Source organism: Cellulomonas sp. KRMCY2 (assembly GCF_000526515.1).
Taxonomy (GTDB): domain Bacteria; phylum Actinomycetota; class Actinomycetes; order Actinomycetales; family Cellulomonadaceae; genus Actinotalea.
Genome location: NZ_JAGF01000001.1, coordinates 166,227 through 222,994, shown reverse-complemented (window position 1 = coordinate 222,994; position 56,768 = coordinate 166,227). Strand labels below are relative to the sequence as shown.

54 protein-coding genes (2 of these 54 cut by a window edge) are annotated in these 56,768 nt (G+C 72.9%); 33 read left to right on the top strand and 21 right to left on the bottom strand.

The window, feature by feature from the left end:
• Window positions 1-1,920, top strand: the 3' portion of a protein-coding gene (locus K415_RS22370) for a VanW family protein (protein WP_024285287.1). It extends 741 nt beyond the left edge of the window; the window shows 1,920 of its 2,661 coding nt (coding positions 742-2,661); its start codon lies off the left edge, out of view; its stop codon occupies window positions 1,918-1,920.
• Window positions 1,921-1,947: 27 nt separating this feature from the next.
• Here the strand turns inward: K415_RS22370 and K415_RS0101135 are convergent, their stop codons facing one another.
• On the bottom strand, window positions 1,948-2,172 hold the full coding sequence (locus tag K415_RS0101135; RefSeq protein WP_024285286.1) for a hypothetical protein: 225 nt from the start codon (window positions 2,170-2,172) through the stop codon (window positions 1,948-1,950).
• A gap of 99 nt (window positions 2,173-2,271) precedes the next feature.
• Between K415_RS0101135 and fdxA the strand changes: the two genes are divergently transcribed.
• The 3 genes from fdxA to K415_RS0101120 all read left to right on the top strand — a co-directional run bounded on the left by fdxA (window position 2,272) and on the right by K415_RS0101120 (window position 5,295).
• Entirely contained in the window at window positions 2,272-2,598 is a 327-nt protein-coding gene (gene fdxA, locus K415_RS0101130; protein ID WP_024285285.1) for a ferredoxin, read from the top strand.
• 31 nt (window positions 2,599-2,629) lie between these two features.
• On the top strand, window positions 2,630-3,757 hold the full coding sequence (gene dapC / locus K415_RS0101125) for a succinyldiaminopimelate transaminase (RefSeq protein ID WP_024285284.1): 1,128 nt from the start codon (window positions 2,630-2,632) through the stop codon (window positions 3,755-3,757).
• Window positions 3,758-3,990: 233 nt separating this feature from the next.
• Entirely contained in the window at window positions 3,991-5,295 is a 1,305-nt protein-coding gene (locus tag K415_RS0101120; RefSeq protein ID WP_024285283.1) for a citrate synthase, read from the top strand.
• 9 nt (window positions 5,296-5,304) lie between these two features.
• On the opposite strand, the gene K415_RS0101115 is transcribed toward K415_RS0101120, so the two are convergent.
• Together K415_RS0101115 and dapD are read right to left on the bottom strand one after the other, a co-directional pair.
• Entirely contained in the window at window positions 5,305-6,198 is an 894-nt protein-coding gene (locus K415_RS0101115) for a hypothetical protein (RefSeq protein ID WP_231494794.1), read from the bottom strand.
• Window positions 6,199-6,259: 61 nt separating this feature from the next.
• On the bottom strand, window positions 6,260-7,264 hold the full coding sequence (gene dapD / locus K415_RS0101110) for a 2,3,4,5-tetrahydropyridine-2,6-dicarboxylate N-succinyltransferase (protein ID WP_024285281.1): 1,005 nt from the start codon (window positions 7,262-7,264) through the stop codon (window positions 6,260-6,262).
• Between the two features lie 161 nt (window positions 7,265-7,425).
• Between dapD and dapE the strand changes: the two genes are divergently transcribed.
• The 6 genes from dapE (at window position 7,426) to K415_RS0101080 (ending at window position 13,689) form a co-directional block, all read left to right on the top strand.
• Entirely contained in the window at window positions 7,426-8,604 is a 1,179-nt protein-coding gene (gene dapE / locus K415_RS0101105; RefSeq protein ID WP_369795159.1) for a succinyl-diaminopimelate desuccinylase, read from the top strand.
• A 10-nt stretch (window positions 8,605-8,614) separates the two neighbouring features.
• Entirely contained in the window at window positions 8,615-9,439 is an 825-nt protein-coding gene (locus K415_RS0101100; protein WP_024285279.1) for a TIGR00730 family Rossman fold protein, read from the top strand.
• Window positions 9,436-10,368, top strand: a complete 933-nt coding sequence (gene folP / locus K415_RS0101095) for a dihydropteroate synthase (RefSeq protein ID WP_024285278.1) — start codon at window positions 9,436-9,438, stop codon at window positions 10,366-10,368. The genes K415_RS0101100 and folP overlap by 4 nt, the downstream gene beginning before the upstream one ends.
• 25 nt (window positions 10,369-10,393) lie before the next feature.
• A complete protein-coding gene (locus K415_RS0101090; protein WP_024285277.1) occupies window positions 10,394-11,740 on the top strand; it encodes a hypothetical protein in 1,347 nt (448 codons plus the stop codon).
• Window positions 11,741-11,850: 110 nt separating this feature from the next.
• On the top strand, window positions 11,851-12,018 hold the full coding sequence (locus K415_RS23195) for a DUF3117 domain-containing protein (RefSeq protein ID WP_081784823.1): 168 nt from the start codon (window positions 11,851-11,853) through the stop codon (window positions 12,016-12,018).
• A 72-nt stretch (window positions 12,019-12,090) separates the two neighbouring features.
• Window positions 12,091-13,689, top strand: a complete 1,599-nt coding sequence (locus K415_RS0101080; protein WP_024285276.1) for a M17 family metallopeptidase — start codon at window positions 12,091-12,093, stop codon at window positions 13,687-13,689.
• 30 nt (window positions 13,690-13,719) lie between these two features.
• Here K415_RS0101080 and K415_RS0101075 read toward each other — a convergent pair whose 3' ends face one another.
• Window positions 13,720-14,352 (bottom strand): O-methyltransferase, encoded by a 633-nt coding sequence (locus K415_RS0101075; protein WP_024285275.1) that lies wholly within the window; start codon window positions 14,350-14,352, stop codon window positions 13,720-13,722.
• Window positions 14,353-14,666: 314 nt separating this feature from the next.
• Between K415_RS0101075 and sigE the strand changes: the two genes are divergently transcribed.
• From sigE to K415_RS22365, 7 genes are all read left to right on the top strand, one after another.
• A complete protein-coding gene (gene sigE / locus K415_RS0101070; RefSeq protein ID WP_051480724.1) occupies window positions 14,667-15,287 on the top strand; it encodes an RNA polymerase sigma factor SigE in 621 nt (206 codons plus the stop codon).
• Window positions 15,284-16,393: an anti-sigma factor gene (locus K415_RS23725; RefSeq protein WP_024285273.1), complete on the top strand. Its 1,110-nt coding sequence runs from the start codon at window positions 15,284-15,286 to the stop codon at window positions 16,391-16,393. The genes sigE and K415_RS23725 overlap by 4 nt, the downstream gene beginning before the upstream one ends.
• Complete coding sequence (locus tag K415_RS0101055; protein ID WP_024285272.1) at window positions 16,381-17,838, top strand: trypsin-like peptidase domain-containing protein; 1,458 nt, start codon at window positions 16,381-16,383, stop codon at window positions 17,836-17,838. The genes K415_RS23725 and K415_RS0101055 overlap by 13 nt, the downstream gene beginning before the upstream one ends.
• A gap of 29 nt (window positions 17,839-17,867) precedes the next feature.
• Entirely contained in the window at window positions 17,868-18,260 is a 393-nt protein-coding gene (locus K415_RS0101050) for a twin-arginine translocase TatA/TatE family subunit (RefSeq protein ID WP_024285271.1), read from the top strand.
• A 59-nt stretch (window positions 18,261-18,319) separates the two neighbouring features.
• Window positions 18,320-19,348, top strand: coding sequence for a tryptophan--tRNA ligase (gene trpS, locus K415_RS0101045; RefSeq protein ID WP_024285270.1), 1,029 nt, complete (start codon window positions 18,320-18,322; stop codon window positions 19,346-19,348).
• The gene (locus K415_RS0101040; protein WP_024285269.1) at window positions 19,345-19,896 is read left to right on the top strand and encodes a 2'-5' RNA ligase family protein; all 552 of its coding nucleotides are present in this window, start codon (window positions 19,345-19,347) and stop codon (window positions 19,894-19,896) included. Before trpS ends, K415_RS0101040 begins: the two co-directional genes overlap by 4 nt.
• Window positions 19,897-20,317: 421 nt before the next feature.
• On the top strand, window positions 20,318-21,331 hold the full coding sequence (locus K415_RS22365; RefSeq protein ID WP_024285268.1) for a hypothetical protein: 1,014 nt from the start codon (window positions 20,318-20,320) through the stop codon (window positions 21,329-21,331).
• Window positions 21,332-21,547: 216 nt separating this feature from the next.
• On the opposite strand, the gene K415_RS0101030 is transcribed toward K415_RS22365, so the two are convergent.
• Genes K415_RS0101030 through sdhC form a run of 4 tightly spaced genes read right to left on the bottom strand, consistent with a single transcriptional unit; the run spans window position 21,548 to window position 24,990 of the window.
• Window positions 21,548-22,321 carry a succinate dehydrogenase iron-sulfur subunit gene (locus K415_RS0101030; RefSeq protein ID WP_024285267.1) on the bottom strand — a complete coding sequence of 258 codons (774 nt, stop codon included), beginning with the start codon at window positions 22,319-22,321 and terminating at the stop codon, window positions 21,548-21,550.
• A complete protein-coding gene (sdhA, locus tag K415_RS0101025; protein WP_024285266.1) occupies window positions 22,321-24,102 on the bottom strand; it encodes a succinate dehydrogenase flavoprotein subunit in 1,782 nt (593 codons plus the stop codon). Before sdhA ends, K415_RS0101030 begins: the two co-directional genes overlap by 1 nt.
• Before the next feature lie 52 nt (window positions 24,103-24,154).
• Complete coding sequence (locus tag K415_RS0101020) at window positions 24,155-24,610, bottom strand: succinate dehydrogenase hydrophobic membrane anchor subunit (protein ID WP_024285265.1); 456 nt, start codon at window positions 24,608-24,610, stop codon at window positions 24,155-24,157.
• On the bottom strand, window positions 24,610-24,990 hold the full coding sequence (sdhC, locus tag K415_RS0101015; RefSeq protein WP_029662908.1) for a succinate dehydrogenase, cytochrome b556 subunit: 381 nt from the start codon (window positions 24,988-24,990) through the stop codon (window positions 24,610-24,612). Before sdhC ends, K415_RS0101020 begins: the two co-directional genes overlap by 1 nt.
• A 200-nt stretch (window positions 24,991-25,190) precedes the next feature.
• On the opposite strand from sdhC, the gene K415_RS0101010 reads away from it, so the two are divergent.
• The 13 genes from K415_RS0101010 (at window position 25,191) to K415_RS0100950 (ending at window position 39,107) form a co-directional block, all read left to right on the top strand.
• The gene (locus K415_RS0101010; protein WP_024285263.1) at window positions 25,191-26,348 is read left to right on the top strand and encodes a mannose-1-phosphate guanylyltransferase; all 1,158 of its coding nucleotides are present in this window, start codon (window positions 25,191-25,193) and stop codon (window positions 26,346-26,348) included.
• A 122-nt stretch (window positions 26,349-26,470) separates the two neighbouring features.
• The gene (locus tag K415_RS0101005) at window positions 26,471-27,706 is read left to right on the top strand and encodes an amidohydrolase (protein ID WP_024285262.1); all 1,236 of its coding nucleotides are present in this window, start codon (window positions 26,471-26,473) and stop codon (window positions 27,704-27,706) included.
• A gap of 176 nt (window positions 27,707-27,882) precedes the next feature.
• Window positions 27,883-29,019 (top strand): BMP family protein, encoded by a 1,137-nt coding sequence (locus K415_RS0101000; protein ID WP_024285261.1) that lies wholly within the window; start codon window positions 27,883-27,885, stop codon window positions 29,017-29,019.
• 170 nt (window positions 29,020-29,189) lie between these two features.
• Window positions 29,190-30,785, top strand: coding sequence for an ABC transporter ATP-binding protein (locus K415_RS0100995; RefSeq protein ID WP_024285260.1), 1,596 nt, complete (start codon window positions 29,190-29,192; stop codon window positions 30,783-30,785).
• Window positions 30,782-32,014, top strand: a complete 1,233-nt coding sequence (locus tag K415_RS0100990) for an ABC transporter permease (RefSeq protein ID WP_024285259.1) — start codon at window positions 30,782-30,784, stop codon at window positions 32,012-32,014. Before K415_RS0100995 ends, K415_RS0100990 begins: the two co-directional genes overlap by 4 nt.
• A complete protein-coding gene (locus tag K415_RS0100985; protein WP_024285258.1) occupies window positions 32,011-33,309 on the top strand; it encodes an ABC transporter permease in 1,299 nt (432 codons plus the stop codon). The genes K415_RS0100990 and K415_RS0100985 overlap by 4 nt, the downstream gene beginning before the upstream one ends.
• 11 nt (window positions 33,310-33,320) lie before the next feature.
• Window positions 33,321-33,740, top strand: a complete 420-nt coding sequence (locus K415_RS0100980; protein WP_024285257.1) for a cytidine deaminase — start codon at window positions 33,321-33,323, stop codon at window positions 33,738-33,740.
• A gap of 21 nt (window positions 33,741-33,761) precedes the next feature.
• Complete coding sequence (locus K415_RS0100975) at window positions 33,762-35,066, top strand: thymidine phosphorylase (protein ID WP_024285256.1); 1,305 nt, start codon at window positions 33,762-33,764, stop codon at window positions 35,064-35,066.
• A 5-nt stretch (window positions 35,067-35,071) separates the two neighbouring features.
• On the top strand, window positions 35,072-36,025 hold the full coding sequence (locus tag K415_RS0100970) for a hypothetical protein (protein ID WP_024285255.1): 954 nt from the start codon (window positions 35,072-35,074) through the stop codon (window positions 36,023-36,025).
• A 111-nt stretch (window positions 36,026-36,136) separates the two neighbouring features.
• Window positions 36,137-36,358 carry a hypothetical protein gene (locus K415_RS0100965; protein ID WP_024285254.1) on the top strand — a complete coding sequence of 74 codons (222 nt, stop codon included), beginning with the start codon at window positions 36,137-36,139 and terminating at the stop codon, window positions 36,356-36,358.
• Window positions 36,359-36,452: 94 nt separating this feature from the next.
• The gene (locus K415_RS0100960; RefSeq protein ID WP_024285253.1) at window positions 36,453-37,586 is read left to right on the top strand and encodes an adenosine deaminase; all 1,134 of its coding nucleotides are present in this window, start codon (window positions 36,453-36,455) and stop codon (window positions 37,584-37,586) included.
• On the top strand, window positions 37,583-38,308 hold the full coding sequence (deoC, locus tag K415_RS0100955) for a deoxyribose-phosphate aldolase (RefSeq protein WP_024285252.1): 726 nt from the start codon (window positions 37,583-37,585) through the stop codon (window positions 38,306-38,308). Before K415_RS0100960 ends, deoC begins: the two co-directional genes overlap by 4 nt.
• Window positions 38,309-38,327: 19 nt before the next feature.
• On the top strand, window positions 38,328-39,107 hold the full coding sequence (locus tag K415_RS0100950) for a glycerophosphodiester phosphodiesterase (protein ID WP_024285251.1): 780 nt from the start codon (window positions 38,328-38,330) through the stop codon (window positions 39,105-39,107).
• Between the two features lie 34 nt (window positions 39,108-39,141).
• Here K415_RS0100950 and K415_RS0100945 read toward each other — a convergent pair whose 3' ends face one another.
• Both K415_RS0100945 and K415_RS0100940 read right to left on the bottom strand, forming a co-directional pair.
• Entirely contained in the window at window positions 39,142-40,956 is a 1,815-nt protein-coding gene (locus K415_RS0100945) for a phospho-sugar mutase (protein ID WP_024285250.1), read from the bottom strand.
• A 2-nt stretch (window positions 40,957-40,958) separates the two neighbouring features.
• Window positions 40,959-41,801, bottom strand: coding sequence for a purine-nucleoside phosphorylase (locus K415_RS0100940; RefSeq protein ID WP_024285249.1), 843 nt, complete (start codon window positions 41,799-41,801; stop codon window positions 40,959-40,961).
• Here K415_RS0100940 and K415_RS0100935 point away from each other — a divergent pair.
• Complete coding sequence (locus K415_RS0100935; protein ID WP_081784821.1) at window positions 41,800-43,344, top strand: NAD(P)H-quinone dehydrogenase; 1,545 nt, start codon at window positions 41,800-41,802, stop codon at window positions 43,342-43,344. The genes K415_RS0100940 and K415_RS0100935 overlap by 2 nt on opposite strands.
• A 92-nt stretch (window positions 43,345-43,436) precedes the next feature.
• Here the strand turns inward: K415_RS0100935 and efeB are convergent, their stop codons facing one another.
• From efeB to K415_RS0100885, 10 genes are all read right to left on the bottom strand, one after another.
• A complete protein-coding gene (gene efeB, locus K415_RS0100930; RefSeq protein WP_029664312.1) occupies window positions 43,437-44,780 on the bottom strand; it encodes an iron uptake transporter deferrochelatase/peroxidase subunit in 1,344 nt (447 codons plus the stop codon).
• Complete coding sequence (gene efeO / locus K415_RS0100925; RefSeq protein WP_024285247.1) at window positions 44,777-45,967, bottom strand: iron uptake system protein EfeO; 1,191 nt, start codon at window positions 45,965-45,967, stop codon at window positions 44,777-44,779. Before efeO ends, efeB begins: the two co-directional genes overlap by 4 nt.
• A 97-nt stretch (window positions 45,968-46,064) precedes the next feature.
• On the bottom strand, window positions 46,065-46,952 hold the full coding sequence (gene efeU, locus K415_RS0100920) for an iron uptake transporter permease EfeU (RefSeq protein WP_024285246.1): 888 nt from the start codon (window positions 46,950-46,952) through the stop codon (window positions 46,065-46,067).
• A gap of 100 nt (window positions 46,953-47,052) precedes the next feature.
• Window positions 47,053-47,538, bottom strand: a complete 486-nt coding sequence (locus K415_RS0100915; protein ID WP_024285245.1) for an NUDIX hydrolase — start codon at window positions 47,536-47,538, stop codon at window positions 47,053-47,055.
• Between the two features lies 1 nt (window position 47,539).
• The gene (locus K415_RS0100910) at window positions 47,540-49,345 is read right to left on the bottom strand and encodes a biotin carboxylase N-terminal domain-containing protein (protein ID WP_024285244.1); all 1,806 of its coding nucleotides are present in this window, start codon (window positions 49,343-49,345) and stop codon (window positions 47,540-47,542) included.
• Between the two features lie 106 nt (window positions 49,346-49,451).
• Window positions 49,452-50,267: a nucleoside triphosphate pyrophosphatase gene (locus K415_RS0100905; RefSeq protein ID WP_081784820.1), complete on the bottom strand. Its 816-nt coding sequence runs from the start codon at window positions 50,265-50,267 to the stop codon at window positions 49,452-49,454.
• 37 nt (window positions 50,268-50,304) lie between these two features.
• Window positions 50,305-52,014: a DUF885 domain-containing protein gene (locus K415_RS0100900; protein WP_024285242.1), complete on the bottom strand. Its 1,710-nt coding sequence runs from the start codon at window positions 52,012-52,014 to the stop codon at window positions 50,305-50,307.
• 16 nt (window positions 52,015-52,030) lie between these two features.
• Window positions 52,031-52,156 carry a hypothetical protein gene (locus tag K415_RS24855; protein WP_255347112.1) on the bottom strand — a complete coding sequence of 42 codons (126 nt, stop codon included), beginning with the start codon at window positions 52,154-52,156 and terminating at the stop codon, window positions 52,031-52,033.
• Between the two features lie 72 nt (window positions 52,157-52,228).
• A complete protein-coding gene (locus K415_RS0100890) occupies window positions 52,229-52,474 on the bottom strand; it encodes an acyl-CoA carboxylase subunit epsilon (RefSeq protein WP_024285241.1) in 246 nt (81 codons plus the stop codon).
• Entirely contained in the window at window positions 52,471-54,039 is a 1,569-nt protein-coding gene (locus K415_RS0100885; protein ID WP_369795267.1) for an acyl-CoA carboxylase subunit beta, read from the bottom strand. The genes K415_RS0100890 and K415_RS0100885 overlap by 4 nt, the downstream gene beginning before the upstream one ends.
• A 117-nt stretch (window positions 54,040-54,156) precedes the next feature.
• On the opposite strand from K415_RS0100885, the gene K415_RS0100880 reads away from it, so the two are divergent.
• Window positions 54,157-55,020, top strand: coding sequence for a biotin--[acetyl-CoA-carboxylase] ligase (locus K415_RS0100880; protein ID WP_024285239.1), 864 nt, complete (start codon window positions 54,157-54,159; stop codon window positions 55,018-55,020).
• A 4-nt stretch (window positions 55,021-55,024) separates the two neighbouring features.
• Window positions 55,025-56,092 carry an adenylate/guanylate cyclase domain-containing protein gene (locus tag K415_RS0100870; RefSeq protein ID WP_024285238.1) on the top strand — a complete coding sequence of 356 codons (1,068 nt, stop codon included), beginning with the start codon at window positions 55,025-55,027 and terminating at the stop codon, window positions 56,090-56,092.
• A gap of 35 nt (window positions 56,093-56,127) precedes the next feature.
• Here K415_RS0100870 and K415_RS0100865 read toward each other — a convergent pair whose 3' ends face one another.
• Window positions 56,128-56,768 carry the 3' portion of an SOS response-associated peptidase gene (locus K415_RS0100865; protein WP_024285237.1) on the bottom strand. 151 nt of this gene lie beyond the right edge of the window, so only the last 641 of its 792 coding nucleotides appear in the window; its start codon lies beyond the right edge, outside the window — the gene reads right to left on this strand; the stop codon is at window positions 56,128-56,130.

Sequence of the window (56,768 nt, the reverse complement as noted above, 5' to 3'; positions counted from 1 at the left end):
CCCCCGCCGGTGCGGATCTCGCCCTTCGACCGCTCAGAGCTCTCCGACCGCACCGAGCTCCCGCCGGCCGACCCGTCGTCACAGTCGTCACCACCGCCTCCGGTCACCGCCGTCGCTGCCGCTGTGGGTGCGGTCGCCTCGGGCACGACCCGGACACCGGACCGCACCCGCACGCCGGAGCCGGACCAGGACCGGCACGACGACTCGCCGATGGACGTCTTCCCCAACGAGCACCGTCGTCGGCGGTGGCCGAGGGTCGTCGGTCTGTTCGCGGCGCTCGTCGTGGTCCTCGGTGGGCTCTACGTCGGAGCGCTGTGGCTCTGGTCCGACCGCGTGCCCCCGGGTGCGACGGTCGCGGGCGTCGAGATCGGCGGCCTGGCGTCGAACGAGGCCGTCGCCCTTCTGGACGACTCCCTGGCTGCGGCGTCGACGGAGCCGATCGCGGTCGCGGCCGGGGACAAGCGCACGGAGCTCGACCCGGTCGCCGCTGGCCTCGCCCTGGACGCCCAGGCGACGGTCGACGGGCTCACCGGCTTCGGCCTCGAGCCGAGCCGGCTGTGGCACCAGCTCTTCGGGACCGGCATCGTCCAGCCCGTCAGCGACATCGACGAGGCCGCTCTCGAGGTGGTCGTCGGCGAGGTCGCCGACGCCCTGGTGACGGAGCCGATCGACGGCACCGTGGTCTTCGTCGACGGTCAGGCCCAGGGCACGGAGGCGGTCGACGGCGCAGCTGTCGACCCCGAGGTCGCGGTCGGACGCATCACTGCGGGCTGGCTGACGGCGCCCCGGCCGATCGAGCTGCCCACGACGGTCACCCCGCCGACCATCACGCAGGCGGAGGTCGAGCGGGCCATCGACGAGGTGGGTCGTCCGCTGGCCGGCGCGCCGGTGAGCGTGGCCGTCGCCGACCAGATCGCCGAGCTGCCGGCCGATGTGGTCGCGTCGGCTGCGTCCTTCGTGCCCGACGAGGGCACCCTCGTGCTCCAGCTCGACGGTGCCCTGCTGGTCGAGGCGGTGACCGCCCGCACGACCAACCTCCTCACGTCCCCGTCGGATGCGTCGTTCGCCTTCGAGAACGGCGCCCCGGTGATCGTTCCCGGCATCCCGGGCACAACCCTCGACCCGGACGCCCTGGCGGCGGCGGTCGCAGTCGCGGCGACGGGTAGCGACCGCACGGCGCGGGTCGAGCTCGTCGAGACCGACCCGGCGGAGTCGACGGCCGAGCTCGAGGCGCTCGGCGTCACGCAGATCGTCTCGGAGTTCTCGACCCCGCTGAACAGCGAGCCGAAGCGCACAGGGAACATCGCCAACGGGGCGAGCATCATCAGCGGCACGCTGATCCGGCCCGGCGAGACCTTCAGCCTCACCGAGGCGCTGGGACCGATCGACGCCGCGCACGGGTTCGTCCAGGCCGGCGCGATCGTCAGCGGTGAGCACACCGACGCGTGGGGCGGTGGCCTGTCCCAGCTGTCGACGACCACGTACAACGCCGCGTACCTCGCCGGCTTCGAGGACGTCGAGCACCACCCGCACAGCGAGTGGTTCTCGCGGTACCCCGAGGGGCGCGAGGCGACGATCTTCACCGGCGTGCTCGACATGCAGTGGAAGAACAACACTCCCTACGGCGCGCTCGTGCAGTCCTGGGTCGAGGGGGGCCGGGTGTACGTGCGGATCTGGGGGACGCCGCACTGGACCGTGGAGTCGACCACCAGTGGGCGCTCGAACGTCGTCGCACCGACGACCGTCTACTCCCAGTCACCCACCTGCGAGCCGCAGTCGGCCGGCAACCAGGGCTTCACCGTGACCGTGACGCGTCGGGTGCTCCTGCAGGGGGTCGAGCAGGACACGGAGTCCTGGACGGTGCGCTACAAGCCGCAGAACACAGTGGTCTGCGGCCCGGCTCCGACCCCGGCCGGCTGAGCCCCTCGCGTCCCTCGCCGGCGTCGCTCAGGTCTCTCGGCGGCGCCGCCGGGGGACAGCCGGCGGCACGATCTTGCCCACCGCGATCTCGGCCGCGTCGACGGTGACCTCGCCGCGCCGGGTCAGGAGCCGTACCCCGTCCGGACCGGTGACCAGGACCTCACCCAAGACGTCCGAGTACCCGCCCTCCGGCAGGTGTCGGCGCACCACGACGCGGACCCCGACGGGCCAGGCCTGCCACGGGCCGCTCACTGCGGGCCGTCCGACGCGTATCGACTCACGTGGGGGATACTAGGTCCGGTGCGCCGGACGGCGCTGACTGCGCTCTCGGCATCCTTGGAGGGACCGCCCGTGACCTATGTGATCGCTCAGCCCTGCGTCGACGTCAAGGACAAGGCCTGCATCGAGGAGTGTCCGGTCGACTGCATCTACGAGGGCAAGCGCTCGCTGTACATCCACCCCGACGAGTGCGTCGACTGCGGGGCGTGCGAGCCGGTGTGCCCCGTCGAGGCGATCTACTACGAGGACGACGTCCCCGAGCAGTGGAGCGAGTACTACAAGGCCAACGTGGAGTTCTTCGACGTGCTGGGCTCGCCGGGCGGTGCCGCCAAGCTCGGCGAGATCGACTACGACCACCCGATCGTCGCGGCCCTGCCGCCGCAGACCGGCACGACGTGACGGTGACCCGTCCGCGTGGTACGCACTAGCGATGGGCCTCCTGACCGGTAGCCTGCCGGACTTCCCCTGGGACACCCTCGTCCCGTACGCCGACCGTGCCCGCATGCACCCGGACGGGATCGTCGACCTCTCGGTCGGCACGCCGGTCGACCCGACGCCCTCCCTGGTCCGCGAGGCGCTCGCCGCCGCGGCCGATGCGCCCGGCTACCCGACCACGCAGGGCACCGCCGAGCTGCGTGCGGCGGTGGTCGCGTGGTTCGCCCGGCGTCGCGGGGTCGCGGGTCTCACCCCGACGGCCGTGCTGCCGACCATCGGCTCCAAGGAGCTCGTCGCGTGGTTGCCGTCCGTGCTGGGACTCGGCCACGGCGACGTCGTCGTGCACCCTGAGGCGGCCTACCCCACCTACGACGTCGGCGCCCGACTGGCCGGGGCCTCGGCGCTGCCGGCGGACGACGTCGCAGCATGGTCCGGGCGGGACGACGTCCGGCTGGTCTGGGTGAACTCGCCGTCGAACCCGACCGGGCAGGTCCTCGGGGTCGACGAGCTGCGCGGTGTGGTCGAGGCCGCGCGACGGATCGGCGCCGTCGTCGCGAGCGACGAGTGCTACGCCCTGCTGGCGTGGGACGAGCCGTGGGCGAGCGGCGGCGTGCCGAGCATCCTCGACCCGCGGGTCTGCGGTGGCCGGCACGACGGCCTGCTCGCCGTGCACTCGCTGTCCAAGCAGTCGAACCTCGCGGGGTACCGTGCGGCCTTCGTCGCGGGCGACCAGGATCTCGTCCATCGGCTGCTCGAGGTCCGCAAGCACGCCGGGATGATGGTGCCCGGGCCGGTGCAGGCGGCGATGGCCGTCGCGCTGGCCGACGACGCCCACGTCGACGCCCAGCGCGAGCGGTACCGCAGACGGCGGCGGGTGCTCGTCGAGGCGTTCGAGGTGGCGGGGCTCGAGATCGACGCGTCGCCGGCCGGGCTGTACCTGTGGGTTCGGGCGGCAGGCGCCGGGCAGGACTGCTGGCAGACGGTCGCCGACCTGGCCGACCTCGGCATCCTCGTGGCACCGGGCTCGTTCTACGGGCCCGCCGGCGCCCGCCACGTGCGGGTCGCGCTGACGGCGTCGGACGAGACGGTCGTGCGCGCAGCGGCCCGGCTGACCGGCGCCTGAAACTGTCGTCGGCGGCCGCAAAGTCTGCTTTACTTGGCCTTGACCTGAGCATGGCCAGGACCCAACCGGCCCCTGTGTGACACGGATCACGTCACAGTCGGGACGTTCTACCCATGCTCGATTGTGCTCCCAGCCCTGCCCGCAGGTACCGTCATCGTGGCCGACGACGCCCACGCAGCACGTCTGGACCCCGCCATCTCACCACCGGTGCCGAGGGTCCGCGAGGAGGAACCATGACTGACATCGCGACCGCTATCGCACCTGTCTCGCTGACCGTGGGTGACCACGAGATGCGCCTACCCGTGGTGAAGGCTTCAGTCGGCAACGACGGAGTCGTGGTCTCGTCGTTGCTCAAGGAGACGGGCCTGGTCACCGTCGACCCCGGTTTCATGAACACCGCCTCGTGCGAGTCGGAGATCACCTACATCGACGGCGACAAGGGTGTCCTGCTCTACCGCGGCTACCCGATCGAGCAGCTCGCCGCGAAGTCCTCGTTCCTCGAGGTGTCCTACCTGCTCACGCACGGCGAGCTGCCGACATCCGACCAGCTCTCCTCGTGGATCGAGCGCGTCGAGCGGCACACGCACCTGCATGACAACTTCAAGGCCCTGATCGGTGCCTTCCCGACCAACGCGCACCCGATGGCCGTCCTGTCCAGCGCGGTCTCGGCGCTGCCCGGCTACTACCCGGAGGCCGCCGACCCGTTCGACCCGGCGACCGTCGAGCTCGCGACCGTGCTGCTGCTGGCCAAGGCTCCGACGATCGCGGCCTATGCCTACCGTCGTTCGGTCGGCCAGCAGATGATCGGCCCGGACCGTGGTCGCGGGTACGTCGCCGACTTCCTGCGGATGGCGTTCCAGCCCAACGGTGCGTACTACGACGTCGACCCGACGACGGCCAAGGCCCTGGACCTGCTGCTCCTGCTGCACGCCGATCACGAGCAGAACTGCTCGACGTCGACGGTGCGCATCGTCGGGTCGAGCCACGCCAACCTGTTCGCCTCCGTCTCGGCCGGCGTCAACGCGCTGTCCGGGCCGCTGCACGGGGGAGCGAACGAGGCAGTGCTCCAGATGCTCGACGAGATCAAGGCCGACGGGGGCGACGCCACCGACTTCATGCGGCGGGTCAAGGCCAAGGAGGACGGTGTGCGCCTGATGGGCTTCGGGCACCGGGTCTACAAGAACTACGACCCGCGGGCCGCGATCGTCAAGCGGGCAGCCGACGAGGTCCTGTCCCAGCTGGGCAAGCGGGACGAGATGCTCGACATCGCCATGCGCCTGGAGGAGATCGCCCTCAGCGACGACTACTTCATCGAGCGCAAGCTCTACCCCAACGTCGACTTCTACACCGGCCTGCTCTACAAGGCGATGGGCTTCCCGACGAACATGTTCACGCCGATCTTCGCCGTCGGCCGGATGCCCGGCTGGATCGCCCAGTGGCGCGAGATGATGCTCGACCCGGCGACCAAGATCGGCCGCCCCCGGCAGATCTACACCGGCCCGACGGTGCGGGACTACCCCGAGCCCCTCGCACGCTGAGGTCGGCGGTCAACCGGCGACGGTGATCCGCACCTGACCCGCGGGGACGGGCTCACCCTCGTTGCGCACCCACGCGCCCTCGCTGCGGTCCCAGGTCCGGTCCGTGTGCTGGACGCGCGTGATCTCCAGCGGTGATGCGACCGACACGGCCCAGTGCGCCACGGCCCACCCGAGCCGCTCGCCGTCCTCCGGTGAGCCCGCCATCGACGTCGCGTCCACCTCGACGACCCCGTCGGCGTCGACGACGGTGGTGAGCCCGCCGAAGTCCCGCGCGACCCGGGCGACCACGCTCTGCGGGTCGCCGGCGGCGTCCGGCTCGTCGAGCGTGCACGTGATCGAACCTGCGGTGTAGCCGTACATCGCCGACGCCCAGGCCCGGGAGCTGGCCTCGTGCTGGGCGTACGCGTCCGGGTAGCCCGAGTGCTGGACAGCCTGGGCGGCCTCCGTGACGGGCAGCTCCTGATAGCCGTCGACCCGCACCAGTGCGTCGTAGAACGCGTTGGTCGAGTACACCGGGTCCATGATCTGCTCGACCGAGCCCCAGCCCTGCGACGGGCGCTGCTGGAAGATGCCGATCGAGTCCCGGTCGCCGTGGTCGACGTTGCGCAGCTTCGACTCCTGCAGGCCGGTCGCCAGCGCGATGGTGGTCGCCCGGGCCGGCAGCCCGCGCTGGAGGCTCGTCGCCGAGAGCAGGGCTGCGGTGTCGGCCTGGTCCGGGTCCAGGTACCACGACGTGCCGTCCGAGAGCGCCGCGCACCGCACGACCAGCGGCACGGCATCCAGGTGCCGCAGGTACGCGGCGACCCCTACCGCAGCGCCGGTGACTGCGGTGGCGAACACGGCCGTCCCGGCGACGGCGCGCACGACGGCCCGGCGGCGTCGGGCAGCGGGTGTCAGTGGCATCGGTGGCTCTCGGGTCAGGGGTGCAGGTGTCGGTCGGTCACTGTGAGCACTGTGAGCACTGTCAGTTCGTGTGCAGCTCGGGATTGAGGTCGATGCCGACACCGGTCCGGCGCAGCACCTCGACCGCACCGGAGACGGAGTTGCGGCGGAACAGCAGCCCGTTGCGCCCGGTCAGCTCACGGGCCTTGACGACGCGTGGCCCCGGCGCGCCAGGGTCGGCAGGCAGGTCGTCGAGCACGTCGTCGTCGACGACTGTCACCTTGGTGCCGGCCGTGACGTACAGGCCCGCCTCGACCACGCAGTCGTCACCGAGCGGGATGCCGAGGCCCGAGTTCGCCCCGAGGAGCGACCGGCGACCGAGGGCGTTCGTCTCGCGGCCGCCGCCGGACAGGGTGCCCATCATCGATGCGCCGCCGCCGATGTCGCTGCCGTCCCCGACGACGACCCCGGCCGAGATCCTGCCCTCGACCATGGAGACGCCGAGCGTGCCGGCGTTGAAGTTGACGAAGCCCTCGTGCATGACCGTCGTGCCCTCAGCCAGGTGCGCCCCGAGCCGGACCCGGTCGGCGTCCGCGATCCGGACGCCGCTGGGCAGCACGTAGTCGACCATCCGCGGGAACCTGTCGACCCCGTAGACGGTGGGCGCGGTGCCGTGCGCGGCGCGCATCCGCAGCCGGGTGTCCTCGAAGTTCTCCGGGGCGCACGGCCCGCGGTCGGTCCACACCACGTTCGGCAGCACGGCGAAGATGCCGTCGAGGTTCTGCCCGTGCGGCGGGACGAGCCGGTGGGACAGCAGGTGCAGGCGGAGGTAGGCGTCGGCCGTGCCGGACGGCGGGGCGTCGAGGTCGATCTGCGTCGTCACCACGACGGTGCGTACCTGGCGGGCGTCGTCCGTGGTCGTGATGGCCTCGAGCCGGGCGAGCAGCGCTGTCGACGCGTCGTCGTCCGTCGTCGGGCCGAGGGCTGGCTTCGGGTACCAGACGTCGAGCACCTGGTCGGCGCCGATCGGACCGCGGCCGGTGAGCACGGTGGCAAGGCCGTGCCCCCAGGCGATGCGTTGTGTCATGGCCGCAATCCTAGATGTCGGCCCCCGCGCGTCCTGCTCTGCGAGACGCGCGTCGCGCACGGTGTGCAGACGGCTGATCTGCCCGCGAGGGCCGCGAGGGCCGCGTGGGCACACCTGTGGTCTGCCCGGAGGGCCGGGCCCGCGCAGTAGTGTCGGGGGCTGTGACTGCGACCCCACCGGCCCGGCCGGCCCTGCCACCCACTCCGGCCGACGGCCTGGTGCTCGACCTGCACGGTGACCTCGTGGCGTTGACCCGCGTCCTGTGCGACACCCCGTCGGTCAGTGGTGCGGAGCGCGTGCTGGCCGACGCCGTCGAGAGCGCCCTGCGCGGGCTGCCCCACCTGGAGGTCCTGCGCGACGGCGACGCCGTCGTGGCCAGGACCCGGCTCGGACGTGCCGAGCGGGTCGTCGTCGCCGGCCACCTCGACACCGTCCCGGTCGCCGGCAACCTGCCGACCGAGCTCCGCCCCGCGTCCGGTGCGCCCGGTGCGCCCGGTGCGCCCGGTGGGGACGGGTCGGCGGGAGCCGAGCTGTGGGGCCGGGGCACTGTCGACATGAAGGCCGGTGTCGCCGTCCAGCTCGCGCTGGCCGCCGCCGTCACCGAGCCGACCCGCGACGTGACCTGGGTCTTCTACGACCATGAGGAGGTCGATGCCGCGCTCAACGGCCTCGGGCGCCTGGTCGCCCACCATCCCGACTGGGTCAGTGGCGACTTCGCCGTCCTGTGCGAGCCGACCGCGGGTGCGATCGAGGGTGGCTGCAACGGCACGCTGCGCGCCGAGGTCCTGGTCACGGGGAAGGCCGCGCACTCGGGCCGGGCCTGGCTCGGGGTCAACGCGGTGCACGACGCGGCTCCGGTCCTGGCCCGGCTGGCCGCCTACTCCCCGCGGACGGTCGAGGTGGACGGGCTGGTCTACCGCGAGGGCCTCAACGCCGTCGCGATCCGGGGTGGGATCGCCGGCAACGTCATCCCCGACGAGTGCGTCGTCACGGTGAACTACCGGTTCGCGCCGGAGCTGTCCCTCGATGAGGCGCAGGCGCACGTCCGCGAGGTCTTCGAGGGCTACCAGGTCACCGTGATGGACGGCGCGGCCGGCGCACGGCCGGGCCTGAACCACCCGGCGGCGGTCCGATTCGTCGAGGCGGTCGCCGGGCTGACCGGGCGTCCACCGGCCGCGAAGGAGGGCTGGACCGACGTCGCACGCTTCACGGCGCTCGGCGTGCCGGCCGTCAACTTCGGCCCCGGCGACCCCACGCTGGCGCACGCGGACGACGAGCGCTGCCCCGTCGACCAGATCCACACCTGCTTCGCCGGCCTCCGCGCCTGGCTGACCTCCTAGAGTCGGGACCATGACCCCAGACGCCCGCCCCTTCGGCAACGGCTACCGCAAGGGCCCGGTGCTGCTGCGTCGCGGCCAGGTGCCGTCCACCACGAGCGACCAGGCCCTGCTCGCCCGGGCCGGTGCCGCCGACTGGCTGCACCTCGACCCGTGGCGCGTGATGCGGATCCAGAGCGAGTTCGTGGAGGGCTTCGGTGCACTCGCCGAGGTGGGTCCGGCGGTGAGCGTGTTCGGCTCGGCCAGGACCAAGCCGCACGAGATCGAGTACGCCTGGGGTGAGCAGGTGGGTCGTGGGCTCGTCGAGGCCGGCTTCGCCGTGATCACCGGCGGCGGACCCGGAGTCATGGAGGCCGCCAACAAGGGCGCCAACGAGGCGGGCGGGCTCTCGGTCGGCCTCGGCATCGAGCTGCCCTTCGAGCAGGGCATGAACCGCTGGGTCGACCTCGGCGTCAACTTCCGGTACTTCTTCGCGCGCAAGACGTGCTTCGTCAAGTACTCGCAGGGCTTCGTCGTCCTGCCCGGCGGGTTCGGCACGTTCGACGAGCTCTTCGAGTCGCTCACTCTCGTCCAGACCCACAAGGTCACCGAGTTCCCGATCGTGCTGGTCGGGACCGCGTACTGGCAGGGTCTGCTCGACTGGCTGCGTGGACCGGTCGTCGATCAGGGCACGATCAACGCCAAGGACCTCGAACTGATCCAGGTCGTCGACGACCCGGACGAGGCCGTGCGGCTGGTGTGCGAGCGCGACGCCCAGCTGCGTGCCGCCGAGGAGGAGGCTGCGACCGCGTACGCCGCCGCGGAGGAGGCAGCCGGGCGCGCCTCGTCCGAGCGGTGAGCGCGCGGGCCGGCGTGCCACCGCGGGGCGTGGCGCTGCGGTTGCGAGGGCGGGTGCTCGCCGCCGACCGACCTGCGGTGATGGCTGTCGTCAACCGGACGCCGGACTCGTTCTACCCGGAGGCCCGCGCGGCCGACGACGACGCGGCCCTGGCTGCCGTGGCTCGTGCTGTCGCGGACGGCGCCGACCTGGTGGACATCGGTGGGGTCCGCGCCGGGCGTGGGCCGGACGTCGACGTGCAGGAGGAGATCGACCGCGTCGTGCCACTCGTCGGACGGGTCCGCCGGGCGTTCCCCGACCTGCCGATCAGCGTGGACACCTGGCGGTCGGACGTGGCGCAGGCCGTGGCCCTGGCCGGCGCCGACCTGCTCAACGACACCTGGGCCGGCCACGACCCGTCCCTGGTCGGTGTCGCTGCGGCGCACGGCCTCGGGGTCGTCTGCTCGCACACCGGCGGGCTGGTGCCTCGCACCGACCCGCTCCGCCCGCAGTACCCGCTGCCGGACGAGCCGGAACCGGCCGACGCGCTCGACGGCGTGCTCGTCGACGTGCTCGCGACCCTGTCCCTCGCTGCGGGCCGCGCGGTCGCCGCCGGCGTCGACCCGCAGTCGGTGCTCGTCGACCCCACGCACGACTTCGGCAAGACCACCTGGCACTCGCTGCACCTGACCCGGCGGACGACCGAGCTCGTCGTCCTCGGGTTCCCCGTCCTGATGGCCCTGAGCCGCAAGGACTTCGTCGGGGAGTCGCTCGACCTGCCGGTCGACGAACGCCTCGAGGGCACGCTCGCCGCCACCGCCGTCGCTGCCTGGCAGGGCGCGTCGGTGTTCCGGGCGCACGACGTGCGCGCGACCCGCCGGCTGGTGGAGATGATCGCCGTGCTGCGCGGCGACCGTCCCCCGGCCCGCGCCGTCCGCGGACTGGCCTGAGCCGGTGGGACCGCCGGCTCCTCCGGTGCCCCCGGCGCCGGCCGTGCGCGGGACGTTGCGCCCGGCGTTGCGCCCGGCGCACTGGCCGTGGTGGGTCCAGGTGCTCGCCGTGCACGGCGCCGCGCGGGTCGTCAGCGCCGTCATCCTGATCGCCGTCGCCGGGACCCAGGCCGCCAACCCGTGGACGGACGCGGCGCCCTCGTACCCGCACTACGCGGGTCTGATGTGGGACGGGAGCTGGTACCGCACCATCGCCGAGACCGGCTACCCCGACGGCCTGCCGGTGGGCGCCGACGGGCGTGTCGTGCAGAACGCCTGGGCCTTCTTCCCGCTGTTCCCGATCCTCGCGCGTGCTCTCATGGGCATCACAGGTGCGCCCTGGCACGTCGTCGCCCCGACGCTCGCCCTCGTCCTGTCCGGTCTCGCGATGCTCGTCGTCCACCAGCTCGTCGACGCCGCGACCGGACGCGCCGCGATCGGACCCGCCGCGATCGCGCGCGCCGCGACCGGACGCGCCGCGACCAGGGGACCGGCCGGGATCGCGGAGCCGGTCCGGCGCGCACTGCCGCTGGTCACCGTCGCCGTCCTGACGACCTTCGCCTCGGCACCCGTCCTGCAGGTGGCCTACACCGAGTCCCTCGCCCTGCTGCTCCTGGCCGGTGCGCTCTGGTGCCTGGTCCGGCGCCAGTACCTGCTCGCCGTCCCGGTCGTGATCGCACTCGGGCTCACCCGCGCCGTGGCGCTGCCGGTGGCCGTCGCCGTCCTCGCGCACGCGGTCGTCCGGCTGCGCCGGTCGCGGGCCGGCGCAGCGCCGTGGCCGCGGCGCGAACGGGTCGAGCTCGGCGTGCTCGCTGCCGCGACCGTCGGTTCCGGGCTCCTGTGGCCCGCGTTCGTCGGTTGGGCCACGGGCGTCCCCGGCGCCTACACCCAGACGCAGGCCGCGTGGCGCGGGCGTGGTGAGGTCGTCCCGCTGGTGCCGTGGTTCGACGTCGCCCGATGGCTCGTCGGCGGCTGGGGTCCGGCACTGGTGCTGGTCGTGGTCGGACTGCTCGTCCTGGCAGTCGTCTCGCGACCGGCGACCAGGATGGGGCCCGAGCTGCACGCCTGGACGGCCGGCTACCTCGCGTATCTCGTCGGTGTGCTCGAGCCGGGCACCAGCCTGGTCCGGTTCCTCCTGCTCGCGTTCCCGCTCGCCGGGGCGATCGCCCAGGTGGCGCTGCACAGCCGATGGCCGCGCACGGCCCTCGCGGTGGTGCTGCTGCTCGGCGTCGTCGGGCAGGTCGCGTGGGTCGGTCTGCTGTGGCGACTGGTCCCCCCTCGGGCTGGCCGCCGTGATCGGGTCCCGCGGTGCGCCGGTGGTGAACTAGACTGATCTCGGACATCCGTCCTCTCAGCCGCCCACCGTGAGCGCCTCGGCCTGTGCCGACCGCCCCAGGTCCGGGTGCTGGAGGTCGGGACGAGACAGACGGGGAGGAGCCACCGATGGCTGCGATGAAGCCGAGGACCGGTGACGGACCGCTCGAGGTCACCAAGGAGGGACGCGGCATCGTGATGCGCGTCCCGCTGGAAGGTGGCGGCCGTCTGGTCGTCGAGCTCAACGCGACCGAGGCTCGCGAGCTGGGCGAGGCACTCACCTCCGTCGTCAGCTAGACCGACGGCCGGCTGAGCAGCGCTGTGGCGGGTCCTGGGCGTCGACGGCCGTCCGAACGACGCCAGACGCCGGTGTCTCTCGTCGCACCCCTGCCCGAGGTCGTCGTGTCACGGGGCAGCGTCCTGAGCACGCAGCTGCTCACCGGACCGGAGGTCGACGCACTCGTCGTGCCGGTCGCACCCCCGGCAGAGGGCGACGAGGGTGTGCAGCCCCGTACCGGTACGGCGGACGCCGCAGCCCGGTTCGGCGTCGACCTGGGTGAGCTGGCCGATCGGCTCGAGATGACCGGGGCGGCCGGCGACGCCACGACGCTGCACCTGCCCCGCAGCGCTTCGGTCGAGCGTGAGCTGCCGTGGTCGCGGCTGCCTGCCACCGTCGTCGTCGTGGGCGTCGGCGCGGGAACCCTGCAGGACCTTCGCCGGGCCGGTGCCGCGATCGCCCGCTCGACGCGGGGTATGCGCCGGGTCGTCACGACGGTCGGCGCAGATGCCGGCAGCGACGGCACGCGGGCGCTGGTCGAGGGCTACCTGCTCGGTGCGTACCGCCATCCCACCCGGGCGACCGGGAAGCCGGCGAAGGCACCGGCCGCAAGCCTCGTCCTGCTCGGTCGGTACACGCAGGCGGCCGTCGACGCCGCCGGCCTGGCCGCGATGGCGACCTGGACCGCCAGGACTCTGACCGTGACACCGTCCGACACCAAGAACCCCGCGTGGCTCGCCGAGCGCGCCGCCGAGCTCGCCACCGCCGCAGGTCTGACCGTCGAGGTCCTCGGACCCCAGGAGCTGGCTGCGCGCGGCTTCGGCGGGCTGCTCGCCGTCGGCGGTGGGTCCGCGACCGGGCCGCGCCTCGTCACGGTCCGCTACGAGCCTCCCGCACCTGCTCCGACCCGGAACCGGGCCGGGACGGCAGCCGGACCGGCGCGACCGGGATCGACCCCACGGCACATCGTCCTGGTCGGCAAGGGCATCACCTACGACACCGGCGGGATCTCGATCAAGCCGCGTGAGTCGATGGTGCCGATGAAGACGGACATGGCCGGCGCTGCCGTCGTCCTGGCCACCGTCCTCGGCGCGGCCGCGGCCGGGGTGCAGCACCGGGTCACCGCGCTGCTGCCGCTCGCCGAGAACGCCTTCGGCGGGTCGTCGTACCGACCCGGTGACGTGCTGCGGCTGTACGGCGGGACCACCGTCGAGATCACCAACACCGATGCCGAGGGTCGCATCGTGCTGGCCGATGCGCTCAGCCATGCCGACGCGGACCTCGACCCGGACGTCCTGATCGACGTCGCGACCCTCACCGGCGCAGCCACCCTCGGGCTCGGCAAGCAGCACGGCGCCCTGTACACGGCCGAGGACGCGTTGGCCTGTGCGCTGCAGGACGCCGGCGACGAGACCGGTGAGCTGCTGTGGCGGATGCCGCTGGTCGCCGACTACCGCCCGGTCCTCGACTCGGACGTCGCGGACCTCCGGCACGTCCCGGTCGACCCGCACGTCGGTGGCGGCTCGATCACTGCCGCCCTTTTCCTGCAGCGCTTCGTCGGTGACCGACGATGGGCCCACCTCGACATCGCCGGGCCGGCCCGCGCGACGGCTGCGAGCCACGAGCTGCCGGAGGGTGCCACCGGCTTCGGTGCCCGGCTCCTGCTGCGCTGGCTCACCCAGCTGCGCTGAGCCACCCGGCTGCGCTGAGCGCCGGTCGCATCAGACGCGTGCGGCGAGCAGCAACCCGTCTCCGCTGGGAACGAGGGCGGGCAGCACGCGGGCGTCCTCGCGGAGCGTGCGCGCCACCTCCCGCAGCGCGGTGGTGACCTCGTCGCGACGGGCCGGGTCGGGCACCAGGTCGTGACCGAGCGCATGCGCCACGGCCAGCACACCGCCCGGGCGCAGCAGGCGCAGGGCCTGCTCGACGTGCTCGGCGAGCTCGAGCGGGTCGCCGTCGACCAGGACGAGGTCGTAGGCCGCATCCGTCAGCCGTGGCAGGACCTCGGACGCGCGTCCGGTGATCGTGCGGGCACGGGTGGGGCGGATGCCGGCCTCGGTGAACGCCGCCTTGGCGGCGCGCTGGTGCTCGGCCTCGGAGTCGATGGTCGTGAGCACCCCGTCCGGGCTCATCCCGCGCAGCAGCCACAGACCCGAGACACCGGCTCCGGTGCCGATCTCGACGACGGCGGTGGCCCGCAACGCGGCTGCGAGGAGCTGCAGGAGTGCGCCGGTCCCGGCGGAGACCGAACCGCAGCCGAGCTGCTCGCTGCGGTCCGTGGCCCGGAGCAGCGCCTCGTCGAGGGAGCGGAAGTCCTCGCTGTAGGCCCAGCTCGCAGCCTTGTCGGTGGAGATGGTGGCCTCCTGGTGCACGTCGCCGGATTCGGGGCGCCTCGATGCTATCCCCGGCCGCGTGGCACGGGTCGGGCGAACCGCCGCGGGACCGGGAACACCGCTGCTGCCCCGGGCGTTGCCACGGTGCGGACTCTGGGAGACTGGAAGCCTCCGCAGACACGTCGAGGACCCTGGAGGCAAGCACGGTGCGAACGGGACTGCGCGAGCCGAGGGCTCTGGACGCGGCCACGGCGCCCGCTGCCGGTGCCCGGTCCACCGTCGAGGTCGTGCCCGCTGCCGGCGTGCCCGTGCCCGCCGCAAGGCCCGCTGCCGGCATGCCCGTGCCCGCTGCCGGGCCCGCTGCGGAGACCGGACCTGTCGCGGCGCCGTACGAGCCGCCCAGCTGGGAGCAGATCGTCACGGAGCACTCGGCGCGGGTCTACCGCCTGGCCTACCGGCTCAGCGGCAACCAGCACGACGCGGAGGACCTCACACAGGAGACGTTCATCCGGGTGTTCCGTTCGCTGTCCTCCTACACCCCGGGGACCTTCGAGGGCTGGCTGCACCGGATCACCACGAACCTGTTCCTCGACCAGGTCAGGCGGCGACGGCGGATCCGGATGGAGCCGCTCGGCGACGACGCGCAGCATGTGGCGGGGCCGGTGGGTCTCGGTTCGCCGGAGCGCGGCTTCGAGCACACCCACATGGACCAGGACGTGCAGCGTGCCCTCGACGCGCTCTCGCCCGAGTTCCGTGCCGCCGTCGTGCTGTGCGACATCGAGGGCCTGTCCTACGAGGAGATCGCGGCAACCCTCGGCATCAAGCTCGGCACGGTGCGCTCGCGGATCCACCGGGCCCGGACCCAGCTCCGCGTGTCGCTCGCACACCGCGCACCGGACACGGCCGAGGTGCCGGCGACCGGTGTGGCGGCCCTGCGGACGGGGGAGCGGCCGTGAACCATCTGGGGACGTTGATCAGCGCACTGGCCGACGGCCAGCTCGCCCCCGACGTCGCCGAGCGCGCGCTCGGGCACGTCGCCCGCTGCCCCGACTGCGCCGCCGAGCTCGCGGCCTCCCGGGCATCGCGACGAGTGCTCTCGACGGCCTTCGACGTCCCCGTCGCGCCCGGCCTGACGAGCCGGCTGCTCGCCCTCGGTGCGGCGTCGGAGTGCTGGGCCCCAGCGGCACCGAGGCCGCCGGTCCGTCCGGGCGACGACCGGCTCGCGAGCAGCTCGGTCCCGTTGCCGGGTACCGAGGTCGGTCGACGTCTGCCGGCGGGCTGTCTCGACGGGCGGCTCGGTCGCCGCCGGGTCAGCAGCCGATGGCTCGTCGTGACGACCACCGGGATCGGTGTGATGGCTGCCGGGCTCTTCGTGCTCGGCGAGCTGCCCGACGTCGGGCCGTCGGTGCACACGGCCAACGCCCTGACGCTGCTCGGCCGGGCCGCCGCGGTGTCGACGGCACCGGCACGCTCGGCGGGGGTCCCGGCCGGCCCGGACGCCGCCGGGTTCGCGATGATCCGGACGACCGCGCTGCGCCAGGACGACGGCACGAGTCCGGCTGACGGAGCAGGTCCGGCCGACACGTCGGCCCCGACGACCGCGATGGCCGAACCCGGCCTCGACCTCAGCGGCCCCGAGGCGCATGCGCAGGTTCTCACCTGGATCGACGAGCACGGCTGGACGCCTCCCGTCGCGCTGCCCGACGGCTACCAGGTGGTCGGCCTGCGCGTCGCGACCGACGGCTCCGGCACCCTCGAGCTCGACCTCGACGGCGAGCGCGGGTTGATCGTGGTCACGCAGGCGCACGGCCGGCTGGCACCCGCGGTGGTCGCGCGAGCCACCCAGGTCGAGATCGGCGACGCTCAGGTCCATGTTCTGTCGACGTCGCCCTGGCACGGCGTGTGGCAGGCCGGCGACACCGTCGTCAGCGTGGTCGCCGAGGTTCCCTCCGACATCATCGGCAGCGTCGTGACCGCCTATCCCGCCCAGGCCTATGACGACGGCATCACGGCCCGCATGCTGCGCGGCTGGGACGTCCTGGCAGGAACATGGAGCCCGTGAGCATCGAACCGCACAACCCGCAGCCGGACAGCCCGCAGCCGGAGAGCCCGCGGCCGGACAGCCCGTCGGATGCGAACCTGTTCTCCCCGCCGTCGACCCATCGGGTGCCGGCGGAGCATGCCCCGCCGAGCGCGTCGGTCGAGCCGGCGGGCCAGGACCAGCCGTCCGCCGTCGTGCGGCCCGACGGCGACGTCGGGGCTGCCGTCGCCGGATCCGCCGCCGGGCTGCCCGGTTCGCCGGCTCCCGCCGAGGTGCCCGAGCCGACCCTCGATGCCGCCGGAGCCCCGGTCCTGGCGCCGATGCCGACCGACAGCTGGGGCCGGGTCGTCCCTCCGCCGGCCGAGCGTCGGCCGCGCAGGTCGATGAGTCCGCTGGTGCTCGTCCCGATGCTGCTGCTCGCCCTGGTCGCGGGAGCCGCCGGCGGCGTGCTCGCCGACCGTCTGACCGACGAGCAGCGACCGACCGACGCCGCGCTGCCCCTGTACGCCGGTGAGCCGGCGGATCTCGGCCAGCTCACCGGTGTCGCGGCGATCGCGGCCAAGGTGCTGCCGAGCGTGGTCTCGATCGAGGTGCGCGGCACGGCGGGCGAGGGCACCGGTTCCGGGTTCGTGCTGCGTGAGAACGGCTACATCCTGACGAACAACCACGTGGTCGCGGCATCGGTCGGCGACGAGGCCGAGATCGTCGTCGTCTTCGCGGACGGCAGCGAGGAGCCGGCCGAGCTCGTCGGCCGCACGTCGGAGTACGACCTCGCCGTGATCAAGGTCGACCGCACCGGTCTGACGGCACTGGTGCTCGGCGACTCGGACAAGGTCGTGGTCGGCGAGCCGGTCGTGGCCGTCGGGGCGCCGCTCGGGCTGCAGGGCACCGTGACCACCGGGATCGTCAGCGCACTCAACCGTCCCGTCTCCACCGGCAGCACGGCCGCCGCCGTCTTCATCAACGCGATCCAGACCGACGCGGCGATCAACCCCGGCAACTCCGGGGGGCCGCTGGTCAACGCGGCCGGTCAGGTGATCGGCATCAACTCCGCCATCGCCCAGCCCCCGGGCAGCGCGCTGGCCGCCGGGAGCATCGGCCTGGGTTTCGCGATCACCTCCAACCAGGCGCGACGGACGGCCGAGCAGCTGATCGAGACCGGCGAGGCGACCTATCCGGTCATCGGCGTCCTGCTCGACGGTCGCTACACCGGCGAGGGCGTGCAGGTCACGACCGAGCCCCAGGACGGCCAGGAGCCGGTCACCCCGGACGGTCCGGCAGACCGGGCCGGGATCCAGCCGGGGGACATCATCGTGGCGATCGACGGCAGGCCAGTGACCCAGGCGGACGAGCTCATCGTGGCGATCCGGGCCAAGGCGCCGGGTGACGCGGTGACGCTCACCGTCCGCACCGCCGGCGACGAGCGCGAGGTGCGGGTGGTTCTCGATGAGTTCACCAGCGAGTGAACCCGCCCGCGCGCGGCTAGTCTGACGCCGTGTTCGGGATCAACGGTGCGGAGCTCGGGATCCTGCTGCTCGTCGCCGTCGTCGTCGTCGGCCCCGAGCGGCTCCCCCGCTATGCCGAGCAGCTCGGCGGCTGGGTCCGGACCCTGCGCGGACTCCTGCGGACCGCCAAGGAGCGTGTCACCGAGGAGCTCGGTGAGGACGTGGCGGACGTCGACTGGGCGTCGCTCGATCCCCGGCGGTACGACCCGCGGCGGATCGTCCGCGAGGCGCTGCTCGACGAGCCGAAGACCGTCGTCCCGGCGGTCGAGGCGACCGGCCGGCGCTACACCACCGGCGCCGCGCGACGCGCTGCCGAGGCGGCCGCCGTAGCCGCTCCGCCCGCTCCGGACGCCCCGGCCCCGTACGACGACGAAGCGACCTGACGCGGTCGCCCGAGGGTCCGGTTCGAACCCACCCCGGTGGACCTGTCAGAATGCTCGCCATGTCCTACGCGGCGCAGCGACCTCGGATCCTCTCGGGCATGCAGCCCACCTCGGACTCCCTCCACCTCGGCAACTACCTCGGTGCCCTGACGCACTGGGTCGCCCTGCAGGACGACTACGACGCGCTCTACATGGTCGCGGACCTGCACGCACTGACCGTGAGCCCCGACCCCGCCGTGCTGCGCCAGCGCACCCGGCGGACGGCTGCGCAGTACCTCGCGGCCGGGGTCGACCCCGCGCGGTCGGTGCTGTTCGTGCAGAGCCACGTGCCGGAGCATGCGGAGCTGTCGTGGGTGCTCGGCTGCTTCACCGGCTTCGGCGAGGCGTCGCGGATGACCCAGTTCAAGGACAAGTCCGCCCGGCAGGGTGCGGAAGGAACGACGGTCGGCCTGTTCACCTACCCGGTCCTGATGGCGGCGGACATCCTGGTGTACGACGCCGCACTCGTACCGGTGGGCGAGGACCAGCGTCAGCACCTGGAGATCACCCGGGACCTGGCCCAGCGCGCGAACTCCCGGTACGGCAGGACGTTCGTCGTCCCGGACGCGCACATCGTCAAGGCGACGGCGAAGATCCAGGACCTGCAGGACCCGACGTCGAAGATGAGCAAGTCCGCCTCGACGCCGAACGGCCTGATCGAGCTGCTCGACGAGCCCCGGATCGCCGCGAAGCGGATCCGCTCGGCCGTCACGGACGCCGAGCGGGAGATCCGCTTCGACGAGGCGGCCAAGCCAGGCATCTCCAACCTGCTGACCATCTACTCGGCACTCACCGGCCGCCCCGTCGTCGACCTCGTGACGGACTACGAGGGCAAGGGGTACGGGGATCTCAAGAAGGACCTCGCCGAGGTCGTCGTCGACTTCCTCGTGCCGTTCCAGGAACGGGTGAACGGCTACCTCGACAGTCCCGACGTGCTCGACGGCCTGCTGGCCGACGGCGCCGACAAGGCCCGGACGATCGCGAGCGCGACGTTGGCGCGCGTCTACGACCGGGTCGGGCTGCTGCCGGCGCGGGGGACGCGCGCGTGAGGCTCCCGGAACGGGTCGGTGACCAGGTGCGCATCGGCATCGCCCTCGCCGTCCCGGTGCCCTTCGGGCCCGCCCTGCAGCGTGCGCGGGCGGGCTTCGGCGATCCGCTGGCCAAGGACATCCCGCCGCACGTCACGCTGCTGGGGCCGACGATCCTCGAGCCGGTCGAGCTCGCCGCCGTCGCCGAGCACCTGACCGCCGTCGGCCGGCGCCATGCGCCGTTCACCGTGCACCTGCGCGGGACGGGCACCTTCCGTCCGGTGTCGGACGTCGTCTTCGTCCAGGTCGTCCGGGGGATCGCGGAGTGCGAGCAGCTCGAGCGCGCCGTGCGGTCCGGTCCGCTCGAGCAGGAGCTGCGCTTCAACTATCACCCGCACGTGACTGTCGCGCACGACGTGCCCGATGCGGCCCTCGACCGGGCGTTCGCCGAGCTCGCCGACTTCGAGGCGCGGTTCCTGGCCGACAGCATCCAGGTCTTCGAGCACGGCGACGACGGCGTCTGGCGTACCGTCCGCGACATCCCGCTCACCGCCACCCCGGCCATCTGACCCGCCCGCGGCCTACCGCCCGCCCGCCGGTCCGCGACCCGCCCGCCCGCCGGTCCGCGACCCGCCCGCCCGCCGGATGTGGAGCGTTCCGCCGGCGTGTGGAGCGTTCCGTCGGCGAGTGGAGCGTTGCACCCTCGGCGCGCCGGCGTGTCCAGGGTCGAACGCTCTACTGGCGTGGGGGCAGCCGTCGCCCCGGTGTTGGGCGATCGTCCCGGTGACGGGTGATCGCCCGGGCGGCGGGGTGGTCGAGCGGCTGAGGCTGGTCGGGGGGCTGAGGCTGGTCGAGGGGCTGAGGGTGGTTGAGCGGCCGAGGGTGGTTGAGCGGCTGACGGTGGTCGGTCCGACGGCTGCGTGCCGGGACCACAGGGCACCGACGTGTCCGGTCCGTGCACAGGCGACAGTGGCCTCCCGCCGATCGTGCGTGCTGTGGCTGCGAGCCTCGACCGTGCTCGAGCCCGATCCGCTGCCGTACACCCTGCGTACCCGTGACGCACCTGCCGCCGGGATCTCGCGCGTCGTCCTGCAGGGACGCGAGTTCGTCACCGTCCGACGGGGGCTCCGGGTGCCCAGCGCCGTGGACCCCGAGCACCCCGACGTCCGGATCGCAGCCGTGGCTGCGCAGCTCCCGGAGCACAGCGTGATCGGTGGCTGGGCGGCGGCGCGTCTGCACGAGAGAGCGGCCGGGCGAGACACGCTCGAGGTGTTCGACGGTGGCCGACGATGGGAGGAGCCGATGCGCGGCCGCCGCGCCGACGGTCCGGCGCGCATCCTCATCTGTGCGCCTCGCGAGAGTCGCCTCGCACTCAGGGCGGACGTCCGCGTCTTCCGGAGCCCTGTGCGCGACGACGAGGTGTGCTTCCGCTCGGGCGTCCGGGTCACCTCTCCGCTGCGAACCGCGCTCGACCTCGCACGGCTGCTGCCGCTCGCCAGGGCGCTGGTCGCCGTCGACCGCATGCTCCGTCTCGGCCTGATCGACGCCGACGACCTCGCGGCGATGGTCGACCAGCGGGCGGGGTGCCGGGGGCGCCCAGCTGCGCAACGCGTCGTCGGGCTGATGGACGGGGGAGCGGAGTCGCCGCAGGAGACCCTGATGCGTTGTGCATGGATCGCCGCCGGCCAGCCGCGCCCGGCGTGCAACCTGGTCGTCAGGGATGGATCCGGGCGGTTCGTGGGTCGGGTCGACCTCATCGACCAGGTTCACGGGGTGGTGGGTGAGTACGACGGTGCGCTGCACGCCGACGCAGTGCGGCGGAGCCGAGACGCGCAGCGCCAGGAGTCGCTCGAGGAGCTGGGTCTGGTGGTCGCGCGTGCGACGTCGGCGGACATCGACCCGAACGGTCGGGCGGACCGGTGGCAGGGGAGGCTGCGATCGGCCTATCGCCGTGCGGCGGGCCGCGCGGCGCGCGACCGTCGATGGGTGATCACAGCGACCTGAGCCCGCGGCCGCGGGGCATCGGCATCCTGCGGCGGTACCTGTCGCGTCACGACGGTGTGGAGCGTTCGGTCCTGGGCGCGCCGGCGCGTCGGGGTCGGGACGCGCCACTCGGGGTCGGGCCGCTCCACTCGGGGTCGGGACGCGCCACTCGGGGTCGGGCCGCTCCACTCGGGGTCGGGCCGCTCCACTCGGGGTCGGGACGGGGTCGGGCCAGGGTCAGAACGCGCGGGTGATCATGGCGCGCTTGACCTCTTGGATGGCCTTCGTGACCTCGATGCCGCGCGGGCAGGCCTCGGTGCAGTTGAAGACCGTGCGACAGCGCCACACGCCCTCCCGATCGTTGAGGATCTCCAGACGCTGTGCGCCACCCTCGTCCCGGCTGTCGAAGATGAACCGGTGCGCGCTGACGATGGCCGCCGGGCCGAAGTACTGGCCATCGGTCCAGAAGACCGGGCAGGACGACGTGCAGGCGGCGCACAGGATGCACTTCGTGGTGTCCTCGTAGCGTGCGTGCTCCTCGGCGGACTGCAGCCGCTCCCGGCTGGGCTGGTTCGTGCCGGTGATCAGGAACGGCATGATCTCGCGGTAGGACGCGAAGAACGGCTCCATGTCGACGACCAGGTCCTTGAGGACCGGCAGACCCTTGATCGGCTCGATGGTGATCGGCTGATCGGGGTTGAGGTCCTTGAGCAGGACCTTGCACGCGAGCCGGTTGCGGCCGTTGATCCGCATCGCGTCGGACCCGCAGATGCCGTGCGCGCACGAGCGCCGGAACGTCAGGGAGCCGTCGACCTCCCACTTGACCTTGTGCATCGCATCGAGCACACGGTCGGTGCCGTGCGCGGTGACCGTGAACTCCTCCCAGTACGACTCGGGACTGCCGTCCGGGTCGAAGCGCCGGATGCGCAGGGTCACGTCGAAGCTCGGGATGGCGCCGACCGCGGGGGTCGGGCCGGGGGCACCCCCGGTGTTCTCCTGGACGGCGGTCATCAGTACTTGCGCTCCATCGGCTGGTAGCGGGTGACGGTCACCGGCTTGTGGTCGAGGCGGACCTCGGTGCCGACCCCCGTCGTGGACGGACGGACGTAGGCCATCGTGTGCTTCATGTACTTCGCGTCGTCGCGGGTCGGGAAGTCCTCCCGGAAGTGCCCACCGCGCGACTCCTCGCGGGCCAGCGCGCCGACGACGACGATCTCGGCGAGGTCGATCAGGAAGCCCAGCTCGATCGCTTCCAGCAGGTCGGTGTTGAACCGCCGGCCCTTGTCCTGGACGCTGACCGAGCGGTAGCGCCGCCTGACCTCGGTGATGTCGGCCAGTGCCGTGGTCAGCGACGCGGCCGTCCGGAACACCTGCGCATTCATGTCCATCGACTCCTGCAGCGTCCGGCGCAGGTCGGAGACCCGTTCGCCCTGCGGCTGGTCGCGCATCCGCTCGAGCTCGCCGATGACCGCAGCGGCCGGGTCCGGCGGGAGGGCGCCCCACGTGGCGCCCGCCGCGTAGGTCGCCGCAGCGATGCCGGCGCGCTTGCCGAAGACGTTGATGTCGAGCAGGGAGTTGGTGCCCAGGCGGTTCGAGCCGTGCACCGAGACGCACGCGACCTCGCCGGCGGCGAACAGCCCGTGCACGACGTCGGTGTTGTTGCGCAGCACCTCGGTCTGGATGGTGGTCGGGATCCCGCCCATCGCGTAGTGCGCCGTCGGGTAGACCGGGATCGGCTCGGTGTACGGCTCGATGCCCAGGTAGGTCCGGGCGAACTCGGTGATGTCGGGCAGCTTCGCGTCGATGTGCGCCGGCTCGAGGTGCGTCAGGTCGAGCAGCACGTAGTCCTTGTTCGGGCCGGTCCCGCGTCCTTCGCGCACCTCGTTGGCCATCGCCCGGGCCACGATGTCGCGCGGGGCGAGGTCCTTGATCGTCGGGGCGTAGCGCTCCATGAAACGCTCGCCCTCGCTGTTGCGCAGGATGGCGCCCTCGCCCCGGGCGGCCTCCGACAGGAGGATCCCGAGGCCCGCGAGGCCGGTCGGGTGGAACTGGAAGAACTCCAGGTCCTCCAGCGGGATGCCGCGGCGCAGGGCCAGCGCCATGCCGTCGCCGGTCAGGGTGTGCGCGTTGGACGTCGTCTTGAAGATCTTGCCGGCGCCGCCGGTGGCGAAGATGACCGCCTTGGCGCTGAACACGTGGATCTCTCCGGTGGCCAGCTCGTACGCGACGACACCGGTCACGGCGACGGGTTCGCCGTCCGGCACGTCGCCCGCCGACAGGTCGGCGGTGAGCAGGACGTCGAGCACGTAGAACTCGTTGAAGAACTCCACGTCCTGCTTGACGCACTGCTGGTAGAGGGTCTGCAGGATCATGTGGCCGGTGCGGTCGGCCGCGTAGCAGGCCCGGCGGACGGGCGCCTGGCCGTGGTCGCGCGTGTGCCCGCCGAAGCGGCGCTGGTCGATCTTGCCGTCCGGGGTGCGGTTGAACGGCAGCCCCATCCGCTCCAGGTCGAGCACGGCGTCGATGGCCTCCTTCGCCATCACCTCGGCGGCGTCCTGGTCGACCAGGTAGTCACCGCCCTTGACCGTGTCGAACGTGTGCCACTCCCAGTTGTCCTCCTCGACGTTGGCCAGAGCGGCGCACATGCCACCCTGTGCCGCGCCGGTGTGCGACCGGGTGGGGTAGAGCTTGCTCAGCACAGCGGTCCGGGCGCGCGTGGAGGACTCCAGGGCCGCCCGCATGCCCGCGCCCCCAGCGCCCACGATGACGACGTCGTACTGGTGGGTCTGCATCAGGTTGTCAGTCCTTCGTCGGTCGGGGCAGGCGGGTACGTGATCCGCGTGGTCAGGCGGTGCAGAAGGAGGGCAGCAGGTCGGCGGGGCTCCCGGTGGGGCACGGGTCGAACGTGAAGATCACCAGCGTGCCCAGCACGACGGTCACGACGAAGGCCAGGTACAGGGCGCTCTTGAGGACGAGCCGTGTCCCGGTCCGCTCGGCGTAGTCGTTGATGATCGTCCGGACCCCGTTCGTGCCATGGATCATCGCCAGCCAGAGCATCAGCAGGTCCCAGACCTGCCACAGCGGCGAGGCCCACTTGCCGGCGACGAAGCCGAAGTCGACAGCGCTGATGCCGTCACCGTCGATGAGGTTCATGAACAGGTGACCGAAGATCAGGACGACCAGCAGCACGCCGGACGCGCGCATGAAGACCCAGCCGTACATCTCGTAGTTGGTCCGGGTGGTCCGCCGGTTGCGAGGGCTGCGCGGTGCTGCCAGCGCCGGCGTCGCGAGCTGTGCCATCAGTGCTCCCCGAACACGTTCATCAGGTGACGTGGCAGGAATCCGGCCATCGTGACGACGAACAGCCCGACGACGATCCAGAGCATCACGCGGTGGTACCGCGGTCCCTTGGACCAGAAGTCGACCAGCATCACCCGGATGCCGTTGTAGGCGTGGAAGACGATCGCCGCGACGAGGCCTGCCTCGCCCAGACCCATGATCGGGTTCTTGTACGTGCCGATGACCGCGTTGTACGCCTCGGGCGACACCCGCACGAGCGAGGTGTCGAGCACGTGGACCAGCAGGAAGAAGAAGATCAGGAAGCCGGTCACCCGATGGGCGACCCAGGACCACATCCCCTCGCGGCCGCGGTAGAGCGTGCCAGCCGGTGCTTCGGGCACTGGTGATCCTCCCGGCAGATCGGGTGACGGCGTCGTCAGGTCGGTGGGTCGAAGACGCTTGCCACTGTACGACGACGACTCTATCGACACCGCAGTCGGTGGCGGCTGCGCGCAACGGTCGCAGGTCCCTGCCGCCCGGTGAGTGTGACCAACACCACAGGCCGAGCCGCCAGACGTCGTCGACCTGGCAGGATCGGCGCATGGTTCCCACGCTGCCTGCCGACCTGCCTGCCGACCTGGCCACCGACCGGACGATCCCGGGCTTCCGCGCCGTCGTGCCGGCCGGCGGCGCAGGGACGCGTTTGTGGCCGCTGTCGCGCGCCGGTGCGCCGAAGTTCCTGCACGACCTGACCGGCAGCGGCCGCACCCTGCTCCAGGAGACCCTCGACCGGCTGCTGCCCCTGACCGGGCCCGACGGCGTCGTCGTGGTCACCGGTGAGCGGCACGAGGACGCCGTGCGGGCCCAGCTGCCCGAGCTGGGTGCGGGCGCGGTCCTGACCGAGCCCTCACCGCGCGACTCGATGGCCGCCATCGGCCTCGCCGCGGCTGTCCTGGCCGAACGCGAGGGTGACGTGGTAATCGGCTCGTTCGCGGCCGACCACGTGATCGACGCCGGACCCGGCTTCGCCGACGCCGTCCGGCAGGGGGTCGCCGCAGCCCGCGCCGGGTACGTGGTGACGGTCGGGATCGCGGCCAGCAGCCCGTCGACCGCATTCGGCTACCTCCGGATGGGGGAGCAGCTCGGCCTGACGGGCGCCCCCGGCGCGCGGCACTCGCTCGGCTTCACCGAGAAGCCGGACGCGCAGACGGCGGCGCGCTATCTCGAGACCGGTGAGTACCGCTGGAACGCGGGCATGTTCATCGTGCGGGCGCAGGTCCTGCTCGACCACCTGGCCGAGCTGCACCCCGCGCTGCACGCAGGTCTGCGGGCGATCGCGGCCGCCTGGGACACGCCGCAGCGGGCTGAGGTCATGGCATCGACCTGGCCCGAGCTGGAGAAGATCGCGATCGACTACGCGATCGCCGAGCCGGTCGCGGCCGCCGGCGGGGTCGCGGTCGTCCCCGGCGACTTCCGCTGGGACGACGTCGGCGACTTCGCCTCCCTCGGCTCGCTGCTGCCGCCGACGGATGGGGTGGGCACGCGCGTGCTGGGCGACGTCGGTCAGGTGCTGACCGTCGACGCGACCGGCTCGCTCGTCGTGCCGCAGGGCGGGCGCCTGGTCACGATCCTCGGGCTGGACGATCTCGTCGTCGTCGACCTGCCGGACGCGCTGCTGGTCACCACACGCAGCCACGCGCAAGGGCTCAAGGCCGTGGTCGACGCCGTGCGCGCCGCAGGTCGGACCGATCTGCTCTGACGGTCCTGCACCGGCGGTCCTGCTCCGACGGTCCTGCTCCGGCGGTCCTGCTCTGAAGGTCCTGCGCCGACGGCGTCGCTCGGCGGTGGGGCCGCGGATTCCGGCCCGACTAGGCTCGGGATGTGCTCGATGCTGCCCGGACCGTGACCGTCGACCGGATCAACGCGCGCGTCGACGCGCACCTCGACGAGCTCGTGGCGCTGCGCCGGGACCTGCACGCCCACCCCGAGGTCGCCCGCACCGAACGTCGCACGACCGATGTCGTGGCGGCCCGGCTCAGAGCCGCCGGGCTCACCCCCCGGCTGCTGCCCGGAACCGGGCTGGTCTGCGACCTGGGCCCTCGCCCGGTCGCGACAGGTCGGCGTCGGGTCGCCCTGCGGGCCGACCTCGACGCCCTGCCGATCGCCGACGCGTGCGGCGAACCCTGGCACTCGACGGTCGCCGGCGTCTCGCACGCGTGCGGTCACGACGTGCACGCCACGGTGGTGCTCGGCGCCGGTCTCGTCCTCGCGGAGCTCGCCGAGGCCGGGCTGCTGTCCACCGGCGTCCGGCTGATCTTCCAGGCCGCCGAGGAGATCCAGCCCGGTGGCGCGCTCGACGCGGTCGACGCGGGGGCGATGGACGGTGTCGGGCTGATCTTCGCCGTGCACTGCGACCCGAAGCTCGACGTCGGCCGGATCGGCTCCCGGATCGGCCCGATCACCTCGGCCTCCGACCCGGTCACGGTGACGCTGACGGCGTCCGGCGGCCACACCTCGCGGCCGCACCTGACCGGCGACGTCGTCTTCGCGCTCGGCCAGGTGATCACGCAGGTGCCGGCGGTGCTCGGTCGCCGGCTCGACCCGCGCTCGGGGGTCAACCTGACCTGGGGCCAGGTGCACGCCGGGACCGCCAACAACGCCATACCGTCCACCGGGACGGTCCGCGGGACGCTGCGCTGCCTCGACGTGCGCGCCTGGGAGGAGGCCGCGACAGTCCTGCGGGAGGCGGTCGAGCACGTCGTCGCGCCGTACCGCGTCGAGGTCGAGGTCATCCAGCACCGCGGGGTGCCGCCGGTGGAGAACGACGCCGGGGCGACCCGGTTGATCGACATCGCCGGACGCGAGGTCCTGGGTCCCGATGCCGTGGTCCTGACCGAGCAGTCCCTCGGTGGCGAGGACTTCGGCTGGCTGCTCACCCGGGCGCCCGGGGCGATGGTCCGTCTGGGCACCCGGACCCCGGGCGGCCGCACGCACGACATCCACCAGGGTGGCTTCACCATCGACGAGCGTGCGATCGGCGCCGGGGCCCGGTTGCTGGCGCGTGTCGCGGTGCTCGCGGGCCTGCCGGACGCTCAGACCAACATTCCGGTTGGGTAACAACCCCCGATCCGTACCGGCCGGTAACACGTGGGTGACCTGAGCGCCGATAGTGTGCGAGGTACAGCAGCCGACCAGGTGCGGCCTGCTCCCCGCCGGCGCCATCGTCGACGCGAGGGAGACGGTCCTGCGTCTGGGATGGCACGGCGTCGAGAAGACAACTACAGGAGTACGACGTGAAGAGACTGACTCGAGCAGCGGTGCTTGCCACCGCGACGATCCTCGCACTGACAGCATGTTCGGCCGCTCCGGAGGAGACCCCCGAAGAGACGACCGAAGCACCTGCGGGCGAGGAGACGACCGCCCCTGCGGAAGAGGTCGTCGACTACACCGCATGCATGGTCTCCGATGAGGGCGGCTTCGACGACGCCTCGTTCAACCAGTCCGGCTACGAGGGCCTTCAGCGGGCCGAGACCGAGCTGGGCATCACGATGAAGACCGCCGAGTCCGCTGACCCGGGCCAGTACGTCGGCAACGTCGACTCGATGGTCCAGGAGGGCTGCGACCTCATCATCGGTGTCGGCTTCGCCCTCGAGGACGCTGTCCAGGCCGCCGCAGAGGCGAACCCGGACATCAACTTCGCCCTGGTCGACAGCGCGTTCTCGGCCGCCGACTTCAGCCCGGTGACCCTGCCGAACGCCAAGCCGCTGCTCTTCAACACCCAGGAGGCCGCCTTCCTCGCCGGCTACCTGGCTGCCGGCACCACCAAGACCGGGACCGTCGCGACCTACGGCGGCATGCCGTTCCCGTCGGTCACGATCTTCATGGACGGCTTCTTCGACGGTGTCCAGAAGTACAACGAGGACAACGGCACCGCGGTGGCCGTCCTCGGCTGGGACAAGGCAGCGCAGAACGGCTCGATGATCGGTAACTTCTCCGACACCGAGGCCGGCCGTACCACGACCGAGCAGTTCATCGCCTCCGGTGCGGACGTCATCCTGCCCGTCGCCGGCCCGGTCGGTGCGGGTTCGCTCAACGCGGCCTCCCAGGCCGAGGGCGTCTCGGTCATCTGGGTCGACTCCGACGGCTACCTGCAGGCGTCGAACGAGCAGTACAAGAGCCTGCTGCTCACCTCGGTGATCAAGCAGATCGGCACCTCGGTGTTCGACACCGTCTCCGCCGCGGTCGAGGGCAGCTACACCTCCGACCCGTACGTCGGCACGCTGGAGAACGGTGGCGTCGACCTGGCGCCGCTGCACGACTTCGAGGCCACCGCGGCCCCGGAGCTCGTTGCCATGATCGACACCCTGCGCGAGCAGATCATCTCGGGTGAGCTCGTCGTCGAGTCGCCGTCGGCCACCCCGACGGAGTGATCGACCAGCTCGACGTATGAAGGTGCGGTGGCCCGGGGCGTCACGACGTCCCGGGCCACCGGCCTGTCGGTCCGCGCCCGGCCCCGAGCCACCGCGGGATCACTAGTGTCGGTTCCAGCACCACCAGCGACAGGGTCGGCGCACGCGACGACGTGGAAGGCAACGAGGCCATGAAGCTCGAACTGCGGGGGATCACCAAGCGTTTCGGACCGCTGGTGGCCAACGACTCCATCGATCTGACGTTCGACGAGGGCGAGATCCACGCCTTGCTCGGCGAGAACGGTGCAGGCAAGTCCACCTTGATGAACGTCCTGTACGGGCTCTACGACCCCGATGCGGGCGAGATCCTCGTCGACGACGTGCCGGTGCGATTCGTCGGCCCCGGTGACGCCATGGCCGCGGGCATCGGCATGGTGCACCAGCACTTCATGCTCGTCCCGGTCTTCACGGTGGCCGAGAACGTCGTCATGGGCCACGAGCCGACGACCGGCTTCGGCGGGCTGATCGACCTGGCCAAGGCCCGTCGCCTGGTCCGCGAGATCTCCGACCGGTTCGGCTTCGACGTCGACCCGGACGCCCTGATCGAGGACCTCCCGGTCGGCGTCCAGCAGCGGGTCGAGATCATCAAGGCCCTGAGCCGTGACGCCAAGGTGCTCATCCTCGACGAGCCCACCGCGGTGCTCACCCCCCAGGAGACCGACGAGCTGATCGGCATCATGCGCCAGCTCAAGGACGCGGGGACCTCCATCGTCTTCATCACCCACAAGCTGCGCGAGGTCCGCGCCGTCGCCGACCGGATCACGGTGATCCGCCGCGGCAAGGTCGTCGGGACCGCGAAGCCGCAGGACAGCGAGGCCGACCTCGCCTCCCTCATGGTCGGACGCACGGTGGACCTCGGCGTCGACAAGGACCCTGCCCAGCCGGGCGACGCGACCTTCCAGGTGACCGACCTGACGGTCATCGAGCCGAACGGCGCACGGGTCGTCGACGGCATCTCGTTCGACGTGCACCGCGGCGAGATCCTGGCGATCGCCGGCGTGCAGGGCAACGGGCAGTCCCAGCTGGTCGAGACGATCCTCGGGTTGCGGCGCGCGACCGGCGGCTCGATCATGCTCGACGGGCACGAGCTGCTGGGCAGCAGCGTCGACGGCGTGCTCCGGGCCGGCGTCGGCTTCGTGCCGGAGGACCGCAGCACCGACGGCCTGATCTCCTCGTTCTCGGTCGCCGAGAACCTCATCCTGGACATGCACGGCCAGCCGCCGTTCGCCCGGGCGGGCTCGCTCAGCCCGGCGCGCGTCGCGACCAACGCCGTTCAGCGCTCGGAGGAGTTCGACGTCCGGCTGACCTCGGTGCAGGACCCGGTCAGCACCCTGTCGGGCGGCAACCAGCAGAAGGTCGTGCTGGCACGGGAGATGTCCCGTCCGTTGCGGCTGCTCGTCGCCTCCCAGCCGACGCGTGGGCTCGACGTCGGCTCGATCGAGTTCGTGCACAAGCGGATCGTCGCGGAGCGAGACATCGGCACCCCGGTGGTGATCGTCTCGACCGAGCTCGACGAGGTGCTCGCGCTCGCCGACCGGATCGCTGTGATGTACCGCGGCAAGATCATCGGTGTGGTGCCGGGCGGCACCGCACGCGACGTGCTCGGCCTGATGATGGCCGGCGCACCGCCGGAGACCGCGCAACGCACCGCAGCAGAGCACCAGACCGTGATGGGCGCCGCCGACCGTGACGCGGCCTCGCCGACAGTGCAGGAGGAGACACCGTGAGCGCGACCGACACGCTCGTCGCACCGTCGGCGACGCCACCACCGGAGACGACGGAGCGGCGCAGCCTGCTGCACCAGGGCCTCGACGCCTCCTGGCTGACGATCGTCCTCGCGGTGATCATGGCGCTGCTGCTCTCGTCGATCTTGATCGCCGCGGCGAACGCCGAGGTCCAGTCCTCGGCCTCGTACCTGTTCGCCCGGCCGGGGGACTTCTTCGGCGCGGCGTGGGACTCGATCTACTCGGCGTACTCGTCGCTGTTCCGTGGCGCCGTGTTCGACTACCAGGCGTCCGGCGTCCGGCGGATCCGGCCGATCACCGAGACGATGACGGCCTCCGTGCCGCTGATCTTCGCCGGTCTCGGCCTCGCCGTCGGCTTCCGCTCAGGGCTGTTCAACATCGGCGCCCAGGGCCAGGTGCTCGTCGGGGCGGCGGCTGCCACCTGGGTCGGCATCACCGTCACACTGCCCGCCGGGCTGCACATGGTCCTCGCGATGCTCGCGGCCCTGCTGGTCGGCGGTCTGTGGGCCGGTATCGCCGGCTTCCTCAAGGCCAGGACCGGCGCCAACGAGGTGATCGTGACGATCATGCTCAACTCGATCTCGTTCTACCTGGTCTCCTACCTGCTCACCACGAGCCTGCTCGCCCAGGGTGGCAGCCGGCCGATCTCCCCGGCGGTCGCCTCGACCGCGGCCTTCCCGCTGCTGCTCGGGCCGAGCTTCCGGCTGCACCTCGGCTTCGTCATCGCGCTGCTCGCCGCAGTGGCCGTGTGGTGGCTGATGGAGCGATCCGTGCTCGGCTTCCAGTTCCGGGCGGTCGGCGCCAACCAGCGCGCCGCACGCACCGCGGGCATCCGGGTGAACCTCGTGTTCGTCCTGGTCATGCTCACCGCCGGTGGGCTGGCCGGGCTCGGCGGCGCTGCGCAGATCCTCGGCACGGACAAGACGCTGCAGGCAGGCAGTGCCGGGTCGATCGGCTTCGACGCCATCACTGTCGCGCTGCTCGGACGGTCCAAGCCGCTCGGGACGGTGCTCGCAGCCCTGCTGTTCGGCGCGCTGCGCGCCGGCTCGCCCCTGATGCAGACCTCGGCGAACACCCCGATCGACATCGTGCTCGTGATCCAGGCCTCGATCGTGCTGCTCATCGCGGCACCCGTCCTGGTCCGTGAGCTCTCGGTGGTCCACCGGGTCGCCCAGCTCTTCGGCTACTCGATGAAGGAGGCCCGCGCATGAGCACGCAGACCACGCTCTCGCCGTCGGATGCGGTCGAGCAGGCCTCGGGCCCGGGTGTCCAGGCGAAGATCGTCTGGCGAGGGCCGATCATCTACCTGGCGCTCGGCATCATCTCGCTGGTCTTCTTCGCGCTGCTCACGCCGGCGCAGGACACGACCCGGTTCATCGTGGCCGCCTCCCGGGACTTCGTGACGATCGCGCCGTTCGGTGTGCCGTCGCGGACCACCGCTCTGCTGGTCTCCCTGGTCGCGCTCGGGCTGGCCGTCTGGGCCACCTGGCTCACGGCGCATCGCCGCAAGATCCCGACCTGGGTGACGATCGCCTTCGGCGGGCTCGTGCTGCTGGCCTTCCTCGTGTGGGTGATGGCGGGCAACGTCAACGCACTGCCCTTGACCGTCCTGCTGACCGGTGCGCTCGCGCTCTCCGTCCCGCTGATCTTCGGTTCGCTGGCGGGGCTGCTCTGCGAGCGCTCCGGCATCATCAACATCGCGATCGAGGGCCAGCTCCTCGCCGGCGCGTTCCTCGCCGTCGTCGTCGCGAGCGTGACCGGGTCGCCGTACGCCGGGATGATCGCCGCGCCGCTCGCCGGGGCGCTCGTCGGCCTGCTCCTGGTGATGTTCGCGGTCCGCTACCGGATCGACCAGATCATCGTGGGCGTGGTGCTCAACGTGCTGGTGATCGGCCTGACGAACTACCTGTTCTCGACGATCCTCACGCAGAACCCGCAGACCCTGAACTCCCCGCCACGGCTGCCCACCCTGCCGATCCCGGTGCTCTCGCAGATCCCCGTGATCGGCCCGGTGCTGTTCAACCACTCCCTGGTCATCTACCTGATGTACGTCGTGGTGGCCGTGCTCCAGGTGATGGTCTTCCGCAGTCGGTGGGGCTTGCGGATGCGCGCCGTCGGTGAGCACCCCAAGGCCGCCGACACCGTCGGTATCAAGGTCAACCGCACCCGGGTGCGCAACACCGTGCTGGGCGGCGCGGTCGCCGGTCTCGGTGGTGCGGCACTCGTGGCCGCGGGTCTCGCCTTCACCAAGGAGCTCACCTCGGGCAAGGGCTACATCGCCCTCGCCGCGATGATCCTCGGTCGGTGGAGCCCCAAGGGTGCGCTGGCCGCGGCGCTGCTGTTCGGGTTCGCGGACTCGTTGCGCCAGGTGCTCAACAACCTGGGCTCCCCGGTGCCGAGCCAGTTCCTGGCGATGCTGCCGTACCTGGCGACGATCTTCGCGGTGGCCGGGCTCGTCGGACGCGTTCGCGCCCCGGCGTCCGAGGGCATCCCGTACGTCAAGTGAGGGGGCCAGCCATGGGTCGGGAGCAGGACGTCGCCCCGGAGATCCCCTGGGCGGCCCTGCAGGCTGCGGCCCGCGAGGTCATGGCCAAGGCGTACGCGCCGTACTCGGTGTTCCCGGTCGGTGCGGCCGCCCTGGTCGACGACGGTCGCATCGTGGTGGGCTGCAACGTCGAGAACGCGTCCTACGGCGTGGGGCTGTGCGCGGAGTGCGGCCTGGTCAGCGCCCTGCACGCCTCCGGCGGCGGCCGGCTGGTCGCCTTCACGTGCGTCGACGGGCACGGCAACGTCCTGATGCCCTGCGGGCGGTGTCGCCAGCTGCTGTGGGAGCACGGCGGCGCCGCGCTGCTCGTCGAGACCGTCAGCGGCATCAGGTCCATGAGCGAGGTCCTGCCGGACGCCTTCGGCCCGGACGACCTCGTCGAACGAGCGTGACACGAGCATGAGGGGCATCCGATGAGTGCAGGGTCCGAGGCGTTCGACGCCGTCGACGTCATCCGCGCCAAGCGGGACGGCCGTCGCCTGACCGACGGTCAGGTGGACTGGGTCATCGACGCCTACACCCGGGGCGTCGTCGCGGACGAGCAGATGTCGGCCCTGGCGATGGCCATCCTGCTCAACGGGATGGACCGGGCCGAGATCGCCCGGTGGACGGTGGCGATGATCGCGTCCGGCGAGCGGCTGGACTTCTCCGGGCTGTCGCGCCCCACCGCGGACAAGCACTCCACCGGAGGGGTCGGCGACAAGATCACGTTGCCGCTCGCACCCCTGGTCGCCGCGTGCGGCGTCGCGGTGCCGCAGCTCTCCGGGCGCGGTCTGGGTCACACCGGCGGCACCCTGGACAAGCTCGAGTCGATCCCGGGCTGGCGGGCGGCCCTGAGCAACGAGGAGATGATGCGCCAGCTCGAGGATGTCGGCGCCGTGATCTGCCAGGCGGGTTCCGGTCTCGCCCCCGCAGACCGCAAGCTCTACGCCCTGCGGGACGTCACCGGGACGGTCGAGGCGATCCCGCTGATCGCCTCGTCGATCATGAGCAAGAAGATCGCCGAGGGCACCGGGACGCTCGTCCTGGACGTCAAGGTGGGCAGCGGTGCGTTCATGAAGGACGCCGTACGCGCCGCCGAGCTGGCCCGCACGATGGTGGAGCTCGGCACGGACGCAGGGGTGCGCACCGTCGCACTGCTCACCGACATGTCGACACCGCTCGGCCTGACCGCAGGCAACGCCCTGGAGGTCCGGGAGTCCCTCGAGGTGCTTGCCGGGGGCGGACCGGCCGATGTCGTCGAGCTCACGCTCGCGCTCGCCCGGGAGATGCTCGCGGGCGCCGGACGGGGCGACGTCGACCCCGCTGACGCACTCGCCGACGGCCGGGCGATGGACGTGTGGCGGCGCATGATCGCTGCCCAGGGCGGCGACCCGGACGCCCCGCTGCCGGTCGCCCGGGAGTCCGAGCACGTGCTCGCCCCCGCGGACGGCGTGCTCGTGCGGCTCGATGCCATGGCCGTCGGGGTCGCTGCGTGGCGGCTGGGCGCAGGTCGGGCCCGCAAGGAAGATGTCGTGCAGGCCGGGGCCGGGGTCGAGCTGCACGCCAAGCCCGGTGCCCTGGTGCGCGCGGGCGAGCCTCTGATGACCTTGTTCACCGACACCCCTGAGCGCTTCGGGCGGGCGCGCGAGGCGCTCGCCGACGCCTTCGCGATCGCGCCGGAGGGCTCGCGCCCGCCCGAGCAGGCACTGGTGATCGACCGCATCACCGCCGGCTGAGTGCCATGGGACGCCAGCTGACCACGATCCTGCGGCGGGCCGGATTCGGGTCGACCAGGGTCGCAGGCCCGCGCACGGCGGAGGTCCAGGGGGGTCTCGCGTCGGCGACCGCGGCCAGGGCGCGGTCGTTGATGCCGGTCGCGGCCGGCCGGCGCTACGACGCGGTGCTCGCCGCGGCCGACGGCCCGGACGCGGTTGCGGCCTTCGAGCGGACCCTGGCCGCCACGTGGTCCCTCGACGCGGTCACCGAGATGGCAGGCGTCTGGGCCGGGCTGAGCGGTCCGGTCCGGGCCGCCGTCGTCGACCCCGTCCGGCGGCTGGCCACGGCCGGTCGACAGACCGACCGTACGACCTGTGGCTCGGCCGTGCTCGCCATGCTGAACGCGGCCGGTGACCCGGCGCTCGCGCTCTGGCTCGCCACCGGCACGGTCCTGGACGTGGCCCGGCCGACCGAGCTCGCCGCCGCACCGCCGGACCGCCTCGCCGAGCTGGCCGACGCGCCGGTCGAGCACCGGTTCGCCCGGCTCCAGCAGGTGCTCAAGCGACGCAGCAACGCCGGTGGGCTGCTGGGCCTGCCGTGGCCCGCCGCCTTCGGCACGCCGCCGTGGGGTGCGGCCCGGACGGCCCGCTACGCCGGCCTGTACTTCCGGCACGAGATGCTCGACGACACCGACGAGGCGCACCTGTCGGGCGTCCTGGTCGAGGTGGCAGCGGCAGTCGACCGCGGCGTGCCCGTGCCGCTGTACAGCGGCGGGGACACCTCCCGCGGGTGGTCGACAGCTGTCCCGCGGCACCTCGTGCTGGTCATGGGCCGGACGACCGACGGTCTGACCATCTGGGAGCCGGGGTCCGGACGGATCGCGGACGTGCCGGTCGCCGTCCTGGTGGCCGGTGGCGTCCCGGTGCCCGCGCTCGGACACTGGCACCACCTGACGTGGGCCGTGCTGCCGGAGCTCTGACCCGCGGGGGACTGGCGCGCGGCCCGGCAGGGTTACACGATGGAGGCACAGGTCCGGTCCGTCGTCAGCGGCGGACGGCGCACGGTGGGCCCCGTTGGAGAGGTGGCTGCGATGAGCACGATCCCCGGTGACAGCTCGTGGGCCGACGCGGGTCTCGTCCCGCCCGACGACGCCGAGCTCCCGGCGCCGAGCCGCTCGACCACGCCGGTCGACCCCGAGCACGTTCCCGCGGCGCCCCGGCCCGACCTGCGCGACGAGGCCGACGAGCCGGACGTCGTCGAGCAGGCGATCGACGTGCCGCCGGACGAGGCGGACGAGTACCCCGAGGGCTGACCCGGCGCGACCTCAGGGTGGCCGGGTTGCCGAGTCGCCGGGCTGTCGGGCGGACGGGCGCGCCGACGCAGCGGGCGGCCACTAGCGTGGTGCCATGACCAGTACCACTGACTCCCTGACGGCCGAGGCGATCGCCGCTCTGCCCAAGGTCGTGCTGCACGACCACCTCGACGGTGGCCCGCGGCCGGCGACGATCATCGAGCTGGCCGAGGCGTCCGGCCACGCGCTGCCCACCCAGGACGTCGAGGAGCTCGGCGACTGGTTCGTCGCGGCGGCGGACTCCGGGTCGCTCGAGCGCTACCTGGAGACGTTCGACCACACGATCGCGGTCATGCAGACCGCCGACAACCTGAGCCGGGTCGCCCGTGAGTCGGTGCTCGACCTCGCGGCCGACGGCGTGGTGTACGCCGAGCAGCGCTACGCCCCCGAGCAGCACCTCGGCGGTGGACTGAGCCTTCAGGACGTCGTCGACGCGGTCCAGGACGGTCTGGCCCAGGGCGTCGTCGAGGCCGCCGAGAACGGCCGGAGCATCCGGGTCGGTCAGATCGTCACGGCGATGCGGCACGCGAACCGCGGGCAGGAGATCGCCGAGCTGGCGCTGGCCAACCGCGAGCGCGGGGTCGTGGGCTTCGACATCGCGGGTGCGGAGGCCGGGAACCTGCCGTCGCGGCACAAGCGGGCCTTCCGGACCCTGCGCCAGGCGCACTTCCCGGTGACGGTGCACGCCGGGGAGGCTGCGGGCCTCGAGTCGATCGCCGAGGCGCTGCACGTCGGTGGCGCCCTGCGACTGGGTCACGGCGTGCGGATCGTCGACGACATCGGGTTCGGCGGGCCGGTCGACGGCGACCCGCTCGGCATCGACGAGGCCGTGCTGGGCTACCTGGCGCACTGGGTGCGCGACCAGCAGGTCCCGCTCGAGCTGTGCCCGTCCTCCAACGTCCAGACGGGGGTCGCGACGTCGGTGGCCCACCACCCGATCACCGCGCTGGCCCGGCTGGGCTTCGCGGTCACGGTCAACACCGACAACCGGCTGATGTCGGGCACCTCGATGAGCCGCGAGATGCAGCTGCTGGTCGACGAGGCGGGCTGGACGCTCGCCGATCTGCGTGACGCGGCGCTGACCGCGGCCTGGAACGGCTTCATCCACCATGACGAACGGCAGGCCCTCGTCGACGAGGTGATCCTGCCGGGCTACACCGAGCGGACGAACGGACGGCACCGAGCATGAGCAGCACCCCGACCCCGACACCCCCAGCCGACCTCGATCGCGCTGCGGTCGCCCAGATGGTCGACCACACCCTGCTCAAGCCCGAGGCCACCCACGCCGACGTCGAGGCGCTCGTCGCCGAGGCCCGGCGGCTGGGCGTGTACTCGATCTGCGTCTCCCCGTCGATGCTCCCGGTCGACGCCGCCCCGGTGCTCGTCGCGACCGTCTGCGGCTTCCCGTCCGGCAAGCACCACAGCGAGGTCAAGGCGGCCGAGGCCGCGAGGTCGGTCGTCGACGGTGCGGACGAGGTCGACATGGTGATCGACATCGGCTCGGCCAAGGCCGGCCGGTGGGAGGCCGTGCAGCGGGACATCGCCACCGTGCGGGCTGCGGTCCCGGCGCCGAAGGTCCTCAAGGTCATCATCGAGTCCGCTGCGCTGACCGACGAGGAGGTCGTCGCCGCGTGCCGCGCGGCCGAGGCGGCGGGCGCCGACTTCGTCAAGACCTCGACCGGCTTCCACCCGGCCGGTGGGGCGACGGTGCACGCCGTCGCGCTGATGGCCGCGACGGTCGGCGGGCGCCTGGGTGTCAAGGCCTCCGGTGGCATCCGGACAGGTGCCGCCGCCAGGGCCCTGATCGAGGCGGGCGCGACCAGGCTCGGCCTGTCCGGGACGGCCGCGGTGCTCGACGGTCTCGCCGGCTCGGGCGGGCCCGACGACACCCCTGCGGCCGCAGGCTACTGAGGAGCCGACGGTCCCGCCGGTGAACGCCGCGGTGCCGTACCTGGACCATGCGGGCACCATCGCCCTCGCGCACCGTGGGTTCTCGCCGCACGGGCACGAGAACTCGATGGCTGCCTTCGCGGCAGCCGTCGACCTCGGCTTCCGCTACGTCGAGACCGATGTGCACGCGACCAGCGACGGCGTGGTGGTCGCGCTGCACGACGCGACCCTCGACCGGGTCACCGACGGCGCCGGCCGCGTCGCCGAGCTGCCGTGGCGCACCGTCCGGGAGGCGCGGATCGGGGGTTCGGAGCCGGTCCCGACCCTCGAGGACCTCCTCGGCGCCTGGCCCGAGCTGCGGGTCAACATCGACATCAAGTCCGCCGGTGCCGTGGCGCCGACCATCTGCGTGATCGAGCGGGTCGCGGCGCACGGACGCGTGTGCATCGCCTCGTTCTCGGACGCCCGACGACGCGCCGTCGTGCGCGGGCTGTCGCGGCCGGTCGCCACGTCGGCCGGCTACGGGACGATGGCGGCCTTCCGGATCGGCACCGGGGCCCGCTCGGCGACCGCTGCCCGGCTGGCGCTGCGCGACGTCGACTGCATCCAGGTGCCCGAGCGCTTCGGTGTGGTCCCCGTGGTGACGGCGCGGAGCGTCGCGGCCGCGCACGCCGTCGGCGTCCAGGTGCACGTCTGGACGGTCAACGACCCGTCGGACATGCACCGCCTGCTGGATCTCGGCGTCGACGGCCTGATCAGCGACCGCGCGGACCTGCTCAAGTCGGTCCTGGTCGAGCGCGGCCGGTGGCCCGAGACCTGACCGTGACGGGTACCGGGCCCGGAGGCCGACGGGTTCAGAGCCCGAGGGCGACAGTCAGGTCGGCGCGGACGGCATCGAGCCTGGCCCGGGCGGTCGCACGCGCCTGGGTGACGGTGTCGGTCGAGGCGTGCTCCTCGACGGGGACGATGACCTCCAGGTAGCACTTGAGCTTGGGCTCGGTACCGCTGGGGCGGATGACCACCCGGGTGCCGTCCGCCGCGAGCAGCCGCAGGCCGTCGGTGGGCGGCAGGGCGTCCGGTCCGGTCCCGGGCTCGGCGAGGTCGACGAGCTCGACGACCGGTGACCCGGCCAGGGTCGTCGGTGGCTCGGCCCGGACGCGCGCCATCGTGGCCGGGATCTGGGACAGGTCGGCGAAGCGCGCCGCGAGCTGGTCGGTCAGGTACAGCCCGTGGCGACGTGCGAGGTCGTCGAGCAGGTCGACCAGCGTGCGGCCCTGGGCGCGGGTGGCGCCGGCCAGCTGTGCCAGCAGCAGCGCGGTGCTCAGACCGTCCTTGTCGCGCACGACAGCCGGGTCGACGCAGTAGCCGAGTGCCTCCTCGTAGCCGAAGACGAGCCCGTCGACGCGGGAGATCCACTTGAACCCGGTGAGCGTCGAGCGGTGCTCGAGGCCGTGCGCCGCGGCGATCCGGGCCAGCAGCCGGGAGGACACGATCGAGTTCGCGAGCACCCCGTCGGAGCCGGCCGCCCGGGCCGCGACGTACTCGCCGAGCAGTGCACCGACCTCGTCGCCGTGCAGCATCCGCCAGCCGTCGCCGGGGGCTCGCGGATCGCGAACCGCAGCCGCGCACCGGTCGGCGTCGGGGTCGTTGGCGAGCACCAGGTCGGCGCCGACCTCCCGGGCCAGTGCCAGCGCGAGGTCGATCGCGCCGGGCTCCTCGGGGTTGGGGAAGGCCACCGTCGGGAAGTCGGGATCGGGCAGGGCCTGCTCGGCCACGATGTGCAGGTCCTCGAAGCCGGCCCCGCGCAGCACGAGCTCGGCGACATGCCCGCCGACCCCGTGCAGCGGTGTCAGGACGATCCGCAGCGTGCGGGGGACCGACCGGTCCCGCAGGTCGGCCACGGCGGCCAGGTAGGCCTCCAGGACCTCCTCACCGAGAACCGTCCAGCCGCCTGGCGCGCGGGGCACGGAGGTCACCGAGCTGACCTGGGCGATCCTGGCAGCGATCTGCGCGTCGTAGGGCGGCACGATCTGGGAGCCCTGTCCGCTGTCGGTCACGACCCGGCCGCCGAGGTAGACCTTGTACCCGTTGTCCTCGGGCGGGTTGTGGCTCGCCGTGACCATGACCCCGGCGTCGGCGCCGAGGTGCCGGACGGCGAACGCCAGGATCGGGGTAGGCAGCGGCCGGGGCAGGAGCAGGGCGTGGCCGCCCGCGGCCATCACGACAGCTGCCGTGTCCTGTGCGAAGACGTCCGAGTTGTGGCGGGCGTCGTAGCCGATCACCACGCGGGGGCCCTCGACCGCGGGCTGCCCGGCGGCGCGCAGTGCCGTCAGCTCGGTGTCCAGGTAGCGCACGAGGCCGGCCGCGGCCCGGATGACCACGGAGCGGTTCATCCGGTTGGGGCCGCCACCGAGGGCGCCCCGGAGCCCGGCGGTGCCGAACTCGAGCATGCTCCGGAACCGGTCCGCGAGGTCCTCCTGCGCCTCCTGCGCGTACCGGGCCAGCGCAGCGCGCTCGGCCTCGGGCGTGCCGGCGTCCGAGGTCCGGGTGGCCGACGACAGCAGCGCGCGGAGCTCCTCAGCGGTGCGGGGGTCCGGGTCGTCGTCGATCCAGGCCGTGACCGCTGCGGCGAGGGCCGGGTCCAGCGTGAGGTCCTGCGAGCCCGTCATGGTCAGATCCGTCCGGCGATGTCGGCGAGCAGGCGGCTGATCCTCGGCGCGGCTGCCTGGCCGGCCTCGATGACCTCGCCGTGGGACAGGGCGGTCGGGCTGATCCCTGCCGCGAGGTTCGTGACCAGGGAGATGCCGAGCACCTCGAGCCCCGCATGGCGGGCGGCGATCGCCTCGAGGGTCGTCGACATGCCGACCAGGTCCGCGCCCATCCGACCGGCCATGGTGACCTCGGCCGGGGTCTCGTAGTGCGGGCCGCGGAACTGGGCATAGACGCCCTCGGCGAGCGAGGGGTCGACCTCGTGGGCGACGTCGCGCAGGCGCTGGGCGTACAGGTCGGTCAGGTCGACGAAGGTGGCACCCTCCAGCGGTGAGGTCGCCGTCAGGTTCAGGTGGTCGCGGATCAGCACCGGGGTACCGGGCGCCCAGTCCCGGTTGAGCCCGCCGCAGCCGTTGGTCAGCACGACGGCACGTGCACCGGTCGCGGCGGCGGTGCGGACCCCGTGCACGACGCGGCGCACACCCTTGCCCTCGTACAGGTGCGTCCGCGAACCGAGCACCAGCGCGTACCTGTCGGTCCCGGCCAGCCGGATCGAGCGTGTCATGGCGCTGTGGCCGGCGACGGCGGGTGCGGCGAAGCCCGGGATCTGCTCGCTGGGGATCTCGGCGACCGTCTCACCGAGCAGGTCCGCCGCGCCGCCCCAGCCCGAGCCGAGCACCAGGGCGATGTGGTGCCGGTCCACGCCGGTCGCCACGGCGATGGCGGCGGCGGCCTCTCGAGCCAGCGCGAACGGGTCAGTCGTCGGGTCGTCGAGGACGCCGGGTCCACCAGCCGCTGTGCTCATGGCACGAGGCTATCGTCGGGCGCTGCCGTGCGCGGCACGGCACAATGCCGTGGTGACTGCGACCACTCCCGGCACTGCCGAGCCCACCCCACGTCCCGGGGTACGGGACGGCCGCCCCGCCCAGCACGTCGTCGTGGTCGGCGGCGGCCCTGGGGGCTACGAGGCGGCGCTGGTGGCGCGGCGATCGGGTGCCCGGGTGACAGTCGTGGAACGCACCGGCCTCGGCGGCGCGGCCGTGCTCACCGACGTCGTCCCGTCGAAGACCCTGATCGCCACCGCCGAGTGGATGACCATCGCCGAACGGGCGTCCGACCTGGGGATCCGGATGGCCGGCATGCCCGCCGACGCACCGGACCGCAGGCACCAGGTGGACCTCGGCCGGGTCAACGCCCGGGTGGTCGAGCTCGCTGCCGCGCAGTCGGCCGACATCCGGGGTCGGCTGCTGGCCGAGGGTGTCGAGATCCTCGCCGGGACGGGCCGGCTGGACGGGCCGGCCCGGGTCGTCGTCGAGCCGACCAGGTCCGCAGGTCCGGAAGGGACCGCCGCGGCGGGCCCGACGCTCGACGCCGACGTCGTCCTGCTCGCGACCGGCGCCACCCCGCGGACGCTGCCCGGCGCGCAGCCCGACGGCGAGCGCATCCTGACCTGGACCCAGCTCTACGGCCTGACCGACCTGCCCGAGCGACTGATCGTCGTCGGCTCCGGCGTGACCGGCGCCGAGTTCGCCGGTGCCTACGTCTCGCTCGGCTCGGACGTCGTGCTGGTCTCCTCGCGGGACCGCGTCCTGCCGGGCGAGGACGCCGACGCGGCGCGGGTGATCGAGGACGTCTTCCGGCAGCGCGGGATGACGGTGCTCGGCAACGCCCGCGCGTCGGCCGCCCGATCCACCGGCGAGGGGGTAGAGGTGACCCTCGACGACGGCCGGGTGCTCACCGGGACGCACTGCTTGTTGGCGGTCGGCTCGGTGCCGACCACGCAGGGCCTCGGGCTCGTCGAGGCCGGTGTCCGACTGACCCCCAGCGGCCACATCGAGGTGGACCGGGTGTCGCGGACGAGCGTCCGCGGCGTGTACGCGGCGGGGGACTGCACAGGCGTCCTGCCGCTCGCGTCGGTCGCAGCGATGCAGGGCCGGATCGCCATGGCGCACGCCCTGGGGGACACCGTCCTTCCGCTCGACCTGCAGACGGTCGCCGCGAACATCTTCACGGCGCCCGAGATCGCCACGGTCGGCCTGTCCCAGCGGGAGCTCGAGGAGCAGGGCGTGCGGCACCTGACGAGCACGCTCGAGCTCGCGCGCAACCCGCGCGCCAAGATGCTGGGGATCAAGGACGGCTTCGTCAAGCTCTTCGCGCACGCCGCGACGGGCATCGTCCAGGGCGGTGTCGTGGTCGCACCCAGGGCCGGCGAGCTGATCTTCCCGATCACCCTGGCCGTCGGCCGGCGACTGACCGCCGACGACGTCGCGCAGGCGTTCACGGTCTACCCGTCGTTGTCCGGCTCGGTCACCGAGGTCGCGCGCCTGCTGCACCAGCGGCGCGACTGAGGACGCGGCCCGCACGTCGGGCACCGGTCCGCACGTCGGGCACCGGCCCGAACCGTCGGTCGCGGCCCACATGCCAGGCACCGGCCCGCACGTCAGACGAAGAGCCCCTCGCCGACGTACGCACCGTCAGGGCCGCCGAGCCGTGCGCCCGGCGGCACCCCGGGTGGCGCCGCCCAGAGGCCCGACCCGGTGTGCCGCAGGTACTCGCTCATCGCGTCGTCACGGGCCAGGACCGTCTGCAGTGGGACGTACTGGGTGCGGGGGTCGCGGACGTAGGCCAGGAAGAAGAGCCCGGCATCGAGGTGGCCGAGCCCGTCCGAGCCGTCGGTGTAGTTGTAGCCGCGGCGGAGCATCCGGGCGCCGCCGTTGCTGGTCGGGTGGGCCAGCCGCACGTGGGAGTCCGCGGCGATCAGCGGTATCCCACCGCGACCGGTCGCCGCGAGGTCCGGCTCGGTGAGCTCGGTGCCCCCCGACAGCGGTGCACCCGACCCCTTCGTGCGTCCGACGATGGCCTCCTGCTCGCGCAACGACGAGCGGTCCCAGGTCTCGATCGTCATCCGGATGCGCCGCGCGACCAGGTAGCTCCCGCCGGCCATCCACGACGCGTCACCGCCCTCGCCGGCACCGTCCCCGGCGCCGGCCCAGACGTGGTCCTCGACCAGGTCGTGCTGCTCGGCCTTGAGGTTGGCCGTGCCGTCCTTGAAGCCGAAGAGGTTGCGCGGGGTCGTCTGCGAGGTCGAGGTCGAGGACGTGCGCCCGTAGCCGAGCTGGCTCCAGCGGACCGAGGCGGTGCCGAACGCCAGCCGGGACAGGTTGCGGATCGCGTGCACCGCGACCTGAGGGTCGTCGGCGCACGCCTGGACGGCCAGGTCGCCGCCGCAGCGGGTCGGCTCCAGCGCGTCGCCGGGGAAGTGCGGCAGATCGGCGAGGGCCGCCGGACGGCGGTGGGCGAGGCCGAACCGGTCCGTGCCGTCGGCCGTGGTGAACAGGGACCCACCGAAGCCGAAGGTCAGCGTCAGCCGGGAGGGCGCCAGGTCCATCGCCTCACCGGTGTCGTCCGGAGGGGCGTCGTAGGGCCCGGAGTCAGGGCCGAGCTCACCTGCCGGAAGGCCCTGCGTCATCCGGGCCGCGGCGGCCGTCCAGCGGCGCAGGAGCAGGATGACGTCCTCGCGCGACGTCGTGCTCAGGTCCCACGACGCGAAGTGGAGCCGGTCCTGCGCGGGTGTGACGATGCCTGCCTGGTGGACGCCGGCGAACGCGTGGACGTCCGGGACGGCGGCCGCGCTCGCGTCGCGCGCGGACCGCGACCCGGCCTGCCACCCGAGCCCGCCGGCACCCACCAGTCCGACGGCCCCGGCACCGGCCATCCCCAGCAGGGAACGACGGGACAGGCCCGCACCGGGCCTGTCGTCCGCGCGGCCGGCCGGCCCGCTCAGAGGACCACCGCGGCGGTGAGCCGCGACAACGGTTCGCCGAGCGCATCGACGGCGGCGGCGAGCTCGCGGATCTCCTCGGTCGTCAGATCGGTGTAGAACGCGAAGCCGTCGCCGACCCGCTGGGCGTCGAGGAGCCCCTGCACGTGGGCGAAGCGCTCGTCCAGGGTCTCGACCAGCGCGGGGTCCTTGGCGTCGACGACCTCGCGCAGACCGTCGAAGGCCACCTTGGCGCCGTCGACGTTGGCCTGGAAGTCCCACAGGTCGGTGTGCGACCAGACCTCCTCCTCACCGGTGACCTTGCCGGTCGCGACCTCGTCGAGCAGGCTCTTGGCGCCGTTGCCGATCTGGTCGGCCGACAGCGTGAAGCCGTCGTCGTGCACCCGGTCGTACAGGTCCTGGGTGTCCGCCACGAGCAGGTCGGCGTAGTGCTCGCGCTCCGCCGTCGTCAGCGGGACGTGGACGCCTCCGCCGTCGGCATCCGGCGCCGGTGGCCAGAGGTCCTTCTCGATGACGTGCCAGCCGGTCCACTGCGCGCCGGCCTCGACGTCGGCCTCGCGCAGGTCCATCCGCGGGTCGAGGTCACCGAAGGACTCGGCCACGGGCTCGATCCGCTCCCAGTGCATCCGGGTCGGGGCGTAGCCGGCGCGCGCGGCGTCGTCGTCCCCTGCGACGTAGAGCGCGGCGACGTCCTGCGTCGCGGTGAGCAGCTGACCTGCCTGGTCCCGGACGTAGGCGAGGTACGCGAAGCTCGCGGCGGCGAGCTGGTCGGCCACGGCGCCGGTGGGCCCGATCGCGATGCCCGAGTCGGTCACGGTGAGGTCTGCCCGGATGCCCGCGCCGACCATCCCGGGCTTGCAGGCCGTCTGGTAGGTGCCCGGCGGCACCGTGACCACGAGGTCGCGGGTGATCCCGGGGCCGATGTTCTCGACCTCGGAGACGATCCGCAGGCCGTCGGGCGCCAGCAGGTAGAACTCGGTGACCTCCTGGCCGGAGTTGGTCACCTCGAACACGACGGTGCCGGACGGGACGGCGTCCGCCGACACGAGGCACTCGGTTGCCGAGGAGTCGACAGTCAGCGTCGTCGATCCGTCCCCGGCGACGGCCGGGTCGTTGGCCACGCAGCCGGTGAGGCCTGCCACGAGGAGGGCGGTGAGGGCGACGGCCGGTCGAGCGGGGGCGCGGGTCATCGAGGGCTCCAGGGCAGGGTTGTCAGCGGGCGTGGCGGACGTGGACCGGCCGCAGCGGGCAGCGGCCACGTCCGGCAGCCGCCGCGGGCGGACGAGGTCAGACGGCGACGGTCGTGGCTTCACGGTCCGGGGCCGACGTCGCCGACGCGATCGCCGGCGGTGCCGACGGGCCCTGCCGCGGCGCCGGTGACCACACCGTGCGAGCGAAGAGCGTCGCGGTCGGTACGACGTAGGCGGTCCACGCGGCGAGCTCGAGCCAGGTGGTCACGGGGGAGAAGTTGAGGACGCCCTTGAGCAGGGTCCCGTACCAGCTCTGCGGTGGTACCGCGGCCGACACGTCGAAGGCGAGGGCGTTCAGGCCCGGCAGGACGCCTGCCTCCTGGAGGTCGTGCACCCCGTAGGCGAGCACCCCGCCGGCGACCACGACGAGGAACAGGCCGGTCCACGAGAAGAAGACCCGGAGGTTGAGCGAGACGGCGCCACGGTAGAGCGCCCAGCCCAGCGCTGCGGCGCTGAGCAGACCGAGCACCGCGCCGACCAGCGGCTGGGTCGATGCGCCGGTCGCCTCCGCCGCGGCCCACAGGAACAGGGCCGTCTCGAGGCCCTCGCGGCCGACCGCGAGGAGGGTCATCACCAGCACGGCCCACCGGCCCGCCGTGAGCGCGTCGTCCAGGCGGGTGTGCAGGTCGGCCTTGAGGTACCGGGCGGTCCGGCTCATCCAGAAGATCATCCAGGTGATCAGGCCGACCGCGAGGATCGACAGCGTCCCGCCGATCAGCTCCTGGGCCTCGAACGTCAGCCCGGACGGCCCGAAGGTGAGGACTGCGCCGAAGGCCAGGGAGACCATGACGGCCGCGGCGACGCCGAGCCAGACCTGGTGCACCAGGTCGCGCCGTCCGGAGCGCACCAGGTACGCGAGCAGGATGCCGACCACGAGGGCGGCCTCCAGGCCCTCCCGCAGGCCGATCAGGTAGTTCGCGATCATCGAGTCTCCGCACAAGAATAGGTATGCCTTACCTAACTCGAGAAGCGTACCTCATCGCCGGAGCCGGATCGGCATCGGTCTGCGCACCTGGCCGGGTGCGTCAGGGCAGGAGCTCGCGCAGCACCGGCCACGCCGTGGCGAACGCCGTCAGGAGCGGTCGGTCCGCCACGTCGTCGAGGCCCACCCAGGCCACGTCGAGGCTCTCGGGATCGGTCGGTCGGGGGTGCTGCGGACCGGTGGCTGCGGCGATCACCGTCGTGTAGCTCCATGACCCGTGGTCGAGCACCCGGGTGGCGACGACCTCGAGCGCGCGCGGGTCGATGCCGGCCTCCTCGGCCGCCTCGCGCACCGCACCGTCGACGGCCGGCTCGCCAGGGGCGAGCGCTCCACCGGGGATGCCCCAGGTGCCGCCCTGGTCGCTCCACAGCGCCCGGTGCTGCAGGACGACCTGGGTCCCGACCGGCGCCTGGCGGAAGAGCAGCAGACCCGCCGCGCCGTGCAGGCCCCAGTGCCGCGAACCGCACGTGCAGTCGAGCCAGGCGTCGCCGGGCTGGCGGTGCAGCCCCTGACGCGGCCGCCCGCTCACGTCAGTCGACGATCTCGCAGATCGCCGTCCCGGCGCCGACGCTCGCGCCGACACCCGCGACGAGGCGCTGGACGGTGCCGGCCCGGTGGGCGAGCAGCGGCTGCTCCATCTTCATCGCCTCGAGGACCACGACCAGGTCACCCTCGGCCACCATCGCACCCTCGGTGACGGCCACCTTGACGATCGTTCCCTGCATCGGGGAGGCGAGCGTCGTGCCGTTGCCCGCGCTGACCGGCCGGGCCGACGGACGTCGCGTCCGCGACGCGCGGGTCGCGAGCCCGCTGCGGGTGCGGGACGAGGCGAGACCCATCCCGGCCGGCAGGACCACCTCGATCCGCCGGCCACCGACCTCGACCACGACCCGCTCGGTCGCGGCAGGCTCGGGCTCGGAGCGCTCCGACGATGCCGCCGTATCAGGTGCCGCCGGGGCCCGGAGGGTCGGCAGCCGATCGGCGAAGGCGGTCTCGATCCAGCGGGTGTGCACCGTGAACGGCTGGCTGGGGTCGGCCGGGACGAAGGCGGGGTCGTCGAGCACGGCCCGGTGGAAGGGCACGACCGTGGGGATCCCGGTGATCTGGAGCTCGGCAAGGGCGCGTCGGGCGCGCTGCACGGCCTGCGTGCGGGTCGCTCCGGTCACGACGAGCTTGGCGATCATCGAGTCGAACGCACCCGAGACGGTGTCGCCCTCGACGACGCCGCTGTCGACCCGCACGCCCGGACCGCCGGGCAGGCGCAGGGTGGTGATCCGACCGGGCGTGGGCATGAACCCCGCGGCCGGGTCCTCGCCGTTGATCCGGAACTCGATCGAGTGGCCGCGGACCGCCACCTCGGTGTACCCGAGCGGCTCACCGGCTGCGATGCGCAGCTGCTCGCGCACGAGGTCGATGCCGGTGACCTCCTCGGTCACGGGGTGCTCGACCTGCAGACGGGTGTTGACCTCGAGGAAGGAGATGGTGCCGTCCTTGGCGACGAGGAACTCGCAGGTGCCGGCACCGACGTAGCCGGCCTCACGCAGGATCGCGATCGACGACTCGCGCATCAGGCGCTCCTGGTCGTCGGTCAGGAACGGGGCGGGAGCCTCCTCGACGAGCTTCTGGTGGCGGCGCTGCAGCGAGCAGTCCCGGGTCGAGACGACGACGACGGTGCCGTGCATGTCCGCGAGGCACTGGGTCTCCACGTGGCGCGGGGAGTCGAGGTACCGCTCGACGAAGCATTCGCCGCGACCGAAGGCCGCCGTCGCCTCACGGACGGCCGAGTCGAACATCTCGGCGATCTCGCCCATCTCGCGGGCTACCTTGAGGCCGCGCCCGCCACCGCCGAAGGCGGCCTTGATCGCAATCGGCAGACCGTGCTCGACGGCGAACGCCGTGACCTCGTCCGCTCCGCTCACCGGGTCGGCCGTCCCGGCGACCAGGGGCGCCCCGGCCCGGTGGGCGATGTGCCGGGCGCTGACCTTGTCGCCGAGAGCCACGATGGCCGACGGCGGCGGACCGATCCAGACCAGGCCGACGTCGATCACGGCCTGGGCGAAGTCCGCGTTCTCGGCGAGGAACCCGTAGCCCGGGTGGACCGCGTCGGCACCCGAGCGCCGGGCTGCCTCGAGCAGCTTGCCGATGTCCAGGTACGTCTCGGCCGCGCGCGCGCCGCCGAGGGCGAACGCCTCGTCGGCCAGGCGCACGTGCAGGGCCTCGCGATCGGAGTCGGCGTAGACCGCCACGCTGGCCACCTGCGCGTCGGCGCAGGCGCGTGCGATGCGGACAGCGATCTCACCGCGGTTGGCGATGAGGACCTTGCGGATGGCGGGCACGGCTCACCGTAACGTCACGTGCGCCGACCCTTCACGCCGGGCAGGTCCACCCGGTCAAGACTGTGCGGATCGGCAAAGCGAACCGGGGGTGCTTTGTCGGGTTCGCCTACGGGGCCGTGTCCGCGGGCCCGGTCGCCGGCGCGGCCCCGGTCGCAGGTCCGCCCGTCAGTGCCTTCGTCGCGCGGGCCCACAGGTCGGGGACGATGACCCCGACCTCACCGAGCAGGTCGCGCAGCACGGGCAGGCTCAGGCCCACGACGCCGTGGTGGTCACCTTCGATGCCCGTGACGAACGGGCCACCGAGGCCGTCGACGGTGAACGCTCCGGCGACCGCGAGCGGCTCACCGGTGGCGACGTAGGCGGCGATCTCGGCGTCGGACAGGTCGGCGAAGTGCACAGTGGTCGACGAGGTGATGCCCAGGGTGCCACCGGTCCCGGTCGCGTCGGGCGTGCCGGTGTCCCGGAGGTCGATCAGCCAGTGGCCGGTGTGCAGGATCCCGGTGCGCCCGCGCATCCGACGCCACCGGGCGGTCGCGTCGGCAGCGTCCACCGGCTTGCCGAACGTGCGCCCGTCGAGCTCGAGCAGGGAGTCGCAGCCGAGCACGAGGACGTCCTGCGCCGCCGCGTCGCCCAGCTCGTCGCCGTCCTCGTCGTACCGGTCGAGCTCGTGCAGCTCCGAGGCGGCCTCCGCCTTGGCCTGGGCCAGCAGCAGGACCTCGTCGGCCGGTGCGAGGGGCCCGAAGCGTTCGGCGGCGGCCGCGAGCACGGCGTCCTCGTCGACGCCGGAGACGCGGACCCGGGGCTCGATACCGGCCGAGCGGAGCGTCGCGAGCCGGGCCGGGGACGCCGAGGCCAGGAGAAGGATCACCGGGCGAGGGTACCCGCCGAGCCCGGGCACCACCGCACGACGGGTCGGACCCATGACCCCGTCGGGGGCTGTGGGTCCGACCCGTCGTGGATCAGGCGAGGGCCTCGCGCAGCACGTCGAGGCCGACCGAGCCGAGCGCCAGGGCGCGGGCATGGAAGGACTTCAGGTCGTGCACCTCACCGCGGGCGGTGGCTGCCGCGGCCGCCTCGTCGCGTGCGGTCTCCCAGAGCCGCTGGCCGATCTTGTACGCGGGCGCCTGGCCGCCCCAGCCGAGGTAGCGGTTGAGCTCGAACCGGAGGAAGGCCTCCGGCATGTTCACGTTGGCCCTGAGGAACTCCCACGCCTTGTCGTGGTCCCAGGTCCCGCCACCCCAGCGCTCGGGGCACGGCAGGCCGAGGTGCACGCCGATGTCCAGCACGACGCGGGCGGCGCGCATGCGCTGGCCGTCGAGCATGCCGAGCCGGTCGCCCGGGTCGTCCAGGAAGCCGAGATCGGCCATCAGGCGCTCGGCGTACAGGGCCCAGCCCTCGCCGTGACCGCTGACCCAGCAGGCGAGCCGGCGCCAGCTGTTCAGGGTCGCGCGCTCGTACACGGCCTGGCCGATCTGCAGGTGGTGGCCGGGGACGCCCTCGTGGTAGACGGTCGTCTTCTCGCGCCAGGTCGTGAACTGGGTGACACCCGGCGGGACGGACCACCACATGCGGCCCGGCCGCGAGAAGTCGTCGGACGGCCCGGTGTAGTAGATCCCGCCGTTCTGGGTCGGTGCGATCCGGCACTCGAGGCGCAGCACCGGCTCCGGGATGTCGAAGTGCATGCCGTTGAGGGCCGCGACGGCGGCGTCGGCCGTGGCCTGCATCCAGGCACGCAGCGCGTCGGTGCCGTCCAGGGCGCGGCTGCCGTCGGTGTCGAGCACGGCGATGGCCTGCGCGACCGTCGCACCCGGGCCGGCGATCTCGGCTGCGACGGCCTCCTGCTCGGCGATCACCCGGTCCAGCTCGGCCAGACCCCAGGCGTAGGTCTCCCCGAGGTCGACCGTCGCGCCGAGGAAGTACCGCGACCACAGCTCGTAGCGCTCGTGCCCGAAGGCGTCGGCCTCGGGCGCCTGCGGCAGGAGCTCCTCGCGCAGGAATGCGGTGAGGTCGGTGTAGGCCGATCGGCCGGCCGCGGCTCCCTCCTCGAGGTCCCGGCGGATCGCCTGGCACGCGGCGGAGTCGTCGAGGGCCGCATCGACGGCTGCGCCGCGGACGAAGGTCGTGAAGAAGGACGCCGCGCCGGCGAGCCCGTCGGACTGCTCGATGCACTCACGCACCTGCCGGGCCGCGGCGACCCGACCGCGGGACGCCGCGAGCCGGAGCGAGGCGACGACGCCGGCCGCCGCCCCGGGCAGGGCGTTCAGCCGGGCCGCGATGTTCGCCCAGTGCTCGGGCGTCGACGTCGGCATGATGTCGAAGATGTCGCGCAGCTCCTGGACGGGGGACGCGATGTTGTTGAGCATGCCGATCAGCTCGTCGGCCTCGTACAGCTCGATCTCCAGGCCGATCCGCTCCCGCATCGCGGCGAGCGTGACCCGGTCGATGCCGTCGGCCGGGGTCGTGGCCTCGAGCTCTGCCAGCACCGCTCGGGCGGCCTGCGCCTGGGCCTGCCACCCGGCGGGCGAGTAGTCGGTCATCAGGTGGTCGTACCCGGCGATCCCCATCGACGTCGCCGCGACCGGGTTGAGCCGCGCGCTGGTCAGGACGTAGGCGTCCGCGATCGCATCGATGGCTGTGGGTACGCGGTGGGGCAGAGCGGCGATGGTCATAGGGGCGACCCTAACCTCACCGGTACGCAGCCGCCTGCAGGCCGTAGAGCTCGCTGTACAGGCCCCCGATGCCCATGAGGTCCTGGTGCGAGCCGGACTCCACGACGTGGCCGTCGGCCACCACGATGATCAGGTCCGCCATGCGCACGGTCGAGAACCGGTGCGAGACGAGCACGGCCGCGCCCGGCGCTCGCCCCGGGCTCGCGCCCCCCGCTCAGACCCGTGCGCTCCTGGCCTGTGTGCTCCAGCGCCACGCGTCGGGTCCGGGCGTGAGGGGGTCCGCGAGGCCGACGGCGGCGTCGCGCCACCGACGGCGGGCAGTGGCCTCCGTGCGCGCCCGTCCGGCCTCCGTCATCGCGGTGTCGTCCCGGTGGCCGTTGCCGGCCGAGAGCCCCGCGACGAGGGCGGCGAGCTCGATGTCGTCGGGCTCCCCCCGGACGACCCGCACGTCGGGCGTCACAGCGGGATGTTCCCGTGCTTCTTGGCCGGCAGGCTCGCGCGCTTGGTGCGCAGGGCGCGCAGGGCCCGCACGACCTGGACGCGCGTGGCCGACGGTGCGATCACGGCGTCGACGAAGCCGCGGTCGGCGGCCTCGTAGGGGTTGACCAGGGCGTCCTCGTACTCCGCGACGAGCCGCGCCCGCTCGGCCTCGACGTCCCCGCCGGCGTCCGCGACCGCTCTCAGCGCGCCGCGCTGCAGGATGTTGACCGCCCCACCGGCGCCCATCACGGCGATCTGCGCGGTCGGCCACGCCAGGTTCACGTCGGCCCCGAGCTGTTTGGAGCCCATCACGATGTACGCGCCGCCGTACGCCTTGCGGGTGATCACCGTGACCAGCGGCACGGTGGCCTCGGCATAGGCGTAGATGAGCTTCGCGCCGCGGCGGATGATCCCGTTCCACTCCTGGTCGGTGCCCGGCAGGAAGCCCGGGACGTCGACGAAGGTCAGCACCGGGATGTTGAACGCGTCGCAGGTCCGCACGAAGCGCGCGGCCTTCTCGGCCGCGTTGATGTCCAGCGTCCCGGCCATCTGCAGCGGCTGGTTGGCGACCACCCCGACCGGCCGGCCCTCGACGTGCCCGAACGCGATGAGCACGTTCCGGGCGTACAGCGGCTGCACCTCGAGCAGGTCGCCGTGGTCGAGCACGTGCTCGACCACTGTCCGCATGTCGTACGGCTGGGCGTCCGAGTCCGGCACCAGCAGGTCGAGCTCGAGGTCGGCGTCGGTGATCTCGAGCTCGGCCTCGTCCTCCCACACCGGCGGCTCGGCGAGGTTGTTCGACGGCAGGTAGCCGACGAGCGCCTTGACCCAGTCGATCGCGTCGTCCTCGTCGCTGCCGAGGTAGTGCGCGACGCCGGAGCGGGCGTTGTGCGTCAGGCCGCCGCCGAGCTCCTCGAAGCCGACCTCCTCACCGGTGACCGCGCGGATGACGTCCGGGCCGGTGATGAACATGTTCGAGGTGCCGTCGGCCATCACCACGAAGTCGGTCAGGGCCGGGGAGTAGACGGCGCCCCCGGCGCTCGGGCCGAGGATCAGGGAGACCTGCGGGATCACGCCGGACGCCGCGACGTTGCGCCGGAAGATCTCGGCGAACTGGGTCAGCGCACCGACCCCCTCCTGGATGCGCGCGCCACCCCCGTCGAGGATGCCGATCAACGGCACGCCGGTGCGCAGCGCGAGGTCCATCACCTTGGTGATCTTCTGGCCGTGGGCCTCGCCGAGCGAACCGCCGAAGACCGTGAAGTCCTGGCTGTAGATCGCGACCTGTCGACCCTCGATCGTGCCGTAGCCGGTCACGACGCCGTCGCCGGGGACCCGCCGTGCGTCGAGGCCGAAGGCCGTCGAGCGGTGCCGGACGAACGCGTCCAGCTCGACGAAGCTGCCCTCGTCCAGCAGCGCGGCGATGCGCTCCCGCGCGGTCTTCTTGCCGCGGGGATGCTGCTTGGCTGCGGCGCCCTCCTCGGGCTGCTCGACGGCAGCCGCCATCCGGCCGGCCAGGTCGGCGATCTTGGCTGCCGTGGTCATGGGTGCATCGGTCACGCCTCGAGGGTAGTTGTCGGGTCCCCACATGCTCAGTGCGCCAACCGACCGTGTCGGCCGGCCGATCTGTGCCAGACCCCACAACGTGGCTACCGTTGCGGTGTGGACGCACCGCTCGACGTCGCCGCCGTGACCGCCGCGCTCGCGGCCGCCACCCGCGACCGGGTCGGCCGGGTCGTCGTCGTGCCGAGGACCGCGTCGACCTCGACGGACGTGCTCGAGGCTCTCCTGGCCGACCCGACCGCGTGGCCGGACCGGTCGGTCCTCGTCGCCGATCACCAGACGGCGGGACGCGGCCGCGCCGGTCGCACCTGGAGCACACCGGCACGCGCGGCCCTGACTGCCTCCGTGCTGCTCCGGCCACCCGTCCGGCTGGACCGGTTCGGCTGGGTCCCGCTCCTGGCCGGGCTCGCCGTCGTCCGGGCGCTGGGTGACGTCGCCGGGGTGCGCGCGGTGGTCAAGTGGCCCAACGACGTGCTCGTGGCGGCTCCCGACGGGTCGTCGGTGCCGGGCTGGGGAGCGTGGCGCAAGGTGGCCGGGGTCCTCGGTGACCTGGTGGCGACGGCGTCCGGGCCGGCCGTCGTCGTGGGCATCGGCGTCAACGTCTCGCAGCGCGACGGCGAGCTGCCGGTGCCGAGCGCGTCGTCGCTCGCGCTCGCGGGCCACGGAGGCGTCGACCGGACGACCCTGCTGGCCGCGATCGTCGGCCGGCTGGTCGCACTGGACGAACGGTGGCGCGATGCCGGCGGTGACGCCCGGGCCGCCGGCCTGGCGGACGAGTGCTCGGCGGTGTGCTCGACGCTCGGCGCACGGGTGCGCGTCGAGCTGCCCGGCGGTGGTGTGCTCGACGGCACCGCAAGCGGGCTGGCGTCGGACGGCGGTCTCGAGGTGACCGATGCAGACGGCCGGGTCACCCAGGTGCTCGCCGGTGACGTGAGCCATGTGCGCAGCGCCGGACTAGCCTGACCAGGTGCGTGCAGACGAGTCCGCGGTCCCCGACGGCGGGCCTGGCGACCCGCCGGCCGCGCCGCCGACGTCGACCCTCGCCCGCATCGAGGCCCAGCTGCTCGGCGGGCCCAGGACCCTGACGCTCGCGCAGGTCGCCGAACGGGCCGGTGCCGAGGTCGATGACGTCCGGCTGTTCTGGCACGCCCTCGGTCTGCCCATGATCTCGCCGGACGCCGTCGCGTACACCGAGTACGACGCGGTCGTCATCGCCCAGATCATGACGGCCCAGCGCGAGAACGACGTGACCAAGCGGACCGGGGTGTCGATCGTCCGGTCGGTCGGGCACACCACGGACCGGCTCGTCCTGTGGCAGGTCGAGGCGCTGGTCGAGCACATGGCCGAGCGGTACGCGCTGGACGACACCAGCGCACGCCTCGTGCTGCTGGACCGGCTCGGCGACATCGCGCCGTTGCTCGAGCTGCAGCTCGTGCACGCGTGGCGGCGCCAGGTGGCCGCGATCGCCGGCCGGTTCGCCGCGGAGTTCGCCGACGCCGGTGCGTCGACCGAGTCCGACGAGCTGCCGCTCGCCCGTGCTGTCGGGTTCGCCGACATCGTCGCCTTCACCACGCGCACGGCCGAGCTCGGCTCGCACGAGCTGGCGCACTTCGTGCAGGACTTCGAGACGGGCGCCCGGGACGTGGTCACCGCCGCGGGCGGTCGGGTCGTCAAGACGATCGGCGACGCGGTGCTCTTCGTCGCGGACGACGCCGTGACCGGTGCACGCGTCGCGCTCGGCCTGGCTCACGCGTTCGGCGCCGACGTCGCCCCGGTCCGGGTCGGCTTCGTCTGGGGCCGGGTGCTCTCGCGGTTCGGCGACGTCTTCGGCCCGGCGGTCAACCTCGCGGCCCGGCTCACGGGCGAGGCGGAGCCCGGCACCGTCCTGGTGGACGGCGCGACGGCGAGCCTGCTCGGCGCGCCCACAGCCGGTCGGCGGTTCGCGCTCACCGAGCTCGCCGAACGGGAGGTCGCGGGCCTCGGCCCGATGCGCCCGGTCCGGCTGACCTGGGCGCAGGAGCCCGCGACGGGCTGAGGAGCCCTGCGTCACGCGGCTGCGCCGGCCGCGGGTCACGCGGGGCGGTCGTCCCCGGCCGTCATCGGCTCGATCAGCTCCGGTCCGTCGTTGCCGACCGTGTTGACGGCCGTCGACACCGGGGTCGCGACGAGCGGTGGTGCCGGGCGCAGCAGCAGGTCGACGGCCTCGGTCGCGTCCTGGCGGAGCGGATCGAGCCAGGCGTCCCAGCGCGACGGGTCGAGGACGACCGGCCGACGGTCGTGGATGGCCGCGAGCTCCGGGTCGTCGGCCGGTGCGCCGCCGGTGACGATGGTCATCGTCACGAGCCAGCGCAGCGGGTCGTCGTCCGCCCGGTTGCGGTCGCGCCAGAACTCGTACAGGCCGGCGAACGCGAGGATGCCGCCGTCCTGCGGGTGGATCCAGAACGGCTGCTTCGGTGCCCGGGGCGCGTCCGGCTCGGGCTTCTGCCACTCGTAGTAGCCCTCGGCCGGGACGAGGCACCGGCGGGCGACGAGCGCGCGGCGGAAGGCCGGCTTGTCGACCAGGCTCTCCACCCGGGCGTTGATCATGCGGGCGCCGACCGATGGGTCCTTGGCCCAGCCCGGGACGAGGCCCCAGCGTGCCAGCCGCAGGGACCGCTCGGTCTCGAGGGGTGCACCGGACGCCGCGTCGCCCTGCTCCGCGGGCCGTGGCT

What these genes read in the sequence shown, in the direction of transcription:
- K415_RS0100970 (WP_024285255.1), top strand. Translation starts at nt 35,072, where the DNA reads ATGGGACGCCAGCTGACCACGATCCTGCGGCGGGCCGGATTCGGGTCG.
- deoC (WP_024285252.1), top strand. Translation starts at nt 37,583, where the DNA reads ATGAGCAGCACCCCGACCCCGACACCCCCAGCCGACCTCGATCGCGCT.
- K415_RS0100945 (WP_024285250.1), bottom strand. Translation starts at nt 40,956, where the DNA reads ATGACGGGCTCGCAGGACCTCACGCTGGACCCGGCCCTCGCCGCAGCG.
- K415_RS0101020 (WP_024285265.1), bottom strand. Translation starts at nt 24,610, where the DNA reads ATGGCACAGCTCGCGACGCCGGCGCTGGCAGCACCGCGCAGCCCTCGC.
- dapC (WP_024285284.1), top strand. Translation starts at nt 2,630, where the DNA reads ATGGGCCTCCTGACCGGTAGCCTGCCGGACTTCCCCTGGGACACCCTC.
- sdhA (WP_024285266.1), bottom strand. Translation starts at nt 24,102, where the DNA reads ATGCAGACCCACCAGTACGACGTCGTCATCGTGGGCGCTGGGGGCGCG.
- K415_RS23195 (WP_081784823.1), top strand. Translation starts at nt 11,851, where the DNA reads ATGGCTGCGATGAAGCCGAGGACCGGTGACGGACCGCTCGAGGTCACC.
- K415_RS0100995 (WP_024285260.1), top strand. Translation starts at nt 29,190, where the DNA reads ATGAAGCTCGAACTGCGGGGGATCACCAAGCGTTTCGGACCGCTGGTG.
- K415_RS0101055 (WP_024285272.1), top strand. Translation starts at nt 16,381, where the DNA reads ATGGAGCCCGTGAGCATCGAACCGCACAACCCGCAGCCGGACAGCCCG.
- K415_RS0100965 (WP_024285254.1), top strand. Translation starts at nt 36,137, where the DNA reads ATGAGCACGATCCCCGGTGACAGCTCGTGGGCCGACGCGGGTCTCGTC.
- K415_RS0100905 (WP_081784820.1), bottom strand. Translation starts at nt 50,267, where the DNA reads ATGGGTCCGACCCGTCGTGCGGTGGTGCCCGGGCTCGGCGGGTACCCT.
- K415_RS0101010 (WP_024285263.1), top strand. Translation starts at nt 25,191, where the DNA reads ATGGTTCCCACGCTGCCTGCCGACCTGCCTGCCGACCTGGCCACCGAC.
- K415_RS0100900 (WP_024285242.1), bottom strand. Translation starts at nt 52,014, where the DNA reads ATGACCATCGCCGCTCTGCCCCACCGCGTACCCACAGCCATCGATGCG.
- K415_RS0101030 (WP_024285267.1), bottom strand. Translation starts at nt 22,321, where the DNA reads ATGACCGCCGTCCAGGAGAACACCGGGGGTGCCCCCGGCCCGACCCCC.
- efeO (WP_024285247.1), bottom strand. Translation starts at nt 45,967, where the DNA reads ATGACCCGCGCCCCCGCTCGACCGGCCGTCGCCCTCACCGCCCTCCTC.
- K415_RS0100975 (WP_024285256.1), top strand. Translation starts at nt 33,762, where the DNA reads ATGAGTGCAGGGTCCGAGGCGTTCGACGCCGTCGACGTCATCCGCGCC.
- K415_RS0100985 (WP_024285258.1), top strand. Translation starts at nt 32,011, where the DNA reads ATGAGCACGCAGACCACGCTCTCGCCGTCGGATGCGGTCGAGCAGGCC.
- sigE (WP_051480724.1), top strand. Translation starts at nt 14,667, where the DNA reads ATGCCCGTGCCCGCTGCCGGGCCCGCTGCGGAGACCGGACCTGTCGCG.
- K415_RS0101120 (WP_024285283.1), top strand. Translation starts at nt 3,991, where the DNA reads ATGACTGACATCGCGACCGCTATCGCACCTGTCTCGCTGACCGTGGGT.
- K415_RS24855 (WP_255347112.1), bottom strand. Translation starts at nt 52,156, where the DNA reads ATGGCGGACCTGATCATCGTGGTGGCCGACGGCCACGTCGTGGAGTCC.
- K415_RS0100980 (WP_024285257.1), top strand. Translation starts at nt 33,321, where the DNA reads ATGGGTCGGGAGCAGGACGTCGCCCCGGAGATCCCCTGGGCGGCCCTG.
- dapD (WP_024285281.1), bottom strand. Translation starts at nt 7,264, where the DNA reads ATGACACAACGCATCGCCTGGGGGCACGGCCTTGCCACCGTGCTCACC.
- K415_RS0100960 (WP_024285253.1), top strand. Translation starts at nt 36,453, where the DNA reads ATGACCAGTACCACTGACTCCCTGACGGCCGAGGCGATCGCCGCTCTG.
- K415_RS0101100 (WP_024285279.1), top strand. Translation starts at nt 8,615, where the DNA reads ATGACCCCAGACGCCCGCCCCTTCGGCAACGGCTACCGCAAGGGCCCG.
- K415_RS0100940 (WP_024285249.1), bottom strand. Translation starts at nt 41,801, where the DNA reads ATGAGCACAGCGGCTGGTGGACCCGGCGTCCTCGACGACCCGACGACT.
- trpS (WP_024285270.1), top strand. Translation starts at nt 18,320, where the DNA reads ATGTCCTACGCGGCGCAGCGACCTCGGATCCTCTCGGGCATGCAGCCC.
- K415_RS0101115 (WP_231494794.1), bottom strand. Translation starts at nt 6,198, where the DNA reads ATGCCACTGACACCCGCTGCCCGACGCCGCCGGGCCGTCGTGCGCGCC.
- efeU (WP_024285246.1), bottom strand. Translation starts at nt 46,952, where the DNA reads ATGATCGCGAACTACCTGATCGGCCTGCGGGAGGGCCTGGAGGCCGCC.
- K415_RS0100885 (WP_369795267.1), bottom strand. Translation starts at nt 54,039, where the DNA reads ATGACCACGGCAGCCAAGATCGCCGACCTGGCCGGCCGGATGGCGGCT.
- K415_RS0100935 (WP_081784821.1), top strand. Translation starts at nt 41,800, where the DNA reads ATGGCACGAGGCTATCGTCGGGCGCTGCCGTGCGCGGCACGGCACAAT.